52 protein-coding genes and 4 pseudogenes (1 of these 56 running past the window's edge) are annotated in these 57,671 nt (G+C 39.6%); 51 read left to right on the top strand and 5 right to left on the bottom strand.

The features are described 5' to 3' along the window. Positions 1-144 precede the first annotated feature (144 nt). The 6 genes and pseudogenes from tagD (NST56_RS19100) to NST56_RS19075 all read left to right on the top strand — a co-directional run bounded on the left by tagD (NST56_RS19100) (position 145) and on the right by NST56_RS19075 (position 8,836). Positions 145-534 (top strand): glycerol-3-phosphate cytidylyltransferase, encoded by a 390-nt coding sequence (tagD, locus tag NST56_RS19100; RefSeq protein ID WP_010332101.1) that lies wholly within the window; start codon positions 145-147, stop codon positions 532-534. Between the two features lie 157 nt (positions 535-691). Continuing rightward, positions 692-2,719: an alpha-glucosyltransferase N-terminal domain-containing protein gene (locus NST56_RS19095; protein ID WP_339178488.1), complete on the top strand. Its 2,028-nt coding sequence runs from the start codon at positions 692-694 to the stop codon at positions 2,717-2,719. Between the two features lie 88 nt (positions 2,720-2,807). After that, complete coding sequence (locus NST56_RS19090) at positions 2,808-4,976, top strand: CDP-glycerol glycerophosphotransferase family protein (protein WP_339178487.1); 2,169 nt, start codon at positions 2,808-2,810, stop codon at positions 4,974-4,976. 166 nt (positions 4,977-5,142) lie between these two features. Beyond that, entirely contained in the window at positions 5,143-5,970 is an 828-nt protein-coding gene (gene tagG / locus NST56_RS19085; RefSeq protein WP_283912637.1) for a teichoic acids export ABC transporter permease subunit TagG, read from the top strand. Positions 5,971-5,989: 19 nt separating this feature from the next. Then, positions 5,990-7,576 (top strand): teichoic acids export ABC transporter ATP-binding subunit TagH, encoded by a 1,587-nt coding sequence (gene tagH, locus NST56_RS19080; protein WP_339178482.1) that lies wholly within the window; start codon positions 5,990-5,992, stop codon positions 7,574-7,576. A 114-nt stretch (positions 7,577-7,690) separates the two neighbouring features. Continuing rightward, positions 7,691-8,836: pseudogene (locus NST56_RS19075) on the top strand (IS3 family transposase). Positions 8,837-8,845: 9 nt separating this feature from the next. Here the strand turns inward: NST56_RS19075 and NST56_RS19070 are convergent. Beyond that, positions 8,846-9,293 (bottom strand): annotated as a pseudogene (locus tag NST56_RS19070) (hypothetical protein); the annotation flags it as partial. Positions 9,294-9,802: 509 nt separating this feature from the next. Here NST56_RS19070 and tagD (NST56_RS19065) point away from each other — a divergent pair. The 6 genes and pseudogenes from tagD (NST56_RS19065) to NST56_RS19040 form a co-directional block, all read left to right on the top strand. After that, positions 9,803-10,190, top strand: a pseudogene (tagD, locus tag NST56_RS19065) (glycerol-3-phosphate cytidylyltransferase). Positions 10,191-10,531: 341 nt separating this feature from the next. After that, a complete protein-coding gene (locus tag NST56_RS19060; protein WP_326223227.1) occupies positions 10,532-10,591 on the top strand; it encodes a hypothetical protein in 60 nt (19 codons plus the stop codon). Positions 10,592-10,986: 395 nt separating this feature from the next. After that, positions 10,987-11,136, top strand: coding sequence for a CDP-glycerol glycerophosphotransferase family protein (locus NST56_RS19055; RefSeq protein WP_339178480.1), 150 nt, complete (start codon positions 10,987-10,989; stop codon positions 11,134-11,136). A gap of 23 nt (positions 11,137-11,159) precedes the next feature. Beyond that, positions 11,160-12,500, top strand: a complete 1,341-nt coding sequence (locus tag NST56_RS19050; protein WP_339178478.1) for a glycosyltransferase family 2 protein — start codon at positions 11,160-11,162, stop codon at positions 12,498-12,500. A gap of 126 nt (positions 12,501-12,626) precedes the next feature. Beyond that, positions 12,627-15,326: a CDP-glycerol glycerophosphotransferase family protein gene (locus NST56_RS19045; RefSeq protein ID WP_339178476.1), complete on the top strand. Its 2,700-nt coding sequence runs from the start codon at positions 12,627-12,629 to the stop codon at positions 15,324-15,326. A 181-nt stretch (positions 15,327-15,507) separates the two neighbouring features. After that, positions 15,508-16,077: pseudogene (locus NST56_RS19040) on the top strand (transposase); the annotation flags it as partial. 114 nt (positions 16,078-16,191) lie between these two features. Here NST56_RS19040 and galU read toward each other — a convergent pair. Next, positions 16,192-17,070, bottom strand: coding sequence for a UTP--glucose-1-phosphate uridylyltransferase GalU (gene galU / locus NST56_RS19035; RefSeq protein ID WP_010332089.1), 879 nt, complete (start codon positions 17,068-17,070; stop codon positions 16,192-16,194). A gap of 238 nt (positions 17,071-17,308) precedes the next feature. On the opposite strand from galU, the gene wecB reads away from it, so the two are divergent. Then, on the top strand, positions 17,309-18,451 hold the full coding sequence (wecB, locus tag NST56_RS19030; RefSeq protein ID WP_339178474.1) for a UDP-N-acetylglucosamine 2-epimerase (non-hydrolyzing): 1,143 nt from the start codon (positions 17,309-17,311) through the stop codon (positions 18,449-18,451). Positions 18,452-18,491: 40 nt separating this feature from the next. Here wecB and lytR read toward each other — a convergent pair whose 3' ends face one another. Continuing rightward, positions 18,492-19,412: a transcription antiterminator LytR gene (gene lytR, locus NST56_RS19025; protein WP_339178472.1), complete on the bottom strand. Its 921-nt coding sequence runs from the start codon at positions 19,410-19,412 to the stop codon at positions 18,492-18,494. Between the two features lie 183 nt (positions 19,413-19,595). Here lytR and NST56_RS19020 point away from each other — a divergent pair, with 183 nt between their 5' ends. From NST56_RS19020 to NST56_RS18965, 12 genes are all read left to right on the top strand, one after another. Continuing rightward, positions 19,596-19,904: a hypothetical protein gene (locus tag NST56_RS19020; protein ID WP_339178470.1), complete on the top strand. Its 309-nt coding sequence runs from the start codon at positions 19,596-19,598 to the stop codon at positions 19,902-19,904. Between the two features lie 23 nt (positions 19,905-19,927). Continuing rightward, entirely contained in the window at positions 19,928-22,045 is a 2,118-nt protein-coding gene (locus tag NST56_RS19015; RefSeq protein WP_339178468.1) for a SpoIID/LytB domain-containing protein, read from the top strand. A 41-nt stretch (positions 22,046-22,086) separates the two neighbouring features. Further along, positions 22,087-23,577: an N-acetylmuramoyl-L-alanine amidase LytC gene (lytC, locus tag NST56_RS19010; protein ID WP_010332084.1), complete on the top strand. Its 1,491-nt coding sequence runs from the start codon at positions 22,087-22,089 to the stop codon at positions 23,575-23,577. A gap of 227 nt (positions 23,578-23,804) precedes the next feature. Continuing rightward, entirely contained in the window at positions 23,805-24,461 is a 657-nt protein-coding gene (locus NST56_RS19005; RefSeq protein WP_168748874.1) for a sugar transferase, read from the top strand. A gap of 49 nt (positions 24,462-24,510) precedes the next feature. Beyond that, complete coding sequence (locus NST56_RS19000) at positions 24,511-25,962, top strand: MOP flippase family protein (RefSeq protein ID WP_268449765.1); 1,452 nt, start codon at positions 24,511-24,513, stop codon at positions 25,960-25,962. Beyond that, positions 25,959-27,128 carry a glycosyltransferase family 4 protein gene (locus NST56_RS18995; RefSeq protein WP_339178467.1) on the top strand — a complete coding sequence of 390 codons (1,170 nt, stop codon included), beginning with the start codon at positions 25,959-25,961 and terminating at the stop codon, positions 27,126-27,128. Before NST56_RS19000 ends, NST56_RS18995 begins: the two co-directional genes overlap by 4 nt. Before the next feature lie 63 nt (positions 27,129-27,191). After that, positions 27,192-28,577 carry a UDP-glucose 6-dehydrogenase TuaD gene (gene tuaD / locus NST56_RS18990; protein ID WP_168748872.1) on the top strand — a complete coding sequence of 462 codons (1,386 nt, stop codon included), beginning with the start codon at positions 27,192-27,194 and terminating at the stop codon, positions 28,575-28,577. A gap of 84 nt (positions 28,578-28,661) precedes the next feature. After that, the gene (locus NST56_RS18985; RefSeq protein ID WP_339178465.1) at positions 28,662-30,128 is read left to right on the top strand and encodes an O-antigen ligase family protein; all 1,467 of its coding nucleotides are present in this window, start codon (positions 28,662-28,664) and stop codon (positions 30,126-30,128) included. 29 nt (positions 30,129-30,157) lie between these two features. Next, a complete protein-coding gene (locus NST56_RS18980) occupies positions 30,158-30,838 on the top strand; it encodes a Wzz/FepE/Etk N-terminal domain-containing protein (RefSeq protein WP_010332078.1) in 681 nt (226 codons plus the stop codon). 23 nt (positions 30,839-30,861) lie between these two features. Then, the gene (locus NST56_RS18975) at positions 30,862-31,620 is read left to right on the top strand and encodes a glycosyltransferase family 2 protein (protein WP_010332077.1); all 759 of its coding nucleotides are present in this window, start codon (positions 30,862-30,864) and stop codon (positions 31,618-31,620) included. A 28-nt stretch (positions 31,621-31,648) separates the two neighbouring features. Then, positions 31,649-32,839, top strand: a complete 1,191-nt coding sequence (locus NST56_RS18970) for a glycosyltransferase family 1 protein (RefSeq protein ID WP_168749511.1) — start codon at positions 31,649-31,651, stop codon at positions 32,837-32,839. Positions 32,840-32,979: 140 nt separating this feature from the next. Further along, the gene (locus tag NST56_RS18965) at positions 32,980-34,056 is read left to right on the top strand and encodes an MraY family glycosyltransferase (protein WP_010332075.1); all 1,077 of its coding nucleotides are present in this window, start codon (positions 32,980-32,982) and stop codon (positions 34,054-34,056) included. Between the two features lie 75 nt (positions 34,057-34,131). Here NST56_RS18965 and NST56_RS18960 read toward each other — a convergent pair whose 3' ends face one another. Further along, positions 34,132-35,298: an LCP family protein gene (locus NST56_RS18960; RefSeq protein ID WP_339178461.1), complete on the bottom strand. Its 1,167-nt coding sequence runs from the start codon at positions 35,296-35,298 to the stop codon at positions 34,132-34,134. Then, a complete protein-coding gene (locus NST56_RS18955) occupies positions 35,298-35,951 on the bottom strand; it encodes a YigZ family protein (protein WP_010332073.1) in 654 nt (217 codons plus the stop codon). The genes NST56_RS18960 and NST56_RS18955 overlap by 1 nt, the downstream gene beginning before the upstream one ends. Before the next feature lie 216 nt (positions 35,952-36,167). Between NST56_RS18955 and degS the strand changes: the two genes are divergently transcribed. The 26 genes from degS to ftsE form a co-directional block, all read left to right on the top strand. Further along, on the top strand, positions 36,168-37,325 hold the full coding sequence (gene degS / locus NST56_RS18950; RefSeq protein WP_010332072.1) for a two-component sensor histidine kinase DegS: 1,158 nt from the start codon (positions 36,168-36,170) through the stop codon (positions 37,323-37,325). Between the two features lie 82 nt (positions 37,326-37,407). Further along, positions 37,408-38,097 carry a two-component system response regulator DegU gene (gene degU, locus NST56_RS18945; RefSeq protein ID WP_003219701.1) on the top strand — a complete coding sequence of 230 codons (690 nt, stop codon included), beginning with the start codon at positions 37,408-37,410 and terminating at the stop codon, positions 38,095-38,097. Positions 38,098-38,193: 96 nt separating this feature from the next. Beyond that, complete coding sequence (locus tag NST56_RS18940) at positions 38,194-39,039, top strand: DegV family protein (protein ID WP_286059607.1); 846 nt, start codon at positions 38,194-38,196, stop codon at positions 39,037-39,039. Between the two features lie 106 nt (positions 39,040-39,145). Continuing rightward, positions 39,146-40,540, top strand: coding sequence for an ATP-dependent helicase ComFA (gene comFA, locus NST56_RS18935; protein WP_339178454.1), 1,395 nt, complete (start codon positions 39,146-39,148; stop codon positions 40,538-40,540). A 56-nt stretch (positions 40,541-40,596) separates the two neighbouring features. Continuing rightward, complete coding sequence (locus NST56_RS18930; RefSeq protein ID WP_229149470.1) at positions 40,597-40,893, top strand: late competence development ComFB family protein; 297 nt, start codon at positions 40,597-40,599, stop codon at positions 40,891-40,893. Beyond that, the gene (locus NST56_RS18925; RefSeq protein WP_339178451.1) at positions 40,857-41,579 is read left to right on the top strand and encodes a double zinc ribbon domain-containing protein; all 723 of its coding nucleotides are present in this window, start codon (positions 40,857-40,859) and stop codon (positions 41,577-41,579) included. Before NST56_RS18930 ends, NST56_RS18925 begins: the two co-directional genes overlap by 37 nt. Before the next feature lie 73 nt (positions 41,580-41,652). Then, positions 41,653-42,072, top strand: a complete 420-nt coding sequence (locus tag NST56_RS18920; protein ID WP_198098075.1) for a TIGR03826 family flagellar region protein — start codon at positions 41,653-41,655, stop codon at positions 42,070-42,072. Between the two features lie 80 nt (positions 42,073-42,152). Then, positions 42,153-42,419, top strand: coding sequence for a flagellar biosynthesis anti-sigma factor FlgM (gene flgM / locus NST56_RS18915; RefSeq protein ID WP_010332065.1), 267 nt, complete (start codon positions 42,153-42,155; stop codon positions 42,417-42,419). Positions 42,420-42,433: 14 nt separating this feature from the next. Continuing rightward, positions 42,434-42,916, top strand: a complete 483-nt coding sequence (gene flgN, locus NST56_RS18910) for a flagellar protein FlgN (RefSeq protein WP_339178446.1) — start codon at positions 42,434-42,436, stop codon at positions 42,914-42,916. Positions 42,917-42,934: 18 nt separating this feature from the next. Then, on the top strand, positions 42,935-44,458 hold the full coding sequence (gene flgK, locus NST56_RS18905) for a flagellar hook-associated protein FlgK (RefSeq protein ID WP_339178443.1): 1,524 nt from the start codon (positions 42,935-42,937) through the stop codon (positions 44,456-44,458). Between the two features lie 9 nt (positions 44,459-44,467). Beyond that, positions 44,468-45,364, top strand: a complete 897-nt coding sequence (gene flgL / locus NST56_RS18900) for a flagellar hook-associated protein FlgL (RefSeq protein WP_010332062.1) — start codon at positions 44,468-44,470, stop codon at positions 45,362-45,364. Between the two features lie 46 nt (positions 45,365-45,410). Next, positions 45,411-45,986 carry a DUF6470 family protein gene (locus NST56_RS18895; RefSeq protein ID WP_326331983.1) on the top strand — a complete coding sequence of 192 codons (576 nt, stop codon included), beginning with the start codon at positions 45,411-45,413 and terminating at the stop codon, positions 45,984-45,986. A gap of 20 nt (positions 45,987-46,006) precedes the next feature. Next, a complete protein-coding gene (gene fliW, locus NST56_RS18890) occupies positions 46,007-46,438 on the top strand; it encodes a flagellar assembly protein FliW (protein WP_095712914.1) in 432 nt (143 codons plus the stop codon). Then, positions 46,432-46,656, top strand: a complete 225-nt coding sequence (gene csrA / locus NST56_RS18885) for a carbon storage regulator CsrA (protein ID WP_095712915.1) — start codon at positions 46,432-46,434, stop codon at positions 46,654-46,656. Before fliW ends, csrA begins: the two co-directional genes overlap by 7 nt. 144 nt (positions 46,657-46,800) lie before the next feature. Beyond that, a complete protein-coding gene (gene hag / locus NST56_RS18880) occupies positions 46,801-47,628 on the top strand; it encodes a flagellin Hag (protein WP_095712916.1) in 828 nt (275 codons plus the stop codon). 229 nt (positions 47,629-47,857) lie between these two features. Then, positions 47,858-48,187, top strand: coding sequence for a flagellar protein FlaG (gene flaG / locus NST56_RS18875; RefSeq protein WP_010332057.1), 330 nt, complete (start codon positions 47,858-47,860; stop codon positions 48,185-48,187). Between the two features lie 17 nt (positions 48,188-48,204). Next, on the top strand, positions 48,205-49,701 hold the full coding sequence (locus tag NST56_RS18870; RefSeq protein ID WP_326331474.1) for a flagellar hook-associated protein 2: 1,497 nt from the start codon (positions 48,205-48,207) through the stop codon (positions 49,699-49,701). Between the two features lie 21 nt (positions 49,702-49,722). Continuing rightward, positions 49,723-50,124: a flagellar export chaperone FliS gene (fliS, locus tag NST56_RS18865; RefSeq protein ID WP_010332055.1), complete on the top strand. Its 402-nt coding sequence runs from the start codon at positions 49,723-49,725 to the stop codon at positions 50,122-50,124. Next, positions 50,121-50,462, top strand: coding sequence for a flagellar protein FliT (locus NST56_RS18860; RefSeq protein ID WP_106021960.1), 342 nt, complete (start codon positions 50,121-50,123; stop codon positions 50,460-50,462). Before fliS ends, NST56_RS18860 begins: the two co-directional genes overlap by 4 nt. A gap of 9 nt (positions 50,463-50,471) precedes the next feature. Next, complete coding sequence (locus NST56_RS18855; RefSeq protein ID WP_010332053.1) at positions 50,472-50,849, top strand: hypothetical protein; 378 nt, start codon at positions 50,472-50,474, stop codon at positions 50,847-50,849. Between the two features lie 191 nt (positions 50,850-51,040). Next, the gene (gene raiA / locus NST56_RS18850) at positions 51,041-51,610 is read left to right on the top strand and encodes a ribosome-associated translation inhibitor RaiA (protein WP_010332052.1); all 570 of its coding nucleotides are present in this window, start codon (positions 51,041-51,043) and stop codon (positions 51,608-51,610) included. Between the two features lie 168 nt (positions 51,611-51,778). After that, positions 51,779-54,304, top strand: coding sequence for a preprotein translocase subunit SecA (gene secA / locus NST56_RS18845; protein WP_010332051.1), 2,526 nt, complete (start codon positions 51,779-51,781; stop codon positions 54,302-54,304). 68 nt (positions 54,305-54,372) lie between these two features. After that, positions 54,373-55,474, top strand: a protein-coding gene (gene prfB / locus NST56_RS18840; protein WP_099043490.1) for a peptide chain release factor 2 whose coding sequence is annotated in 2 segments (ribosomal slippage) — positions 54,373-54,444 and positions 54,446-55,474 — 1,101 coding nt in all. Because the reading frame shifts where the segments join, the coding sequence is not laid out codon by codon here. Between the two features lie 171 nt (positions 55,475-55,645). Next, a complete protein-coding gene (locus NST56_RS18835; RefSeq protein ID WP_010332049.1) occupies positions 55,646-56,491 on the top strand; it encodes a YitT family protein in 846 nt (281 codons plus the stop codon). A gap of 48 nt (positions 56,492-56,539) precedes the next feature. Then, a complete protein-coding gene (gene cccB / locus NST56_RS18830) occupies positions 56,540-56,878 on the top strand; it encodes a cytochrome c551 (RefSeq protein ID WP_010332048.1) in 339 nt (112 codons plus the stop codon). Between the two features lie 231 nt (positions 56,879-57,109). Next, positions 57,110-57,671, top strand: partial view of a cell division ATP-binding protein FtsE gene (gene ftsE, locus NST56_RS18825; protein ID WP_010332047.1) — the 5' portion only. The gene runs 125 nt beyond the window's last position; 562 of the gene's 687 nt are visible here — the first part of the coding sequence; it begins with the start codon at positions 57,110-57,112; its stop codon lies beyond the right edge, outside the window.

Raw genomic sequence — 57,671 nt, 5'->3', positions numbered from 1 at the left:
ATTAGTGATCAGTGAAGACATACGAGAAATATGTCGATATAAGGAATGTAAACAAAAGTTTTGCAGGGTATTTAGAATTCAATCGCTAACGACGGTAGTGTTTTTAATAGTGTTCTTTAACATTAGGAAGGAGAGTTTCTCTAAATGAAGAAAGTCATCACTTACGGAACTTTTGATTTATTGCATTGGGGTCATATTAAATTGCTTGAGCGTGCAAAGCAACTTGGTGATTATTTGGTTGTTGCTATTTCAACGGATGAATTTAACTTACAAAAGCAAAAAAAGGCTTATCATAGCTACGAGCACCGTAAATTAATTTTAGAAACTATTCGGTATGTTGATGAAGTGATTCCTGAAAAAAGCTGGGAACAAAAAAAGCAGGATATTATTGATCATAATATAGATGTTTTTGTTATGGGGGATGACTGGGAAGGTAAATTCGACTTCCTTAAAGATCAGTGTGAGGTTATCTACCTTCCTCGAACTGAAGGCATCTCTACAACAAAGATTAAAGAGGAAATCGCTGGTATATAATTTGGGATCCTGATATCATTGGCTTAATATCTAAAAAAGTACTTCTTATTGAAATAAGAAGTACTTTTTGATGCTTACATTGATTTTTATACAAATGTATCCGGAAAAGATATCAATTCCAATGAACATACATTCTAGGAGCCGAAGGGAGTAAGAAATGTCTTTACATGCGGTGAGTGAATTTAATATAAAACAAAAAATACCTGACATGAATTATTATTTTATCTCTGGTGGCCTGCCGAGTAATTATGGCGGTCTGACAAAGTCACTGTTATTGCGTTCAAAATTATTTGGAGAAGAATGTAGCAGAAAAACATTTTTTTTAACATTTCGCTTTGATCTTGAATTGGCTTCTAAAAAGCAGGAATTGTATAAAAACGGTAAGATCGATGAAGAATATACTAGTGTTATTAATTTATATGATGATTTTTTAAGTGTGAAAACAAATGTGAAAAGGTCCTATGATGAAAAATTAGGGCTTGAACAGATAAAAAAGCAAGTTGGTATGGGGAAATTCGCCAAAACTGTATCAAAGCTATTTGGCAAAAGAAACAGTGAAATTTCCGTAACTTATTTTGCTGACGGAAAGACAATCCGTTATGTTGATTATTGGAATGATAAAAGTCAGCTTTTAAAGCGAGAAGAATATACAAAAAACGGCGGTCTAGCACTTGTAACTCATTATGATGTGCAATTAAATAAGATGTTTTTGCAGGAATATATTAATGATAAAAATCAAGTTTATTTAGACAAGCACTATGTATGGAACAGTGAAGAGAAGGATATTCAATTCTCACATTTCACTTGGTATTCTTTAGAGGGCGAAAAAAAAGTTAAAGACGAATCGGAACTGCGTCAATTTTGGATAGATTATTTACAAAATGAAAACGATGTACCGAAGCTATTCCTAGTTGATAGCCGGCCTCAGGATAAACATGTTTTCAAAGTGAAGAAATCACCTTCTACCTATTATGGAGCTATTATTCATAATAAACATTATGGCAATAATAAATACCAAATCAAAGGCCGTTACAAAGAAGTATTCAGTCAAATGTATAATCTGGATGCTATCTTTTTTATAACGGAAGAACAAATAGACGATTTCAGATTAATCTCAGGAGATCAAGAGACGTTTTTCTTTACTCCGCATACAATCGATAAGCCGCTTAATCCTAATGTATTGAATGTGCCGAGTGAAAAATACAAAGCTGTCATTATTTCAAGACTCGCATCAATGAAGAATCTAACACATGCAGTAAAAGCTTTTGGCTTAGTCGTGAAAGAAATTCCCGAAGCTAAACTAGATATATTCGGATCTGGTGAAGATTTCGAAAAAATAAAAAAAGAGATTGAAGAGCATAAACTTCAGAATAACGTCTTTTTGAAAGGTTATACAAATAATCCGGATTTGGAGTTTCAGAAAGCGTGGCTTACGATATCAACCTCCCACTTTGAAGGATTCGGCCTCTCAAATATGGAGGCACTAAGCAATGGGTGTCCTGTTGTAACGTATGATTATGATTATGGAGCAAGGAGTCTTGTAAGTGACGGGGTTAATGGATATGTCATTGAGCAGTATAATATAGAAAAACTGGCTGAGGGCATCATCTCTTTAATGAGAGATGAAAAAACTCATCAAAAATTCTCAGAACAAGCTTTTAAAATGGCTGAGAAATATTCTAGATCCAACTATATTGGAAATTGGGGTTATGCATTGACCCGAATGATTGAGGTTCGTGAAGAAAAAGCAATGCTCTCTAAAAAGATAGGGAAAAAAGAGCTGTCAATCAGTTCATATACTAAGGATCAGGATGAGGTTGAACTTGAACTTAAACTTGACCCTTACGTCCAGGAAGATTTAGTTAAACAAATAAGCTTAGTGGGCTTGGACAGAAAGAACAAGGCTGAGTTGATTAATATTCCCTTACTAAATGACAGTCATTTTAAAATTGACCTGAAAAAAGATATTAATATTGAAAAAATAGCAGCTAATAAAACTCAGGTCATTGATTTTTATATTCGTTTTATTGGAACTAATCACATAAAAATCATGCGCAGGGTCTCGAGTGAAGAAATAAAGTTTGACAGGAATCATGTTATGACGGATCTCGGTTATTGCATAGAACCCTATACAACAGTAAAAGGTAATTTCTCTTGGAAATTAACGGAACTGAAAGAAGGTTAATACCTTAACGATGCAGTGCTGTTATTGTGAACCTTATATAGGGAAGCAGTAAGGTAAGAGCTTTTATACAGAGGAGCAGACAATAGTAATGAGTGAAAATACTGTGATTAAATGTATTTTGAAAAGCTTGAAAAACAGATTAGGTAAACTGGAATTGTCGATTGTTATTGATACTGACCAACAACTTTTAGAGAACCAAGAGTTATTTTTAAAGTTAAAAGAGAGACGTTCAGGTACAGAAGCTGAATTTATGCTTCAAAATACTGATTTATTAGAGTACAAAGCAGATATTGATGTTCATCTTTTGCCTATGCCGCTTGAAATGGGCCAAACGTATGACTTTTATGTAATATTTGGCGAAAAAAACGAAGATACAGAACCGCAACAGCCGCAAGAAAAGCGTCTTTCTGCTGAAGTAGATACGGTTGAGCTTGCATTTCATATTGATCAAACAACCGGACTTTTGGTTTTACCATATAAAACTGATAAAGGCAATTTTTCAGTAAAGGTAAAAAGGGAAGCCAAAATTGTAAGGTTTGACGATATAGGGATTAATACTGAAGAAATTACCCTAAAGGGTTATGTGGGATATCTGAGTTCTGAAAATCAATATCAAATAAAAGACATGAATCTTATCATGAAAAAGGGCGGAGAAACGCCGGTTGAGGAAAAGTTTCCATTGCAGCTTGAAAGAAAAATGCAAGGGATTGACCAAACCAGAGAAGACGGTTTTATGCCGCAATTATATCATTTTGAAGTGAAAATTCCTTTAAAAGAAATTCCTTTCTCCATTGAAAAACGGTTTGTTTACCGTTTATTTATGGAGTATATATGTACTGATGAAGAAAAAACAGAAATTGTGTTTAACAGCACTGCTTTGGTTTTAGGGGACAGGAAAAATAAACTAAAAGGTTTAGTGAGCGTTGTGAAATCGGAAAACGGGCTGATTCGTTATGAGATTTTCAAGAAGAAAAAGAAACAAACTGTATGCATCAGAGTCAACGACTATAGCATGAACACAAGGATTAAGTACTTTGTTAAAGGCAAAAAGAAACGGTTTGTATCAAAAATCAAAAAACTAACAAAAGTGAGAAACCGGTTCATCACTAAAATTTACAAATCACTATTTATGATGGCCAGCAAGATGCCCGTTAAACGAAAAACAATCATTTTTGAAAGTTTCAACGGAAAACAATACAGTTGTAATCCGAGAGCAATTTATGAATATATGCGGGAAAACCATCCTGAGTACAAAATGTACTGGAGTGTAAACAAACAATATTCAGCTCCATTTGATGAAAAGAAAATTCCTTATATCAACCGACTTTCGATAAAATGGCTTTTTGCTATGGCGAGGGCGGAGTACTGGATTGTTAACAGCAGGCTTCCATTATGGATTCCAAAACCTGAACACACAACATATGTACAAACATGGCATGGAACGCCGTTGAAAAGACTGGCAATGGATATGGAAGAAGTGCATATGCCTGGAACAAATACAAAGAAATATAAGAGGAATTTTATAAGAGAAGCTTCTAATTGGGACTATTTAGTTTCTCCTAATGCATATTCATCTGAAATTTTTGCCCGGGCGTTTCAGTTTAACAAAACGATGATTGAGTCTGGTTATCCAAGAAATGATTTTCTTCATAATGATAACAATGAAGAAACAATATCTGCGATTAAAGGCAGATTGGACATTCCAAGTGATAAAAAAGTAATTTTATATGCCCCTACATGGAGAGATGATCAATTCTATGCAAAAGGACGCTATAAATTTGACCTTGATTTAGATTTGAATCAGCTAAGACAAGAACTTGGAAATGAATATATCGTTATTTTAAGAATGCATTATCTTGTAGCTGAGAATTTTGATTTGGGGCCTTATGAAGGTTTTGCGTTTGATTTTTCTGCTTATGAGGATATTCGTGAATTGTATATGATTTCTGATTTGCTAATTACTGATTATTCTTCTGTATTCTTTGATTATGCAAATTTAAAACGGCCAATGCTTTTCTTTGTACCTGATATTGAAACTTACCGTGATAAGCTGAGAGGTTTCTACTTTGATTTTGAAAAGGATGCACCGGGTCCATTAGTGAAAACAACTGAAGAAACCATTGAGGCTATTAAGGAAATTGCATCACCTAATTACGAATTACCAATTTCATTCGAACCTTTCTATGATAAGTTCTGTTACTTAGAATCAGGACGTTCATCTGAAAAAGTAGTAAATACTGTATTTAGAGCACAATAAATTCTGGCATTTTTTAAGATCTGAAAGCTGTCGAAGTCTCGGCAGCTTTTTGACACTTATTGAGAAGTGAAAAAAAATGCAGGATCTGTTACAATTATCAGCGGTGCTTTCAATTTCTTAAACAGAAAGATTTCCAAAAATCAACTAAGTCTAAGGAAGATAAAAAATGAATGATTTATTGCGAATACTGAGAGAGCAAATAACGTCATTTCCTTTAATTTTAAGATTGGCGGCTTATGAAACGAAATCTAAATATCAAATGAATTACTTGGGTGTTCTTTGGCAGTTTTTAAACCCGCTTATCCAAATGCTTGCCTACTGGTTTGTATTTGGCATGGGAATTAGAAAAGGTGGGCCTGTCGCGACCGGAGCCGGTGAAGTGCCTTTTATTGTTTGGATGCTGGCAGGGTTAATTCCCTGGTTTTTTATCAGTCCAACTATACTTGATGGTTCAAACAGTGTATTTAAGCGGATTAAGATGGTAGCTAAAATGAATTTTCCGATTAGTTCTCTGCCTTCAGTGGCCATTGCTTCTAACTTATTTAGCTATTTTATTATGATGGTGATTTATATCATTGTACTGTTAGTTAACGGAATATATCCAAGTTTGCATTGGTTACAATATATTTACTACTTTATTTGCTTGATTGCCTTTATGTTTTCTTTTAGTTTGTTTAATTCAACAATCAGCGTGCTGGTAAGGGATTATCAGTTTTTACTTCAAGCTGTAACAAGGCTTTTGTTTTTCTTGTTACCAATTTTTTGGGATATCAATTCAAAACTCGGTCAGAATCATCCAGAATTATTACCTGTTTTGAAGCTGAATCCGCTATTCTATATTATTGAGGGTTTCCGGAACAGCTTCTTAGACGGCCAGTGGTTCTTCCAAGACATAAAATACACGCTGTATTTCTGGCTATTCACTTTTCTTTTACTAACAGTAGGTTCTATCCTGCATATGAAATTCAGAGACAAGTTTGTTGACTTTCTTTAATACGTAAGGAGATTGTACGATGAAACTAAAAGTTTCGTTTCGAAATGTTTCAAAGCAGTATCATTTGTATAAAAAACAATCGGACAAGATTAAAGGATTGTTTTTTCCAGCTAAGGATAATGGTTTTTTTGCTGTGCGGAATGTCTCCTTTGACGTGTATGAGGGAGAAACAATTGGCTTTGTAGGGATAAACGGGTCGGGGAAATCGACCATGTCTAACCTGCTGGCTAAAATCATTCCGCCGACCAGCGGTGAGATAGAAATGAACGGCCAGCCGTCGCTGATTGCGATAGCAGCCGGTTTAAATAATCAATTGACGGGCCGGGACAACGTTCGGCTCAAGTGTTTGATGATGGGTCTAACAAATAAAGAAATTGATGACATGTATGACAGTATCGTTGAATTTGCAGAAATTGGCGATTTTATTAATCAGCCGGTTAAAAACTATTCCAGCGGTATGAAATCTCGTCTCGGTTTCGCGATTTCCGTTCATATTGACCCTGACATTTTAATTATTGACGAAGCGCTCTCCGTAGGGGACCAAACATTTTATCAGAAGTGTGTAGACAGAATAAATGAGTTTAAAAAGCAAGGAAAAACCATTTTCTTTGTCAGCCACTCCATCGGCCAGATTGAAAAGATGTGTGACCGCGTCGCTTGGATGCACTACGGCGAGCTTCGTATGTTTGATGAGACAAAAACTGTTGTCAAAGAGTACAAAGCGTTTATTGACTGGTTTAATAAGCTCTCGAAAAAAGAAAAAGAAACATATAAAAAAGAGCAAACGGAAGAGCGCAAGAAAGAAGATCCTGAAGCGTTTGCCCGTTTCCGCAAAAAGAAGAAAAAGCCAGTATCACTGGCCAATGCAGTACAAATTACGATTTTGTCTTTCTTGACAGTTTTTATTGCGGGCACGATGTTCTTTGATGCCCCGCTTCGAACAATTGCTTCGTTTGGCGCAATTCCTCAAAATGAAGTCAAGAATCATCATAGCGATGCAAAGGACAAGATGGAGGAAAGCCTAACTGCAATGAATAAAAAAGGCTTTATAGCTGACAAGGAAGCGGCAGTTTATAAAGACGAAGATCTGAAAAAGAAGGCCGGCGTTATACTGCCTTTCGGTACTGCAGTGACCGTAAGCGCAAAAGGCAAACAAGCAGCAAAAGTTAAGTTTGACGGACATTCCTATTTTGTGAAGGAGAACGCTGTTGTGACTGATGTGAGGAAGGCGGAATTGCCGGCTTCTGCTTTTACACCTCATGTCCAGCAAAACGCAGCAGCTTCCTATGAATACTTCCTGAAGTTCCTCGGAGACAGCAGTGACAGTATTCAATCAAAACTGAACGGTTTTACAGAAGGAGAAACAACTGACGGCAGAAAGACTTTGGATTTTGATTATGAAAAGATCAGCTATGTATTGGAAGATAATAAAGCGTCACAGCTTATCTTTCACAACATTTCTCCCGTTACTCCAACGTCATTATCATTAAGTGACAGTAATGTATTGTATGACGACGGCAGCAAGAATCGTTTTCTTGTGAATACAGATGATCAGACCTTTGCAGTTGATAATGAAGAGCATACGCTGACCTTGATGTTGAAATAATAAAAGGCTATTGGATGAATGGTACTGACCCTATAAGATGAGACAAATAAAAAACACCTTCAAGTTTGAAAACGGATCGTTGTTATCCGAAATAAGACTTGGAGGTGTTTTTGTATGGGAACAAGAGTGAGTTATCCGATTGAAGTCAAACAGAAGGCTGTAGAAATGAGATTGGCAGGCGTGCCTATGAAAGAGATCATGCAGGAATTGAACATCAAGAATAAGACGCAGGTTTAGACATGGGTTAGATGGCATAAGGCTAGGAATACACATCGATTCGAACAGACTTTTGGTAAGCAATACACTTACGGAAAAGGTCCGGAGTATGCTTCCGAATTAGAGAAACTGCTGGCAGAGAACCGTTATCTGAGACAACAGAATGAAGTTTTAAAAAAGTATAACCAATTGGAAAGGGAGTGATAGCCAAACGTCAGTCGAACTTGTAGAAGTATTGCACAGCACAATGACCGTACAGAATATCTGTGTTCATTTAGGTATCTCACGAGCGTCTTATTATCGTTGGAAGAAGTACCTGACGAAAGATCATCCCAAGTGCCATTTGAAAAAACAAATCGGCGCGTTGTGCCGAGAGCACGAGTATCAATTATGGATATTGAAAAATTACAGCTATATTAAAAAAAGAAATGCGTATTAACCATAAAACGGTTCAGCGTATCATGCAGAAAAATCAGTGGCAGTGCCGGGTTAAGGTGAAAAAGCGCAAGAAGAATGGACAGCCATATGCCGTGGTCGATAACATATTGAATCGGAACTTTCAGTCTGATCGTCCTCTTGAAAAACTAGTAACGGACATCACATATTTGCCTTATGGACAGAAACAATTGTACCTTTCCAGTATATTGGATGTATACAATGGAGAAGTGATTGCTTTTACGATTGGAGATAAGCAGGACACAGACTTTGTCTTAAACACACTTGATCAACTGCTAACACTGCCTCAGAACTGTGTGTTACATAGTGACCAAGGATCTGTGTATACATCTTATGAGTATCAGAAAGCTGTTAAAACAAAAGGCATTACCATGAGCATGTACCGCAAAGGGACGCCCGCTGATAATGCCTCCATCGAATCGTTTCATTCCTCACTAAAGTCTGAAACGTTCTATCTTAACAGCATTGATCGAACCACGACCGCCATCGTAGAACGCACTGTCAAAGAATACATTTATTATTATAACAACATTCGTATTCAAACGAAACAGCCAATCACCGATAAGCTATCGGCAATTGGCTGTATAAAAGGTGTTTTCAAAAACGGGGGTCAGTCCCGAATATCCAATAGCCTTCTATGTTAAATTTTTCTTTATTTAATAAGGTTTCCATGAATGGTATGAGCTGTCCGCGGAGTTCTTTATCCTGCATCGCAAACTCAAGAGTTGTTGTGATAAAGTCAAACTTTACGCCGACATCATAGCGCTTTCATTCAAAATCGTAAGCAAACACTCTTTGGATTTCATTCAGCTTTTGAATGGCGTCTGTCAGCTGAATTTCTCCGCCTATACCAACTTTAATTTGGCGCAATCCTGGTGTTTCTACCTGAACAATAGCTTCTACAAGCAAGCAAACGGCTCATATCTCGGATAAAGGTGCACCGAGCACCAGACAGCGCGTCCGAGTCCTATACTTTTGGCGGATATTGAATGTCAGCCAGATAAGAAGTATTTTTCACTTTTTCAAGAAGTTCGGTTTTTCCTTTTGTATTGTACCAACCCTCCTTTTCATCTAGATTTCTATAAAAAACACGTCTCATTCGTATAGTTTGATTAAATTCTCTTTTCCTGAAAACATTTTACTCTATCTACTACAAAAATCTTTAGGAACTTTGAACATTATCATTACAATTCTTTCACGTTTTGACGATGATTAAATATGAGGAGGACGTACAGAATAAATGATGCAGCAGAAAGAAAATAGTTTCACTTAAACGCGACAAAAGAATCGATTTTTCCTAAAAAGAAAACTTGTTATAATGAGTATGGATGAAACATTAGGCCTGAAAAATTTATACATCAATACAACGTAGATACCAAAAATTGCTGATGATTGACATTTTTAAAGAGCCTTAACTTTTATAGGAACTTATGCTATTATTGTTCATTATTAATGGTTCGTAAAAAATATGTCGAAATGATAAACAATCTGTTAAGGTTTTTGGTTTTTTTCTGGTACTCTCAGTTAAAAACGGTCGGAAGGTGATGTTATCTAATGAAGAAAGTGATAACGTACAGAACATTTGATTTATTTCACTACGGACATATGAAGGTGCTGGAAAGAGCGAAAATATGGGCAATTATTTAATCGTAGGATTGTCTACAGATGAATTTAATCTTCAAAAACAAAAAAATGCATTATTCTTATGGAACATCGAAAATTCATCTTGGAAACAATCGATTTTGTTAATGAAGTCATACTCGAAAATAACTGGGAACAAAAAATCTCAGTTATTAAAAAATACAATATAGATACATTCGTCATCGGTGTTGACTGGAAAGGGAAATTTGATTTCTTAGTGGAATACTGTGAGGTCATTTACCTTCCGAGAACAGAAGGCATCTCAACTATCCAAAGCAAAAAAGACATGGCTAGTTTATAGACGCACTAACTAAAAGAGGCTTGAAATAAATTCAGTTGCTTCTTTTTTCTTGTTTGCGCAAAAATAAATCTTCACTCTTTAAGGAGTGAATGATGAAATCTTTTATTATAACTAAATGCAGAAGTTTAAGATTTTTGCTCTTCTGCCGAGAAACAATAAAATAATTTTATTTGAACTATTCTTGGAAAACAGTTTAGCTACAATCCCCGAGCAATTTACGACGGAACCACAACTGAAAAGTATAAACGGAATTTTGTGCAGGAAGCCAGCAAATGGGATTATTTAATCCCCAAATCATACTCCACTGAGATTTTTAAAGTGTATTTCAATTCAAAAAACAAATTTTAGAAACTGGTTATCCACGGAATGACATTCTTTATTCTGTTAATAAAGAATCATAAATCTAAAAGATAAAGCAAGAGTTAGGAATTGGGGAAGATAAAAAATATTTTATATGCACCAACTTGGAGGGACAATGAATTTAAGAAAGTTGGCAAGTATAAATTTTAACTATGATTTAGAGGAAATGAAGAGGGAACTTGGCACTCTGTGATTATTCTTCTAAGAATACATTATCTAGGTTCAGAACAATTTAATTTAAGAAAATATAAAGGTTTTGTTAAAGATCTCTCTCTATATATATAAGTATTCGAGATTTATATTTAATTAGTGATTTATTGATTACGGATTATTCTTCTGTCTTTTTGATTATATGAATCTAAAAAAATCATTGTATTTTTTGTATATGATTTTCCGGCTCATCAGACATTTTTTACTTTAATTTTCAACAGCGAACTTGGTTCAAACAAGTGATGAACTTATAAAAACAGTAAAAGAGTTGTTACATAATCCTTATATAGATCAAAGCAGTGAGGATTTTGGTAATGAATTTTGTAATTTAGAAGATGGCAAGGCTTCTAAAAGACTAATTGAAACGATCCTTTAACTTCTAAATAAAGAGGTACTAACATGTTTTCTATCATAATGCCAATATATAATTCTGAGTATTATTTAAGGGACTCAATAGAGAGTGTCATTAACCAGTCAATTGGATTCAAGGAAAATATAGAACTGATATTAATAGATGATGGCAGCGTTGACAGCAGTCCTCAAATTTGTGAATTCTTTAAAAATCTATACCCTAATAATATTAAAATCTTGAGAATAGAAAATTCCGGACCTTCTGCTGCAAGAAACTGTGGGTTATCAAATGTAAGTGAAAAATCTAAGATCATTGGTTTTCTTGATTCTGACGATGTATTCTCTCAAAATGCGCTGCAAAATGTTTATAATTTTTTTTGTGATTCCAAAGATGTAAATATTGCGGTATTACCTGTTTATTACACAGGTGAAAAAGAAGGCGAACATAAATTAAATAATAGATTTGGAAAAGGAACGAGAGTTATTAATATTCTCAACGATTATAAGGCTATTCATTTTTATATTGGCGGTACTTTTTACAGAAAACATATACTAAATAGTACCGCCCTGTTTGATGAATCTATAAAGTTTTGGGAAGACGCTATCTTTTTTAACCAGTTATTGCTGAAAGAAAAAAGATACGGTGTAGTCGCAGAAGGAAAGTATTTTTATAGAAAACGAAAAGAACAGAACTCATTAGTTGATCGTTCATGGTTTAACAAAAAAAGGTACACATATTTGTTGAATGAGTGTTACATGACTTTGTTGATGGATTCAATAAAAAAATATGATATAGTTCTGCCTTATTTGCAATTTTTAATTGTATATCATATGAAACTGTTTTTATATCCGACCTATAGAGATATTTATAAGTCCGTTTTAGATCAACAAGAACAAAAAGTTTTTGTGGATAATTTTATTAAAATTTTAAAATTTATTGATCCGCAATTTATAAAAGAACAAGATATGCCAATGTATTATAAAGAATTTATGTTTCACTTATTAGAAGCAAATATAGAACCTCTTGAAAATATAAAAAAAGAAAGAGTACTACAAAGTTCATGTACTGTTACTTCGATAAAAATAAAAGGGCTTAGACTTGAATTAACAGGGCACTTTATTAACCAGTATTATGAGATGAAAGAAAATGATAGAGTATATATAAAATATTTTAATAGATTAAAAAAATGCAAACGAGAAGAACTGAAAAAAACAATTGAAGTATGGGGATATAAATTAAGAGATTTTAGACATGCTGGCTTTGTTGTTGAGATACCAATTTGGGCTTTTGCATTTGACTTTGTCTTAAAAACATCAAATGATGCTTTAGAACTTAACCATGTAAACATTTTTAAAAGTTTGCTTACAAGGGTTTTGAAAAATAGGTAAGGAATGTTTTGCGTGAAATTTTGCTAAATTAATCATTTGTTTTCAAAAATTTAGCACTCTGTGTTTTTTATAATTTATTTACCCGAATTCTTATTCATATAAACATTTTGTTAGGAGCAATCTTTTATGAACGAAAAGAGTAACTATGATTTCAGTGTTATAATGCCGATTTATAATGTCGAGTTATATCTAACTGATGCTATAGAAAGCGTCATTAACCAGACTATAGGTTTCGAGAATATTCAGTTAATACTTGTGGATGATGATAGCCCCGATAAAAGTGCAATCATTTGTAAAGAATATGCTCAAAAATATCCAAAAAATATTGTATATGTAAAGAAACAGAATGGCGGAGTGAGCAGTGCCCGAAATTATGGTTTAAAGTATGCTGAAGGAAGATATATTCAATTTTTGGATCCGGATGATTTAGTTTCAGAAGAAACATTCGAAAATGTTTTAACCTTCTTTAACCAACATAAGAATGAAATTGATATTGTAGCAATCCCTATTTTTTTTGAAGAAGGAAGAACTGGAGAACATAATCTAAATAATAAGTTTTCTTCTACGAGAATATTGGATGTAGAAAAAGAACCACATCATATATTAACTCATTGCTGTTCTACATTTATAAAAAAAGATGCCTTGAAAAATATCAGGTTTGATGAAAATTGTAAAATAGGTGAAGATGCCAAACTAGTTAATTTAATTATATCGCAAAAGAGAAAGTATGGTCTGGTTAAGGAGGCAAAATACCATTATAGAGTTAGAGAAGATGGATCGTCTGCCATGCAGACTGCTAAAGCAAATAAGAATTGGTTTAACCATTCACTTATCACTTTCTCCAAGAATTTAATCGATATCACCCAAAAAAATGAACAGAAAATACCTTTGTTTCTTCAATACATGGTTATGCATGATTTGAAGTGGAAATTATTGATTAAGGATATTAGTGAAACACCTTTAGATGAAAATGAATACTGCGAATTTTTAATATTAATTCGAGAGGTATTGTCTTATATTGATGACGATGTCATCATTGATACAAAAAGCTTCAGCCATTTCTATTTATATCATGCTTTAAAAATAAAACACGGTAAAAATTATAGTAGGTATGTATATGAAAGAGAAACTGAACAGGATTATTATTTATACAGAGAAGGAAAAATCGTTCAGAAATTATCGGATCAAACACTAACTATTGAGATTTTAGAAGAAAATGAGGATTCTGTTCACATAGAAGGTTTTTGGAGCTCTCTGTTTGATTCTAAAGGTTTTAATTTTTATGCTAAAATTGGAGAAACAAAAATAAAAGCAAAGAATATAAAAAGACAGCATAATGATTATATAAGTTTAGGAGAAGTAATAAAAAAATATCCTGGTTTTTCTATAGATATTCCCAAAAGCTATCTAGCAGACAAACAGCATATCGAATTTTTTATAACAAAGGGTAAAAAAAGAAAATTGACAAAACTTCGCTTTTTCAAGTATTCAGGTTTGTCAAATGATCTATATAATTCTTATGCAGCTAAAAAAGATTATATCTTTTATTATAATTATAAAAAATTAATGTTCGAAAAAAACAATGTTAAAAATAGATTTATAAAAGAGTTTCGTTTCTTAAAATCTCTTCATAAATCAGGTGGGAAATCAAAGAAACGAAAATCAGCTATTAAGAAGGCAATGGTGGCAAGAATGGCACATCATGTTTTCACTATATTTAACAGAAAACCAGTATGGTTATTCATAGATAGACAAGATAAAGCTGATGATAATGCCGAGCACCTCTTTAAATATGCAATCAACAAGAATGATGGAGTAAAAAAATACTTTGTAATAAAAAAAGATAGCAAGGATTATGACAGAATTAAAAAATACGGAAAGGTTATACCATACAGATCTTTTAAACATAAAATATTAACCTTATCCTCTTCCAAGGTAATATCGACACATGCAGATATATGGGTTGTAAATCCATTTTTCAATATGGAGATTTATTTTAGAGATTTATTTAATTTTGAGTTTGTCTTTTTACAGCATGGTATAACAATGGCAGATCATTCTAAATGGTTAAACAAATACAGCAAGAATATAAAATTATTAGTCACTTCAGCGAAACCTGAATATAGATCTATTGTCAAAGGGAATTACAATTATAAAAAAGAAAATATTTTATTGGGTGGATTTCCGAGATACGATAATCTTAAGAAGAGTGAAGGGGAAAAGCAGCTGCTAATAATGCCTACATGGAGAAAAGATATTGTATTACCTAAAGATCAGGCAAAAGGAGTAAGACCGTACAATCCGAAATTTAAAGAAAGTGAATACTTTGCTAGGTATAATGCCTTGATTAATGATGAACGGCTAATCGAAGTTGCTAAGAATAGTAATTATAAGATAACCTTTTTCCCGCACCCGGACATTCAACAACAGATGGTAGACTTTGAAAAGCACGAGTATGTAGAGTTTGCAGATTATAATAGCAGCTATCAAATGTTATTTAATTCTTCTAATATAATGATTACTGATTTTTCATCGGTTGCATTTGATTTTGCATACGAGAAAAAGCCTGTGATCTATTATCAATACGAAAAGTCATACCATTTTAAACTTGATTACTATGATTATAAGAAAATGGGCTTTGGTGATGTAATAGAAGATCATAATAGTTTAGTTGATAAAGTTATCTATTATATGAAAAATGATAGTCTTATGGAAGATAAGTATAGAAAAAGAGTAGATAACTTTTTTGCATATACTGATAAAAATAATCGGAATCGTATTTATAATGCTATTTTGCAATTAGACAAAAGTAAAGTTGCTAAATAAGCTTGGTTTTGCTCTATATCGACACTTCAAAATGTCAGGAGAAGTTCTGCGGGACTTCTCTTTACTTTTTAAAAGTGAAAAAAACTCAACATCTGTTACAATATTTACCGGTGTTTAAAATTTCTTTGACCGAAAGATCCCATCTTCCAAGACATGGTGGGCGGACGTGTCCTATTCACCGATTGACCGATTAGATCACCAAATCGCACGTTTTGGTTTTCAAGTAGAAGCTGTCGCCCTTGATTCTGGATATTTAACGACTCCGATCTGTAAAGTATCATCTAACGGTCATATTTTTGGCGTCATTACCCACGGACGATATCACCCTACTAGAGGCTTGTTTCCAAAATGGAAATTTCATTACAACAATGAAAAAGACAGGTACATTTGTCCGAACCAACAAACACTCACATACTCAACAACTGAAAGAAAAGGATACAGGTCATATAAATCAAATCCTGAAACATGTTCTCATGCCCTTTCCTTGTAAACTGCAAAAAATTGAAAAAGTCATCACCCTCCATGTATCTGAAGACCACAAAGAAAAGATTAGGCAAAATCGCTTGACTGTTTCAGGACGTAATCTCTACAAAAAAGAAAAGAAAAAATAGAGCGAAGCTTTGCAGGTTCAAAACAGTTGCACGGGCTTCGCTATTGCAGGTTGAGGGGAAAACGGAATGGGAGCAAACAAGTTCTCTTCACAGCCACATGCCAGAACATGAAGAAGATTGCCACATACTTAGCCAAGTAGGCTAGGTATGTGGGAGCTCTTTTTCTCTTTTTGTAATCAGCTGAAAATCTAAAGAAGCATTACAAAACAAAAAAGCTTGTAGAAAAAACATCGTTTTCTCTACAAGCTTTTTGTTTAAATTTCTTCTTTGTTTAATAAGTTTTCCATGAATGGAATGAGCTGTCCGCGGAGTTCTTTATCCTGCATCGCAAACTCAAGAGTGGTTGTGATAAAGCCGAGCTTTTCGCCGACATCATAGCGCTTGCCTTCAAAATCGTAAGCAAACACTCTTTGAATTTCATTCAGCTTTTGAATGGCGTCTGTTAGCTGAATTTCTCCGCCTGCGCCAACCTGCTGCTCTTCTAAGTACATAAAGATCTCAGGTGTAAATACGTAACGGCCTAAGATAGCAAGGTTAGAAGGTGCTGTGCCTTTAGACGGCTTCTCAACAAAGTTTTTCACCTGATAACGGCGGCCTTCACTTGTCAGCGGATCGATAATACCGTAGCGGTGAGTTTCTTCTTCAGGCACTTGCTGAACACCTATAATAGAAGAAAGTGTTCTTTCATATTCATCCATTAACTGGCGCAATCCTGGTTTTTCCGCCTGAACGATATCGTCTCCAAGCAGAACCGCAAAAGGTTCATCGCCGATAAAGTTACGAGCGCACCATACAGCATGTCCAAGTCCTTTAGGCTCTTTTTGGCGGATGTAGTGGATGTCAGCCAGATTAGAAGATTTTTTCACTTTTTCGAGGAGTTCAATCTTTCCTTTTTCTTCAAGGTTTCTTTCAAGCTCAGGAGAGTAATCAAAATGATCCTCAATCGCACGCTTGCTTTTGCCTGTTACAATAATAATGTCCTCAATACCGGACTCAACAGCTTCTTCAATTATGTATTGAATGGTTGGTTTATCTACGATAGGAAGCATTTCTTTCGGCATTGCTTTCGTAGCCGGGAGAAAACGCGTTCCTAGTCCTGCTGCTGGAATTATCGCTTTACGTACTTTTTTCATTTAAAGGCACCTTCCTTATTAACGAAAATATTTATGGCTAAAACTATTTTCTATTTACCCTGTTCATTGTGTTTTGACACATTTTTTATGATATAGGATAAACCATTTTTAAACAAGTTTTATCCTTAAGTTTCTAAAGCGATAAAGATCACTTAACCAATAGGAAATGATTTAAAATGACACAAATTCATGTAGAATAAGAATATGATTTTATTTTTGCAGAAACCAGGTGACAATTATGAAAAAACTAAAAGTCATGACCGTCTTCGGAACCAGGCCGGAAGCGATAAAGATGGCGCCGCTTGTGCTTGAATTAAAAAAATATCCTGAAATAGAGTCCTATGTGACGGTGACTGCCCAGCATAGACAAATGCTGGATCAGGTGCTTGAAGCATTTCGGATTAAGCCTGATTTCGATTTGAACATTATGAAGGAGCGGCAGACGCTGGCAGAAATTACGTCCAATGCGCTTGTGAAATTGGATGAGCTGTTTAAAGACATCAAGCCTGATATTGTGCTTGTCCACGGTGATACAACGACGACATTTGCCGGAAGCCTCGCCGCGTTTTATCATCAAATTGCTGTCGGGCATGTTGAGGCCGGTCTTCGCACAGGCAATAAATATTCTCCGTTTCCGGAAGAGCTCAACCGCCAGATGACCGGTGCCATTGCTGATTTGCATTTTGCGCCGACAGGACAGGCAAGAGACAACTTGTTAAAAGAAAACAAAAAGGCCGATTCTATTTTTGTAACGGGCAATACAGCGATTGACGCGCTCCGCACAACAGTTAGGGAAGGTTATTCACACCCTGTCCTTGACCAGGTGGGGGAGGATAAGATGATTTTGCTGACCGCTCATCGCCGTGAAAACTTAGGTGAGCCGATGGAAAACATGTTTAAGGCCATCCGCAGAATTGTAGAGGAATATAATGATGTACAGGTTGTTTACCCTGTGCACCTTAACCCTGTTGTCCGGGAAGCGGCTCAAAAGCATTTTGGCGACTCTGACAGAGTGCATCTGATTGAGCCTTTAGAAGTGATTGATTTCCATAACTTTGCGGCAAAATCCCATTTCATTTTAACTGATTCCGGCGGAGTGCAGGAGGAAGCACCATCGCTCGGGAAACCGGTGCTTGTGCTTCGTGATACGACCGAGCGCCCTGAAGGAGTGGAAGCAGGGACGCTTAAACTTGCGGGGACAAATGAGGAGAACATTTATCAGCTTGCAAAAGAGCTCTTAACTGACGCCGATGAGTATCAGAGAATGTCCTATGCTTCAAATCCGTATGGTGATGGACAGGCCTCCCGCCGGATTGTAGAGGAATTGCTGTTTCATTACGGATATCGGAATGAACATCCGGACTCTTTTACGGGTAAATAAAAAAGAAGCTTTGCACATAGGGTGCGAAGCTTCTTTTATTTTAGCTTTCTAAGCTTTCTTTCAGTTCATTTGAGATGTCAGCTAGCTGGCTCTCATCTGCTTTATAGTAATAGACGTCATTGATTCTTGTGCCTTCGCCTTTCAGTTCGTGCTGCTTGATATGTTTTCGAGCGCCTTTGTAATCAGACTGGATATCCCACATATTATCGAACGTCAAATTGGTTTTCACATTATTTTCAACGACCTTAAACATATCTCCAAACTTTGTAACGGAAGAGATATTTGCCCCTTTGTTAATAATTCCTTCGATCACTTGGCGCTGACGGTCCTGACGTCCGAAATCTCCTCTTGGATCTTCTTTTCTCATTCGTGTATACGCCAATGCTTCTTTTCCGTTCAGCGTGATTTCTCCTTTGCCGAATGAGTAACCGTCATAGCTGAACGCAAATGTGCTGTTAACTGTGATGCCGCCGAGTGTATCAACAACGTCTCTAAAGCTTTCCATGTTGACTTTTACAAAATAATCGACCGGAACATCGAGGAAGTTTTCAACCGTGTCAACTGTCATTTGTGTACCGCCATATGCGTATGAATGGTTGATTTTATCCATCGTGCCTTTTCCGATAATTTTTGTATATGTGTCACGCGGTATGCTGACCATGTCGGTTGTATTCGTTTTGGGGTTAACAGTCATATAAATGAGCGTGTCGGCACGGCCTTTATCGCCGTCACGTTCATCCACACCCATGATTAAAACGGAAAACGGGTCCTTTTTATTGATATTGACCTCTGTATCCCTCTTTTTGGATTTATCAATACTTTCATGAATACTTGCAACGGTTGAAGCGGCTTTATGCCATAAGTAGTATGCATAACCGCCTGTCCCTAACAAAAGGATTCCAATAATAGTTAATATCGTCAGTAATAAGGTTTTTTTCTTTTTTCTGCGTTTACTTCTCATTCTTTGCACCCCATCTGTTCAGTTAATTTGATTATGATTGAAATTTCCAGTAAATACAACTCTTTTTAATAGAAGAAATAAAATCCTCTAATAGTCGATTTTTATAAAAAAAAGTTTCACTGTTTCTTAATTTTTCTTTAAAATATTAAATGATTGACGATAAAACATAATGAGGTGAGAAAAATGAAAAAATTGATTGGTTTAATGTTCTTTATACTGCTCCTTGCAGGTTGCGGGGCTGATAATCAAAAGAGCCAAGGTGAAAATGTGTCAACAGACAGTAACATCAAAACGAAAGAAGGCGTATATGTAGGTCTAGCAGATACCCACACAATTGAAATAACTGTAGATAACGAGCCAGTTGTTCTTGATATTACGGAAGAATCAACAAGTGAGCTTGAAAAATTCAATAATGGCGATAAAGTTACGGTGAAATATGAAGAAAATGGCGAGGGTCAACTTCTATTAAAAGATATTGAACGTACCAACTAGGATATGAGGAGGAACCTGAAATCTTGAATTCTTGCAAACGCTTGATCGTATGTTCACTTGCTGCAATTTTACTATTTATCCCTTCAGTTACTTTTGCAGCAGACTCAAACATTTCAGTCAAATTGTCAAACTATATCGGTAATAAATCAAGTATCAGTCTAACCCCAACAGGATTTTATAAAGTAACTGGAGATAATGTTGCTGTAACAGATCGTTTTGCAGGCGCTTCACGATACGAAACTGCTACTCTTGCATCCAGCAGTCAATGGAAAAATCCTAATACAGTTATTTTGGTAAATCGGGATATATTTATTGATGCATTGCCTGTTATCCCATTAGCAAAAAAACTAGATGCACCAATCTTATTTACTCAACCTGATACATTAACGAAAACTACTGAAAAACAAATCGCTAAGTTTAACCCGGACAATATTTTAGTCATTGGGGGAGCACGCAGCATTTCAAAAGATGTAGAAAACAAGCTGAAATCATATGGCTCAGTTAAAAGGATAAGTGGAAAAAATAGATATGTATTATCTGAGAATATCGCTAAACAGATGGGCAGCTATGATAAAGCTATCGTTGTAACCGGGAAGGTATTTCAAGATGCGTTAGCCATAGCTCCTTATGCCGCGGCACAGGGATATCCTATTTTACTTACTGAGAAGGATAAACTTCCAGATTATGATTTGCCAAAACAAGTGATTATAATCGGCAGTTCATTTAGTGTCAGTGACAGTGTAGAAAATGAAATAAAAAAAACTTCAACTGTACAGAGGATACCTGGATCAACCAGATATGAACTCACTGCAAATATAATTAAACAATTAAAGTTGAAGGCTGATAAAGTCGTAATGACGAACGGAACAAAGTACGCAGACGTATTAGTAGGTGCTTCGCTTGCTGCGAAGAAAAACAGCCAAATTTTGTTTATTAAACAAGATAGTGTTCCTGCAGCAGCTAAAAGCATAACAAAAGAAAAAGCCACATATGCATACGACTTTATTGGAAGTACCAGTTCAATTTCTGCAGAAGTCGAGAATTCACTTGCCGATGAATTTTATTTAGCCGGCGGAAGCAACTATACTCTGAAAATCAACAATGGGAAATTAAATCTCGAAAATATAAAAACATATGGTAACTCTCTGAGGATTAAACCTGAAAAGTACTCGACCTCTAATAGAATGAGTCTTAACGGAAATCAGTATCTTGGAACAGTTAATTTCTCTATTGAATCTACTAAATATATCAGACCGGTTAATGAAAATATTCCATTTGAGGATTATTTAAAAGGGGTTATACCAAATGAAATGCCTGCCAGCTGGTCACTTGAAGCTCTAAAAGCACAGACTGTGGCTGCGAGAACCTACTCCATAACAAAAACGGGAACTACTGTACCTGATACAACAGCTTTTCAAGTTTATGGAGGATATAGTTGGAATTCAAACACCAATAAAGCGGTTGAGCAGACAAAAGGAAAAGTTTTGAAATATAACGGATCTCTTATAACAGCAACTTATTCTTCAAGCAATGGCGGTTATACAGAAGCGAGCAACGAAGTCTGGTCATCAAGTGTACCTTACTTAATTGCGAAGAAAGATTCAAAGGATCCTCAAATAGGCTGGACGCTTACTCTCTCAAAACAACAGCTTGACACGAATTCGCTTGACTTAAATAAGCCGTCTTCTTGGTGGTCTTCAGCAACTGAAACTGATGCTGCGAGGTTATCCGGGGTTAAAAATTGGATCTTGAAAAATAAAGAAACAGGAGCAGCTTCTGTAAAAATTGCGAGTATAGAAGATTTGAGCTTTAGTGGTACAACACAGGGACAACGTGCAAAAACAGCATCTATGAAAGTTAAGTATTTTGTTAAAAGTAATACTGGCTCCTACAACTTAAGTAAAATTACAACCATTACTGTTCCGACAACTCAGCTAAGAACGATGATTGGTGCAACTGTTTTTAAAAGTACTTATGTGACTATAAAAAAAGACACTTCAAAGTACACAATCAGCGGCAAAGGTTACGGGCACGGCATCGGAATGAGTCAATATGGAGCTAAAGCAAGAGCAGAAGCAGGAGATTCATATAGTTCAATTTTGAAATTTTACTATCCTGGGACAACTCTGACAAGTTATTAATTATTTTAAGGTGCTAAAGGCCATTTAAGGAGGAAAAGTAATTGCGTTCTTATATAAAAGTCCTAACAATGTGTTTTCTGGGACTCATTCTTTTTGTACCAACAGCATTGGCCGATAATTCGGTTAAAAGAGTCGGAGGAAGTAATAGGTACGGGACTGCAGTTCAAATATCAAAGCAGATGTACTCAACAGCGAGTACAGCGGTTATTGTTGGCGGAAGTTCATACGCAGATGCCATTTCAGCGGCACCTCTTGCTTATCAAAAGAATGCACCGTTGCTTTACACAAATGCTGATAAGCTCTCTTCTGAGACGAAAACAAGGCTAAAAGAAATGCGAACAAAAAATGTGATTATTGTAGGTGGTACGCCAGCTGTTTCTTCTAATACTGCCAATCAGATCAAAAGCTTAGGCATTAGTATTAAACGAATTGCAGGAAGCAATCGCTATGATACAGCTGCACGGGTCGCAAGAGCAATGAACGCAACTTCAAAAGCCGTAATTTTAAATGGTTTTTTATATGCTGATGCTCCAGGGATCATCCCTTATGCAGCAAAAAATGGCTATCCTATTCTGTTTACAAACAAAACCTCTATAAATAGTGCGACAACAGCAGTAATTAAAGATAAGAGAATTACAAGTACTGTGGTTGCAGGAGGTACCGGAAGTATTAACAATACGGTATATAACAAGTTGCCTTCTCCTACAAGAATTAGCGGTTCAAACAGGTACGAGCTTGCTGCTAATATTGTACAAAAACTAAACTTGTCAACGAGCACAGTATATGTAAGTAATGGTTTTAGTTATCCTGATTCAATCGCAGGAGCTACTCTGGCAGCAAAGAACAAACAATCTCTTATTTTGACTAATGGCGAAAATTTATCTGGCGGCGCACGAAAAATTATCGGCAGCAAAAACATGTCAAACTTTACGATTATCGGAAATACTCCAGCTATAAGCACTAAAGTAGCTAATCAGCTAAAGAATCCTGTTGTAGGTGAAACAATTTTTATTGATCCAGGCCATGGAGATCAAGACTCGGGAGCAGTAGGAAATGGACTGCTTGAGAAAGAGGTAAACCTTGATATAGCGAAAAGAGTCAATACGAAGCTAAATGCTTCTGGTGCTCTTCCAGTAATGTCGAGATCTAATGATACGTTTTATTCTTTACAGGAAAGAGTAAGTAAGGCAGCCTCTGTCCAAGCCGATTTGTTCATCAGTATTCATGCGAATGCCAACGATAGCTCATCTCCAAATGGTAGTGAGACCTATTACGATACAACATATCAAGCAACAAAAAGCAAACGATTAGCAGATCAAATTCAGCCGAAACTTGCAGCTAATCTGGGGACAAGAGACCGTGGAGTCAAGCAAGCCGGATTCTATGTTATCAAATATTCTAAAATGCCAAGTGTTTTAGTTGAGACTGCTTTCATCACCAATGCAGGCGACGCAAGTAAACTGAAACAAGCAGTTTATAAAGATAAAGCCGCCCAAGCTATTCATGATGGTACAGTTTCATATTATAGATAAAAATGAAGAGACAAATCTAAATAACAGGTTTGTCTCTTTTTTTATTGGTAAAATGATTAAAACAGAGGCATGTACATAAAATGATAAAGAACATTAATATAATTTATCAGAAAAAACACCTAATTCACACTTCTTAACAATCCATTTACAACCAATTAACATCCGTCTGCTAAACTGACTGGCATAGGTCATCATAACATCCCAAACAAATCGTGAGGTGTGTGTCAGTGGGTGCAGAAAAAAGCATGAATGTGAGTCGCGAATTATCAGTGCAGCAAGCATCATTTGCATTATCTGAAAAAACGGCTCGTTATTTGGCAGTAAAGCGCGTGATGGATATTTGGTTTGCGCTTATTGGATTGGTGGTTGCGCTGCCAATAATTGCGGTATTTTCAATATTGATTTGTTTGGAGACACCGGGGCCTGCCATCTATACGCAGGAGCGTGTAGGAAAAGGCGGGAAACCTTTTAAGCTTTATAAGCTTCGTTCCATGAAAATAGATGCCGAGAAGTCTGGGGCGGTTTGGGCGCAGAAGCAGGATCCGCGGGTGACACGAATTGGAGCATTTATCAGAAGAACGCGAATTGATGAACTCCCTCAGCTGTTTAATGTGCTGAAAGGCGATATGAGTATGATTGGCCCTCGCCCGGAACGTCCAGTGTTTACGGAAAAGTTCCAGAGTGAGATTCCGGGGTTTACACAGCGTCTGGCTGTCAAACCGGGATTGAGTGGCTGGGCGCAGGTGAATGGCGGTTACGACATGACGCCGAAGGAAAAGCTTATATTTGATTTATATTACATTCGCAATCTGACTTTCATGTTGGAATTAAAGATTATGTTAAAAACTTGTAAAGTAGTCTTGACAGGTGATGGTGCAAGATAAACATCTGCATTTACCATCAAACTGAGCTTAAAAAGAAGTAGGGAATATGATGCCAAGTATTACAAAACAAATCATGAGCGGCGCAAAGTGGACAAGTGTTTCAACAATCTGTATTACAATCATTCAAATCGTTCAGTTTGCCTTGCTTGGAAATATGATGACCTTAACGGAATTTGGACTCGTCGGCATGATCACAACGGTTACAATATTTGCCCAGATCGTGCTTGATATGGGGTTTGGCGCGGCGTTAATTCAAAGAGATGACGCTACGGAGCGCCAGCTGTCAACATTGTATTGGCTGAACATTATGACCGGCATTTTGCTGTTTGTGCTTTTATATGTGAGCAGTCCCGTCATTGCGGGATTTTATCAAAGAGAAGAGCTTGTGTTTCTCATCAGGATTTTGGGGATTATGTTTTTGGTTGCTCCGATTGGACAGCAGTATCAGTATATGCTGCAGAAGGAGCTGCAATTTAATACGTTAAGCAAAATAGAGATTTTTTCAAATGCATTGTCCTTTGGATATTTAGCGATAGCGGTTTTTATGATGGATGCGATTTTGGCATACGTGATCTCTCAGGTGCTGCTGCAGTCCAGCAAAGGGATTTTATTCTGGGCTGTATATCAAAAAAAGTGGCGCCCATCCTTTGTTTTTGATCTAAGGGGAATGAAGGAGTTCTTCTCCTTTGGAGCCTTTCAGCTTTCATCCCGTCTTGTGAACAGGCTGGGAGCGAACATCGATATGATCTTAATCGGCAGGTTTATCGGTGCTGAAGCGCTGGGCATTTATAATCTTGCCTATCAGATTGTCACCATTCCGGTTTTGAAGATTAATCCGATTGTGACGCGGGTCGCGTTTCCTATTTTCGCCAAAAACAAATACGAAAACAGCGTGATCAGAGAAGGCTTTCTGAATATGACAAAAATGCTTGCGCTTGTATCGTTCCCGCTGTTAATCGGGCTCGTATCCGTGTCAGACGCCTTTATCGCAGCTGTTTTCGGAGAAAAATGGCTTGCGGCTGTCCCTGTTCTGAATGTTCTTGCCATCGTCGGGATACTCAGGGTGCTGATGAATCCGAATGGTTCTGTGCTCCTTGCCAAAGGAAGAGCAGATTTGGCTTTTTATTGGGACTCCGGCGTTATGCTGCTGTATGGTTTGTCGCTGTTTGCAGCTGTTCAGACGGGTAATCTTCTGACTGTCGCTTGGGTATATGCCGTCATCAGCGTTTTCAATTTTCTAATCGGTCGCTGGCTGCTGGCATATGTCATTAATCTCAATCTTTCAGCTTATTTTAAAGCTGTTATGAAGCCTTTTCTGATCACAGCGGGTATGGCCGTTATCGCGTTCGGCGCGAGTTTAGGAACAGAACGCTTCAGCATGCAGGCGGAGATGAGGCTGGCAATTTCAGTGGCGGCTGGGGCGCTCTGCTATCTCTTTCTTTTAGGAAAAGCGTACCCTCAGATGAAAAGCAAACTACTAAGAAAAGGACGTTTGTCATGAAGATTTTGTGGATCACAAGCGTATATCCAAGCAGTCTGAAACCCGGCGAGGGTGTGTTTCATGAAACACAGGTGCAAGAGCTGCTGAAGCTCGGGCTGGATATCACCGTGATATGCCCAAGACCTTTTCACCCTGCGCCTGTCCGTATGCTGAAAAAGGCATATCGTAAAAAGGATGCCAGACCAGAATATGAGATACGGAAAGGAATACCGGTTTACAGGCCTTTCTATCCCGCTGTTCCCGGCCAGCTGAAATGGGCCCAGCCACACCGGCGCATTGGGGCAGCTGTGGTAAAAACCATTAAACAGCATGACTTGAATCCTGATCTGATCCACGCGCACTTTGCTATGCCGTCGGGCGGGGCTGCGGCAGTCGTGGCAAAGACAATCGGGATACCGTATATTTTGACTTTGCATGGCAGTGATGTGAATGTCTATCCGCACTACAGCAAAGGTGCGTTTAAAGCTTTCAAAACTGCGGTTGGTTCCGCATCCGCAGTTCTTGCAGTCAGCGAAAAGCTTCAGGAAGAAACCAAAAAACTTTCCGGCTTTGACAGTACGGTTTTACCGATCGGTATACAGCTCAGCCGTTTTCAGGAAAATGAGCAGACAAAAGAAGACATCAGAAAAAAACTTGGACTCCCGCTTGACCAGCGCCTTGCTGTCTATGTGGGCAGGCTCGTTAAGGAAAAAGGCATTTTTGAATTATCAGAAGCCATTGAGATGATGGAGGAAGCGCCTCGAGCCGTTTATGTCGGAGACGGCCCCGCAAAATCTTTGCTGAGGCAAAAGGGGCATATTGTGACAGGCCAAGTGCCGAATCACAGGGTGAGAGATTATTTGCTCGCCTCAGATATGTTCGTGCTCCCTTCTTATAGCGAAGGAATGCCGACAGTTGTAATCGAGGCACTGGCACTGCGGGTTCCTGTCATCTGTACAGATGTCGGAGGAGTAGCATCATTATTCGGCAAACACCGCCATTTGCTGATTGAACCGAAATCAGCTCAAGCCTTAGCAAACACGATCTCTTTATACGCACAGGATCAAATATGGAAGCCGGAAGTGGCGGATGAATTATATCAAATCATTCACACTCAATATGACGCCGGGAAAAATGCCAGGGCGCTGCACGATCAGTATCAGATGGTTTTGAAAACACCTGTTTAATCGTAAGTAACTGCGACCAATATAAATAGGAACATGAATTTTTACAGGAGAGGGATGAGGGCTGTGAAAAAAATTGCTGTCATTGGAACAGGATATGTAGGACTCGTATCTGGCACCTGCTTTGCGGAAATCGGAAATAAAGTGATTTGCTGTGATATCAACGAATCAAAAATCAGAAGTCTGAAAAACGGAGTAATCCCAATCTATGAACCAGGGCTTGCAGATTTAGTTGAAAAAAATGTGTTAGAACAGCGTCTGTCTTTTACTAACGATATTCCGTCTGCCATTCGGACTTCAGACATTATTTATATTGCAGTCGGAACCCCGATGTCTAAAACAGGCGAAGCTGATTTAACATACGTCAAAGCGGCTGCGAAAACGATCGGTGAACATCTCAACGGCTACAAAATCATTGTCAATAAAAGCACAGTCCCAGTCGGTACCGGGAAACTGGTTCAATCTATCGTACAAAAAGCTTCGAAGGGAAGATGCTCCTTTGATGTTGTATCCAACCCTGAATTTCTTCGGGAGGGCTCAGCGATACATGACACGATGAATATGGAGCGTGCCGTCATCGGGTCAACCAGTCATAAAGCCGCTTCCATCATAGAGGAACTGCATCAGCCTTTTCATGCCCCTGTTATTAAAACGAATTTAGAAAGTGCAGAGATGATTAAATATGCTGCAAATGCATTTTTGGCAACAAAGATTTCGTTTATTAACGATATCGCGAACATTTGCGAGCGAGTCGGCGCGGACGTTTCAAAAGTTGCTGACGGCGTCGGGCTCGACAGCCGGATCGGCAGAAAGTTCTTGAAAGCGGGTATTGGGTTTGGTGGCTCCTGCTTTCCTAAGGATACAACCGCACTGCTTCAAATTGCCAAAACGGCCGGATATCCATTCAAGCTCATAGAAGCCGTCATTGAGACGAATGAAAAGCAGCGTGTTCACATTGTAGATAAGCTCTTAACTGTGATGGGAAGCATAAAAGGGAGAACCATTTCCGTGCTTGGATTGGCCTTCAAACCGAATACAAACGATGTGAGGTCCGCTCCAGCTCTCGATATCATTCCCATGCTGCAGCAGCTGGGCGCACAGGTGAAAGCATATGATCCGATTGCCATTCCGGAGGCATCAGCAGTCCTTGGCGATCAGACCGAGTATTATACAGATGTGTATGCTGCGATGGAGGGAACCGACGCGTGCCTTATTTTGACCGATTGGCCGGAAGTAAAAGAAATGGAGCTTGTAAAAGCGAAAATGCTTTTAAAACAGCCAATCATCATCGATGGCAGAAATATATTTTCACTCGAAGAAATGCAGGCTGCGGGATACATTTATCACTCCATCGGCCGGCCTGCGGTTCGGGGAACAGAACCTTCCGACCGCTACTTTCCGGCTTTGCCAATGGAAGAATTGGCTAAGGATTTGGGAAGCGTCAATTTATAAAAAGAAAAAGGGTTACTTGTTTGAAGTGCCGGCTGCTTAGGCTCGGCCGCCGGCTCCTGAAACATCAGGAAAGGGGTTAAGCATGTGAGTATTAAACGTTCAGCGGTTCATACGCTTGCGTTACTGGCCGCTGTCATATTGGGGATCGTCCTATTGCTGGGAGCCATCCGCACAGATACAGGTCTTATGCAGATGGCTGCCGTTCTCGCTGTATTGGCAATCGGCCTGTTTGCACTGACGCTTGCAGCATCATTTACAACACAAGAACAGCTTTTTATGGCCGTCATCTATATTTTGATTGCCTGCACTTTTTTAAATAATGCTTTTTTCGCGATTCATCTTGGATTCTTTAGTTTGTTTCTTTATCGGCTCTTACTCATTACAGCAGGCTGCCTCCATCTTGTCGGGGTACTGCGGAGCCGAACACATATTGAAAGGTGGAATGGGCTGCAAGTAAAAGGAATTTTGCTCTTTTTCGCCTTTTGGTTTTTATATGGCCTTGTTTCCTTGCTATGGGCCAAATCAGTTACAGACGGTCTGAAATATTTAGCACTGCTGGCGATGGGGATATTCTTTATTTATCTCATTGTGATGTATGTGCAAAAAATGGAACGCCTGATGATTATTTATTCCATCTGGCTGGTGATGACGGTATTTCTGATGATCATCGGTTTTTACAATCATATCACGCATCATCATCTCCCGAGTTCGACTTTGTACAGTGGACCGGAATATAAGCAGCATTATCCGACCTCAGTCTTTTTTAATCAAAATGATTTTGCGACATTTTTGTCTATCAGTTTCTTTTTTTACATTGCAATGGTGAAAAACATAACGAACGGATACTTAAAGGGAATTGGCCTTTTGCTCTCGTTCGGTGCATTGTATTTAATTTTTGCGACGGGTTCTAGAGCCAGTCTGCTGGGCGTTTTTGCGGGAATAGCCGTCTACATTTTTATTGTCTTGCCGCCTGTTCTGAAAAAAATCGCCCTTTGGCTGTCGGCAGCTGGAATTGCGGTCTTTGCGGCTCTTTTTGCCAGCCGGATTTTCGCAGTGTTTTGGAAGCTGTTTCTGGCTCCTCAGACGTCTCATTCATTCCAAGAAACACTTCCGTCCAACGTGGCCAGGGCCAATCTATTAAAAAACGCATGGCACTTCTTCCTTGACTCATACGGATTCGGAGTGGGCGCAGGAAATGTGTCTTATTATCTAGAGCATCATGCTTTATATGATACTGACAATGTGACAGAGGTGCACAATTGGCTTGTAGAGATTCTGGCAAACTTCGGCTTGCTTATCATGCTCGGCTATCTGGCCATTTATTTATACCTCATGTGGGTGCTTTACAAGTTTTATGAAAGAAAAATGGAAAATCAGTCAAAACTGATCACAGAAGGGCTCATCACGGCTATGGTCAGTTTTCTGGTATCCAGCATCAGCCCAAGCTCTGTCTCAAATTTATTTTTCCATTGGGTATTTCTGGCGCTCGTCATCGCCGCTGTGAACGTCTTAAGGAGATCCAGACAGCAGCTTGAGCCCATATACCGGTAAACAGACTACAAAAAAGCAGGGAGACTTATATGAAGGATATAGTGATAAGATTAGCCCGGCGCATAAAGAAAAATATCATCTGGATTATATTAGTGCCGCTTATTTTAGGTGCGGCGGGATATATACTGCCCTCTCAAATTGCGGATAAAAAGAGTTACACAGCTGAGGTTACTTTAGCTGTGGGGAGCTATGATCATCCGATTTATAACAGTACAGAAGAGATTCCGCTCCTGCTGAGAAGTGATGCTTTTTTGAAGGAGGCGCTTCCTGACGAAAAAGATGAAGATCTTGCGGAGATCAAAGAGAAGCTCACCGTGAAATCAGAGTCTAAGTCATTACTGTCTTTGAGCTATGCCGATCAGGATCAGGAAAGAACCGAATCAGTTTTGAACGCTATTTCCTCCACCTTTCTCAAAAACGACCAAAAGCTGTTTGAAGAAAGAGAAGCCGTCATTCGCCGCAGCATTGACGCGCTGGAAGGTGAAACGGTGAGCGAGGATTCCAAAGTGGATAAAGAAAGATTTTTATATGAGCTGAAAAACACACAGCTTAATCTGAAAGCGGCAAGTGCCGTTGATTCTGAAACCGTAAGTGAGGCATCAGGCGGAGGAATGTCCCCGAAAAAGAAAGCGGTTCTGGGTGTTCTGATCGGCATAACGATTGCCTTTATGTTCGTTGTCATTCCTGAATTTTTCAGAGAGTCCTTTTAAAATCATACGATGGAGATGTGATCATGACCAACTGGAAACCTCTCGTATCTGTCATTACACCTTCTTATAATGCGCGTGACTATATTGAAGACACGATTCAATCAGTGTTAGATCAGAGCCACCCTCATTGGGAAATGATTATCGTGGATGATTGCTCAACGGACGGCACACGCGACATTTTAATGCAGTATGAGAAGATAGATGAAAGAATTCATGTGATATATCTGGAAGAAAATAGCGGAGCCGCGATAGCAAGAAATAAAGCGCTGGAACATGCCCAAGGGCGCTACGTGGCATTTTTGGACAGTGATGACAAATGGAAAAAAGACAAACTGAAAAAGCAGCTTGATTTTATGATGGAGCGGTCCTGTGCGTTTACCTTCACAGGCTACAGCTTAATGTCACAGGACGGGGTGCCGATGGATAAATTCATTCATGCACCCGAAAGCCTAACATATGATGACGCTCTTAAAAATACCATTATTGGCTGTCTAACGGTGATGATTGACAGGGAACAGACGGGACAGATTCAAATGCCGAATATTAGAACGAGGCAAGACTTGGCAACATGGCTGGCTCTTTTAAAAAAGGGTTTTACAGCTTATGGAATGAATGAGTGTTTAGCTGAATACCGGCTTGTCAATAATTCGATTTCAAGCAACAAATGGAAGGCTGCCAAAAAAACATGGTTTGTTTACAGGGAGATCGAACGGCTCCATTTAATGAAAGCGACATGGTGTTTTGTTCAATATGCAAAAAACGCGGTAAAAAAAAGGCTGTAACCGCAAACAGAGAGAAAAGGTGATGAAGGTGGAAACAAAAGCAATGATTCACGTCATCGTGGCTACTGCTGAATGGGGAAAAGATCAATTGAGGTACAGACGGCACCGATTGGCTGAATTTTTAGCTGCTCAGGAAGAAACAAAGGAAGTCATCTGGGTCTGTCCGGCGCCGCGTACCCAAAGGATCGAATTTCAGCAAGTGCAATCCGGCATCCGTCAATACGCCGTAAAGGACTTGTTGCAAAAGAAAATGTTTCGCTTCGGACGATATACCGATGTGTTTTATAAGCATAAGCTCTCACCTTTATTAGAAGAGCTGAAATCCGCTTCAGCCAGAGGTGAACGCTGCTGCTTATGGTACACGTTTCCCGGATTTCCGCTGCTGTCTTCACTATATCCTTGGGATCAGGTGATTTATGATTGCAGTGACTTGTGGGCGGCGCCGATCAGCGGACGTTCAAATATGCTGTCCGAGTTCAGGCGGAAAGTCATCAAAACCGCGGAGCTGCGAATTATTGAGCGTGCTGATTCCATTACTTGTTCATCGGAATTTCTGCGCAATGAAGTTGATAAAAAACTGACAGCGGGACGAGAAAAGGTTCATACCGTTGAAAACGGTGTTGAATATGACCTGTTTTCAGAACATAAAGCGGCACCTGACCGAAGCATCTTGCAGGGAAGAGAAGGGGCCGTACTGGGGTTTATCGGCGGAATTAAACCAAAGCTGGATTTTAAATTGATTGAAGAAGCGGCTCTGAGAAAACCTGATTGGACCTTTTTATGGGTCGGCCCGGACGCCACCAATGGTGATACAGCGTTTCTAGAGCTTCTGAAGCTTTCTAATGTGATATGGACGGGGCCGGCAGACCCGAAAGAAGTTCCGCATTTTATGGAATTGATTGATATCGGGATTATGCCGTATAAAAAGTCATCCTATAACCAGGCGGTTTTCCCTCTTAAGTTATTTGAATTTTTGGCAGCGGGAAAGCCGGTCGTCGGCTCTAACCTTCCGTCAACTTCTAAAATGCAAAAGCCGTATATTTACGAATATATGGAAGGCAATGACCATAATGATTTTATAGCTGCGTGCGAGAAAGTGCTTGAAAAAAGCGGAGATGAGGCATACAAAGAGATGCGGCGAAACATTGCCCGCACCCAAGATTGGAATGTTTTATTTAAACAAATCATGAAATATACAGGGATTCAAAAACATGCGTAGTCCTTTAATTGGGATGCGCGTTTTTTGATTATACGTGTTTCTTTTTGATGAAGCTTGTTATAATAACTAAGGAGAAGGTATAATGGAAGGAACGGTTCTCTAAAATAAAGACTTCATATAATTCCAAAGGAGACTTCTTTATGCTTGACGAACGCATGATTCGCATTGTTGTTGCGTTTATTGTCTCGCTGCTAACGGTTTTAATCATAACCCCAATCGTAAAAAGGATTGCGATTAAAATAGGTGCAGTTGATCAGCCCGGCAATCGAAAAGTACATGATAAAATCATGCCCCGAATGGGCGGGCTGGCCATATTTATCGGGGTGGTTACAGGCGTGCTTGTATCCGGTATATACACAGAAACAAGAATGACGGCTATCACAGTTGGGGCATTTATCATTATTGTGTTGGGAATCTTAGACGATAAATATCAATTAAGCGCAAAAGTTAAATTTATTATTCAATTAGCCGTGGCTATTATGATTGTTAGCACGGGTTTAAAAATGGACTTTTTCTCAGTACCTTTTTTAGCTGAACGGTTTGAATTGGGCTGGATGGCATATCCGCTGACTGTATTATGGATTGTCGGCATCACAAACGCGATGAACCTGATTGACGGATTAGACGGCCTTGCAGCAGGCCTTTCTGTTATTGGCCTGTCCACGATCGCAGTTATGGCGCTATCCGGCGGAAAAGTACTCATTCTGTCACTTTCATTGGTGGTTATCGCAAGTACGCTCGGATTTTTGTTCTACAATTTTCATCCGGCAAAAATCTTTATGGGGGATACGGGATCATTGTTTCTAGGGTATGTGATTTCTATTCTCTCATTGTTAGGGCTGTATAAAAGCGTAACATTGTTCAGTATTGTCATTCCGATTATTATATTAGGCGTGCCGATTTTTGACACAACATTTGCAATCATAAGACGGATACTAAACAAACAGCCGATTTCGGCGCCCGATAAATCACATATCCACCACAGGCTGATGGCCTTTGGCCTTTCACATCGGATGTCGGTCATTGTCATTTACCTGATTGGATTTATTTTCAGCATCAGTGCAATTGTGCTGAAAAGCGCTACAATTTGGCTTTCCCTGTTTATTATCTTTATCTTAATTATATTTATGCAAATAATAGCAGAAGTTACGGGACTCGTGAATGAACGTTTTAAGCCATTTACAAAATTCTATAAACGTCTTGTGAAAAGAAATTAAAAACTCCGGTTCTATGAGCCGGAGTTTTTTCTGCGCAAAAAAGCCCGGTCCGTTAAAGGACGGGCTTTTTTAAATTTAATATGATGAATCAGTTGTTGAATTTGTTGTGCCATTTGAGCTTGTGCTGCTGTCATTTGTGTAGCCGCTTCCGCTCGTATTGCCGTCTGTTGCCGTGCTAGAACTGTCAGAGCTGTCAGATGTTGAGCTATCGGTACTGGAGCTGCCAATGCTTGAACTGCTCGTATCAGGATCATAATCTAAATGCTCTTGAAGGGTTTTTCTGACGTTTTCCAGATTCGCAGCATCCGGTTCAAAATAATATGTTTTATTAGGCCCTAAATACAAATCAGAACCAGTAATTGACAGTGTATCGATTTTCTTGCTGGTAAAGCCGCTGTAAATCTGCTGTAGGGCTAAACCTTCAGTAATGCGAATATTGGTTTCAACGTTTTCACTGGCTGTCTCTGCGATTTTATCAATTTTTGCAATATTGCTTGCGCTGGACATCCGATCGATTAACGCGTTTAAAATTTGTTTCTGTCTGTCGTTACGGCCGAAGTCGCCGCGTTTATCCTGTTTTCTCATGCGGGCATACGCCAAGGCTTCTTCACCATTTAAATGCATCTCGCCTTTTTTGAAATAAATCCGTTTGCTTTCGTCCACATCACTTTTCTCATCAAAGTCGAAAGGTACATCTACATCAATACCGCCAACCTCATTAATAACATCTTTAAATCCGTCAAAATCGACTGTTACATATTTATCGATTGGTATTTGCAAGAATTGTTCAACAGTTTCAACAGTCTCATCTTTTCCGCCTTTGCTGTAAGCGGAATTGATCTTTGTTTTGATGCCGGTTGTGTCATTAGCTAATTGCACTCGTGTATCGCGCGGAATGCTAAGCATTTTCATGGTTTTATTTTTCGGGTCAAGGGTAACTACAATAAGAGAGTCCGATCTCCCTTTTTGCCCTTTTGTCGCGTAATCTTCAATTCCCATAAATAAAATAGAAAATGGTTTTTTCTTCATATCTACAACTTCATTGCGTAGATTTGATTTATCTCCGCGGGAAAGTGCATCGTATGAATCATCCGCAGCGTTAATGGTTTTATATAGTTTATATCCTCCGAGCCCTACAACTACCAATAATGCAAGGACGAACAACAACATAATCCTTTTTAAAATTTTTCTGCGTTTGCTCTTTTTCTTTTTGCGCACACGCACTCTAACGCGTTCAGTCATTATTCAGTCTCCTTTATGTGATTGACGGCTTTTTCAAGGTACGTCAACTCTCCCTCTGTAATATCACTTTTTCCATTTGTTAACTCTGTCATCCACTCAGAAAACGATTGTGTTTCTTTTTCTTCTACATATGCTTCGAATTCTACGTTTTCTGCATAATGGATTTCTTTTAATAGAAAAGGCGATTCCCTTAATTCATTTTCAATCTTGCCAAGCCAAGTATAATCTGCGGAAGTATGCATAACCCTCATAAGCTTCCGTTCTACGACACCTATATGGTTTAATCCTTCAGACACTGACTTCCCATAAGCGCGGATTAAACCGCCTGCTCCCAGCTTTATGCCGCCGAAGTAACGCGTGACGACTGCACAAGTATCCTTAAGTCTGCGTTTTTTTAACACCTCGAGCATAGGGACTCCTGCTGTGCCACTCGGTTCTCCGTCATCATTGGCTTTTTGGATATGATCGTTTTCGCCAATAACGTAAGCTGAGCAATTATGAGTTGCATTCCAGTGCTGTTTCTTTATTTTCTGTATAAATTCCTGTGCTTCTTGTTCGGAAGAAACACGGCTTAAATGACAGATAAAACGCGATTTTTCTATAACAATCTCGTGTTCTCCTGCTTCTTTCACAGTGAAATAGCTGTGCAGCATGCTAGCTGACCCCCCGCTAAGCATAAAAGACTGCCTATACAAATTCGTACAGTCTTTAGAATTTTTGTGCGTATTTTGTTATCATAAAGAGTAAGAAGGTACATAAAATTGTTTTTTTCTAGAATATACGCATTCTTTCATTATAATTCGACACAATTTGCAGATCAATTACATTTATAATAAAAATATATGACAACACCGTGACGGAGGGAAATTATGAATAAAATAAAGATGGATTCCAAAGTTCTGGATTCTATTTTGATGAAGATGCTGAAAACCGTTGACGGGAGCAAGGATGAGGTTTTTCAAATCGGGGAGCAGTCGCGCCAGCAGTATGAACAGCTGGTCGAAGAACTGAAACAAATTAAACAGCAGGTTTATGAAGTCATCGAGCTTGGTGATAAACTTGAAGTGCAAACCCGCCATGCACGAAACCGTTTATCCGAGGTCAGCCGCAATTTTCATAGATTCAGTGAAGAAGAAATCCGCAATGCTTATGAAAAAGCCCATAAGCTGCAAGTAGAACTGACGATGATCCAGCAGCGTGAAAAGCAATTGCGCGAACGCCGGGATGATTTGGAACGCAGACTGTTAGGCCTTCAGGAAATCATTGAACGCTCAGAATCACTAGTGAGCCAGATCACGGTCGTGCTGAACTATCTGAATCAGGATCTTCGTGAGGTTGGGCTGCTTCTTGCCGATGCGCAGGCAAAACAGGATTTTGGCCTGAGAATTATTGAAGCGCAGGAAGAAGAGAGAAAAAGAGTCTCAAGAGAAATTCATGATGGTCCTGCACAAATGCTGGCAAATGTTATGATGAGATCGGAATTAATTGAACGGATATTCCGAGACCGAGGCGCTGAGGACGGATTCCAGGAAATCAAAAATCTCCGCCAAAATGTGCGGAATGCCCTTTACGAAGTGAGACGGATTATATATGATTTAAGACCGATGGCCCTTGATGACCTAGGCCTGATTCCAACTTTGCGGAAATATCTATATACAACCGAAGAATATAACGGTAAGGTGAAAATACACTTTCAGTGCATCGGCGATACGGAGGAAAAACGACTCGCGCCTCAGTTTGAAGTTGCGCTCTTCAGACTCGCACAGGAAGCTGTGTCCAATGCGTTAAAGCATTCTGGATCTGAAGAAATTACAGTCAAAGTTGAGATTACAAAGGATTTTGTGATTTTAATGATAAAAGATAACGGCAAAGGATTTGACCTGAAGGAAGCGAAAGAGAAGAAAAACAAATCATTCGGCTTGCTTGGGATGAAAGAAAGAGTAGATTTATTGGAAGGAACCATAACGATAGATTCAAAAATAGGTCTTGGGACATTTATCATGATTAAGGTTCCGTTATCTCTTTGACTATGATTTGTAAAATAGAGCCAAAAGGCATATTGACCGAATACCAGAGTATATAGAACAATAATACAAGGAGGCGTGGCTTGTGACTAAAGTAAACATTGTTATTATCGACGACCATCAGTTATTTCGTGAAGGTGTGAAGCGGATATTGGATTTCGAACCTACCTTTGAAGTGGTAGCGGAAGGAGACGACGGAGATGAAGCGGCTCGTATCGTTGAGCACTATCATCCTGATGTCGTGATCATGGATATCAATATGCCGAACGTAAATGGCGTGGAAGCTACAAAGCAGCTTGTAGAGCTGTATCCTGAATCTAAAGTAATTATTCTATCGATTCACGATGACGAGAATTATGTAACACATGCCCTGAAAACAGGTGCAAGGGGTTATCTGCTGAAAGAGATGGATGCTGATACACTGATTGAAGCGGTTAAAGTAGTTGCCGAGGGCGGTTCTTACCTTCACCCGAAGGTTACTCACAACCTCGTAAACGAATTCCGCCGTCTTGCAACAAGCGGAGTTTCTGCTCATCCTCAGCATGAGGTCTATCCAGAGATTCGCAGACCATTACATATTTTAACAAGGCGGGAATGTGAAGTGCTGCAAATGCTTGCAGACGGAAAAAGCAACCGCGGAATCGGTGAATCATTGTTTATCAGTGAAAAAACTGTTAAAAACCATGTCAGCAATATCTTACAAAAAATGAATGTAAACGACCGGACGCAGGCCGTGGTGGTCGCCATTAAAAATGGTTGGGTAGAAATGAGATAGCATGAAACTGGACTTGCCTTTTTGAGGCAGGTCTTTTTTTAGGCTTCTGTTTCCCTTACAATAGAGTCATAAAGTGATAAGGCAGGTAACGAAGCTATGAATATTGCAGTAGTAACAGACAGCACGGCATATATTCCAAAAGAAATGCGTGAACAAAATCATATACACATGATTCCTCTCCAGGTTGTTTTTGGAGACGAAACGTATCATGAAGAAACAGAAATGGACTGGGAAAGCTTTTATCAAGAAGTGAAAAAACATACAGAGCTTCCGTCCACTTCTCAGCCTGCGATCGGCGAGCTGGTTGCTTTGTATGAAGAGCTCGGCAAGTCATATGATGCGGTGATCAGTATTCATCTTTCTAGCGGAATTAGCGGAACGTTCAGCAGTGCAGCTGCAGCGAATACAATGGTCGATAATATTGAAGTATACCCGTTTGACTCAGAGATCAGCTGTCTGGCTCAAGGTTTTTATGCTCTGAAAGCAGCCGACTTAATCAGAAATGGAGCGTCATCTCCGGAAGATATTATAAAAGAACTGGAGGAAATGAAAAAAACCGTTCGTGCATATTTTATGGTGGATGATTTAACTCATCTTCAGCGAGGCGGACGATTAAGCAGTGCTCAAGCCTTTATTGGGAGTCTTTTAAAGGTAAAGCCTATTCTGCATTTTGACAATAAGGTAATTGTGCCTTTTGAGAAGATCCGTACACGCAAAAAAGCAATTTCACGGATTTACGAGCTTTTAAATGAAGACGCGAGTAAGGGTATGCCGATGCAAGCTGCCGTTATTCATGCTAATCGAGAAGAAGAAGCATCGAAAATTATTGAAGAGCTCTCTGCAAAATATCCGCATGTTGAATTTCACAAAAGCTACTTTGGTGCTGTTATAGGCACTCATCTCGGTGAAGGTGCAATAGGAATCTGCTGGTGTTTTAAATAAATGATGAAATCTCCGTTTTAGTAGCGGGGATTTTTTTAAATTCTTTTTTTAGCTGTTAGACAGCATATTTTCATTCGGGCATAATGTCTTGCAAGGAGGCCGTACTATGCAGACTAAGACATCAGAATCGAACAGTCTATTCTCTAAAGAACTGCAGCAGCAGTTCCAGAGCCGTCATCTGCTTAGAACAGAAATCTCATTTTCTGACGAGATCATTGATTGGCATACCGAGCATGGTTATATATCTGCCGAGGAGTCATTATCAAAAAATAAACGGGGATATAGATGCAATAGATGCGGTCAAAATGATCAACAGTATTTTTCATCGTATCATTCATTTGGAAAAGATAAGGTTTACTGCCGCTCTTGTGTCATGATGGGCAGGGTGAGTGAGGATATTTCTTTATATTCTTGGAGTAAGGAGGCGGAGGCAAACTGGAAGCCTATAAAACTGACTTGGGATGGAAAGCTTTCAAGCGGACAGCAAAAGGCCGCTGACGTCTTAATTGAAGCAATTTCGAAGCAAGAAGAGCTCCTTATTTGGGCTGTTTGCGGCGCAGGTAAAACTGAATTATTATTCCCGGGTATAGAATTGGCATTAAATCTAAAACAGCGTGTTTGTATTGCGACCCCGCGCACCGATGTTGTATTAGAGCTTGCTCCGAGGCTGAAGGCTGCATTTCGAGGTGCTGATATTTCAGCTTTATACGGAGGAAGTGATGACAAAGGGCGTTTATCTCCGCTTATAATTTCCACAACCCATCAGCTTTTGCGTTATAAAGACGCATTCGACGTCATGATCGTTGATGAAGTGGATGCTTTTCCATATTCCGCTGATCAAACCCTTCAATTCGCTGTCCAAAAAGCGAGAAAGAAAAACAGCACTCTTGTTTATCTAAGTGCCACACCTCCTAAAGAATTAAAAAGAAAAACGTATAAAGGTGAGTTGAAGTCCGTTCGCATACCGGCCAGATACCATCGGAAACCGTTGCCTGAACCGCGCTTTCAATGGTGCGGAAACTGGAAAAAGAAATTAATCCGAAATAAGATCCCAAATGCGGTAAAAAGATGGATAGAGCAGCATGTAAAAGAAGGAAGGCCCGTTTTTTTATTTGTTCCTTCCATTTCTATACTGGAAAAGGCTGCTTCTTGTTTTAAAAATATGAATTATCGAACAGCGTCTGTACATGCGGAAGACAAGCTCAGAAAAGAAAAAGTGCAGCAATTTCGAGACGGTCAGTTTGATCTGTTAATCACAACAACAATATTAGAAAGAGGTGTCACAGTTCCTATGGTCCAAACAGGCATCTTAGGGGCAGAATCGCCCATCTTTACGGAAAGCGCGCTTGTGCAAATCGCGGGAAGGACAGGCCGGCATAAAGAACATGCAGACGGTGATGTCATTTATTTTCACTTCGGAAAAACAAAGAGTATGATAGAGGCAAGAAAACATATCAAAATAATGAATGAATTGGCTTTGAAAAATAAGTTGATAGACTAGTTAATATTTAAAAACATGATACAGTATACTCATATAACTAATGAGGAGCTGTAAAAATGCTTGTCAATTCAAAAGAGATTATGATGCAAGAACTTTTTGACCGATATATGGACCAGCTTCATATGACCTGCACTTGCCAAGTATGCAAAAATGATGTACTGGCACTTTCTTTAAACCAAGTAAGACCAGCTTACGTCACTGATGTAAAAAAGATTGCATATACGAAAGCTGAGCTGGTAGATAAACAAAAAAACACGGCGATGCTTGTGATATTGGCTGAAGCAGCTGCTGTGGTATCGGAGAATCCGAGTGATCAATGCGAAATGAGACAGGAGGAGGCTATAAAAAACTGATCTGTCTATTGTGCGATTCACAATTTTCTCAAGCTGTTTCATGGTGCTCACTATTTTTATTACAACCTGACGATAGGGTCTGCCAGTCCTGCAGAAATAAATTACAGATCATCAAAGGGGCCATCTGTCCGCTTTGCGGAAGACCTCAAACCGTTCATGAAGTGTGTGAGGATTGTGAGGCATGGAAATCAAGAATAGATGACGGCTTAAGGCTCAGCCAGAACCGTTCTGTTTACTTATATAATGACATGATGAAAGAAACGCTTGCCCGTATGAAATTTAGGGGAGATGCAGAGATAATAAGCGCTTTTAAAAATGACTTTTCCTCTGAATTCTCTGCTGTCTATCCAGATAAACGCCTTGTGCTCGTTCCCATTCCGTTAAGTGAAGAACGGAAAGCAGAACGCGGCTTTAACCAGTCACAAATGCTTGCTGAATGCTTAAACCGGCCCATCCTCAATCCTCTCATCCGCCTGAACAATGAAAAGCAGTCTAAGAAAAAGAAAACGGAACGCCTGCTTTCAGAGCATGTTTTTGAAACAAAAAACAGCTCGGTTGAGGGTATGGATATCGTTTTAATCGACGATCTTTATACCACAGGCGCCACTTTACACTATGCTGCCCGCTGTTTATTGGAGCAAGGCAAAGCTGGTTCAGTGTCATCTTTTACCTTAGTGAGAAGCTAAATGATTCAATTTTTGTGCCGATATAATGTCTAGAAATTACTGCAGGCATATTAATGAATAAGGAGTAAAAATAATGGGTGAACTGGCGAATTGTCCGAAATGCAATGCTCTATTTTTAAAAACAAAGCTGCAAACCGTGTGTCAGGCGTGTATTAAGGAAGAAGAAAAATCATTTGAGACTGTATATAAATTTTTAAGGAAACAGGAAAACAGGCAATCAACGCTTAGCCGTATAACTGAGGAAACTGGTGTGGAGGAAGAGCTGATTTTAAAATTCATCAGGCAAAAACGAATTCAAATCACTCATCTGCCGAATTTGGCATACCCTTGCGAAAGGTGCGGGACATCGATTAGGGAAGGCAAGTTCTGCAAGGCTTGCCAGTCTGATATAAAGGGACAAATAGATCATCTGAACCAAGAATCCGCATTGAAAACAGAGCGAGAAAATAGTAAAAAAGACACATACTATGCCTATAATACCAAAAACAGCTGATTCCCTAAACTAACTGAAAACGCAGTCGATAAAAGGGTTAAGATTGTTTAAAGACTGCAACGGAAAGCGAGAGGAATCCTATGAAAATCAATCAATTTGGAACACAATCCGTTAATCCATACCAAAAAAATTACGAAAAGCAAGCAGTGCAAAAAAATGCTGCACAGCCTAAAGATAAAATCGAAATTTCATCGCAGGCTAAAGAGCTGCAAAATGCATCCGACGCAGTCACTGGTTCACGCCAAGAAAAAATCGCGCAGCTAAAAGCGCAAATTGAAAACGGGTCATACAAAATAGACGCAAATCATATAGCAAAAAACATGATTAATTTTTATAAAAAGCAGTAAAAAAGGAGAAAGCCATGTCAGCAAAGCCAATTATTGAACAATTGAAGCGACTTTGCGTTCTGCATGAGCATCTGCTCACGCTGTCTGAGGAAAAAACGGAAGCGCTCAAAGCCGGCAAAACAAAAGAGCTTTCTAACATTTTGACAAAAGAACAAAAATACATTCAAGCAATCGAACAGACAGAAGATGACCGGATTAAAGCGGCTTCCGCTTTTCTTGGATACAGCGAAAATAACACTATTTCTGCTTGTATCGCCAAAACGTCAGGCAGTGAAAAGGAAGAGCTTGAACTTTTGTTCGAATCTCTTACTAAAGTTCTCGGGCGTCTAAAAGAAGTGAATAAGCTGAATAGACAGCTGACAAGAGATGCACTGCAATTCATCTCTATTTCGTACGATATGCTGGTTCCTAAGGATAATAACTTTAATTACAGCAAACAGATTAAAGCTGAGTTTCCGAAGAGCAGCCGGCTGAAACTGTTCGATTCAAAAGCATAGCGGAAAGGAATTCAGAATATGACATCTACCTTTATGGGGCTTGAAACTGCAAGGAGGGCGTTAAGCGCTCAGCAGGCAGCGTTAAGCACTACTGCAAATAACGTGGCAAATGCAAACACCGATGGTTACACAAGACAGCGGGTGTCATTAGAGGCAACCGATTATTTCCCTGCTGTATCAAAAAATGCAGAAAAAACTGCGGGACAAATGGGAACAGGCGTTCAAGGGAAGTCAGTTGAGAGAATAAGAGATATTTTTCTTGACTACCAATACCGTCTCCAAAACAGCAGTTCTGGATATTATGACACGAAGGCTAAAGCCCTGTCCCAAATGGAAGGGATTATGAATGAGACTGGTGGCAGCGGATTAAACAGTGTGCTAAATTCATTTTGGAATTCTCTGCAAGAACTATCCAATAATGCAAATGAGGACAGTGCGCGTTCTGTTGTCTCTCAAAAAGGACAGGCTGTTGCTGATACGTTTAATCATATTTCTGAGTCCCTTACAAAAGTTCAATCGAATTTAAAAGCAGAACTAGATACTAGTGTACTAGATGTTAATTCACTGCTATCTCAATTAAACAGTCTCAATAAGCAAATTGCACAGGTAGAACCAGTCGGTCTGCTTCCGAATGGTTTATACGATCAACGTGATTTGCTGATTGATAAATTATCTTCAATTGTTGATGTCAAAGTGAGCTACAACAAATCAGGCGGGAATGCGCTTGCTTCTTCGGAAGGAACTGTATCGATCGAAATCCTGGATAAAAATAAACAGTCGCTGGGAACTGTTCTGGACGGAAAAAATTATGAGGTTTCAGAGCTGAAAGCTAACTATGATAATGAAACGGGCTTAGTGACAAGTATTTCAATTGGAGACACTGCTGTTCAAGCTGAGTCGTTCAGCAGCAATGGATCACTGTTAGGATTTATACAGTCTTATGGATATGTCACGGCAGACGGCAAAGAAAAGGGCATATATCCGGAGATGCTTTCTGATCTTGATCATATGGCGCTCGAATTTGCAAAAGCTTTCAATAAAGTACACCGAAATGGTCTGACAGAGAGCGGTGAAAAAGGCGGGGACTTTTTTGATTTTACCGGGGGTGAAACTGAGCCGGCAAAAGGCGCAGCAGGTAAGATTAAAGTCACTGACAGCATAAAAGATTCAAAAGGCGCGAATATCGCTTTCTCACTTACTGGAGCAGCAAACGATAATTCAAACGCAACGAATTTAGCAAATGTGTTAACTGGGGACATCACTATTAACGGAAAAGAAACGAGTGTGCTAGATTATTATGCTGGTCTCATTGGCGAGTTGGGGATCAAAGCTCAAGAGGCGAATCGGCTGGCATCTAATACAGAAACACAGCTGAATGATGCAGACATAAACCGTCAGCAGATGAGCGCTGTTTCTTTAGATGAAGAAATGACCAATATGATTCAATTCCAACACGCATACAATGCTGCTGCAAGAATGGTAACGTTACAAGACGAAATACTCGACAAAGTGATCAATGGCATGGGTGTCGGAGGAAGGTAGGTAGATCAAATGAGAGTAACACAAGGGATGATTCAGCAAAACTCATTGAGATATATCGGTTCAAGCTACTCAAAGCTGGATAAACTTCAATCACAGATTTCTTCCGGAAAAAAAATCTCAAAAGCTTCCGATGATCCAGTAGTAGCTATGAAAAGTTTAAAGTACAATACGCAATTATCTCAAGTTCAGCAATACCAAAGTAATGCTTCTCAAGCCTTTACTTGGCTTGAAAACACAGAAACAAACATTACTGAAGGAATTGACATTATGTCAAAGGTCAGAGAGTTAGCTGTTCAAGCTCAGAATGACACAAATGGTGAAGCAGAATTGCAAGCAATTGGTGTAGAAGTAAAACAATTAAAAGAGCAGCTTTTAAATATTGCTAATACACAAGTGAACGGCAGATATATCTTCAATGGCACTAATTCAGATACACCCCCAGTTAAAGACAACGGCGACGGAACTTATACGATTTCTGATACCGCTGACGTTATTGTCAATATATCGGATAATATGTCATTAAAGGTGAACTCAGATCCGAAGGCAGCCTTTGGCGGTACTTCTGGAAGCGGACAAAATGTGTTTGAAATGCTTAATTCATTTGAGACAGCACTTAATTCAGGCTCTTTGGACGATGTGGACAGCGTTTTAGATGATATTGATCAATTTTCTGACGGTATGAGTGCAGAACGATCTGATATTGGAGCGAGATATAATCGTCTTGAACTGATTAATACAAGACTTTCAGCTCAAGAAGAAACAGCTACAAAAGTGTTGTCAGACAATGAAGATGTAGAACTGGAAGAAATAATAACTGAATTTATTGCGCAGCAAAGCGTGCACAGGGCTACTCTGGCTGTAAATGCGCAAATTGTTCAGCCTACATTGATCGACTTTTTAAAGTAAGCGGCTCTCAGGAGTTCGCTTTTTTTATAGTTTAGGAGGTAGAGTGATGCAAATTCCCAGATTGATTATGCATAGTGTTCAAGGGAAAATTGGTTTAACAACGACGCCTGCCAGCTTAAAAATGGAGCAGCCGCAAGCCGACTTGGAAATTGAACAGCCAAGCGCGGAAATGGAAATATCGGTGACCCCGGGAAAACTCACGATTGACCAGACGCAAGCATGGGAAGAATTAGACAGAAAGCATATATCCAAAAGAATCGAAGAAGCTGCCCAACAAGGGCATGAGGATGTAATGGAGGGGATAGCCCGTACCGCAGAAGAAGGCGACGAGCTTATGAGAATTGAAAATAAGGGGAACCCAATCGCTTCACAAGCAAAGAGGAACTCTGAGATGCACCAAATTCAATTAGGCGAACATTATGCTCCTTCTCTTTCAAGGGTGAAAATACAATATACTCCGTCACAGCTTAATGTTCAGATTACGCCGCGAAAGCCTGTTATTCAGGCTGAACCGCATAAGCCGATTGTTGAATATATGCCGGGAAACGTTAAGGTTGACATGCTCCAATACCCTGATTTAAATATAGATGTAGAATACCCGGAAAAATCACTAGAAAAGTAAAAAGAAAAGGATCGTGAACAATGATCATTCATACTAAGTACCATGGCCAAATGAACGTGAAAGAAGAACAAATCATTCTTTTTGAAAACGGGATTCCAGGTTTTGTTGAAGAAAAACAGTTCGTCATTCTTCCGCTTTCAGAAGACTCTCCATTCGTGGCGCTGCAGTCCGTCACTTCAGAGAATCTTGCGTTCATCGTTGTAAGTCCGTTTATCTTTTTTAAGAATTATGAATTTGACCTTGATGAATCAACTGCTGAACTTTTGGATATCGATAATATTGAAGACGTAGAAGTCATGACATTATTGACCATGGAAGAGCCATTCGAAAAAACTACTGCTAATTTATTGGCTCCTATTATTGTGAATCGCAAGAACATGCTGGCTAAGCAAGTCGTTTTACACGACTCCCCATATACGACAAAGCATCCGATTGGAGGAGAATCATGCTAGTTTTATCGCGGAAATTAAACGAAGCGATTCAAATAGGTGCTGATATTGAAGTGAAAGTCATTGCGGTTGAGGGTGACCAAGTGAAGCTGGGAATTGACGCCCCAAAGCATATTGATATTCACAGGAAAGAAATATATTTGACCATTCAGGAAGAAAATAATCGAGCGGCAGCGTTATCCAGCGATGTGATCTCCGCATTATCCTCACAAAAAAAGTGAGGATTTTTTTATTTTGGTATTAACAAAATCAGAGACAATCCGATATTAATGATGTAGCCAGGAGGAGGCGCAAGAGACTCCGCTAGCTATAAAAAATGAGGCACAAGGACGTGCCTAAATACACATTCAGGGAGGAACAAAACAATGAGAATTAACCACAATATCGCAGCACTTAACACACTGAACCGTTTAGGTTCAAACAACGGGGCAGCACAAAAGAACATGGAGAAACTTTCTTCAGGTCTTCGTATCAACCGTGCGGGAGATGACGCAGCTGGTCTTGCGATCTCTGAAAAAATGAGAGGGCAAATCAGAGGTCTTGAAATGGCTTCTAAAAACTCTCAAGACGGAATCTCTCTTATCCAAACAGCTGAGGGTGCATTAACTGAAACTCATGCAATCCTTCAACGTATGCGTGAACTTACTGTTCAAGCAGGAAACACAGGCACACAACAAGAAGAAGATCTTGGTGCAATTAAAGATGAAATGGATGCACTTATCTCTGAAATTGACGGTATTTCAAACCGTACTGAATTTAACGGTAAAAAATTGTTAGATGGATCTTCTGCTACTGATGGTTTCACATTCCAAATTGGTGCGAATGCTGGCCAACAACTTAATGTTAAAATTGACAGCATGTCAGCAACTGCTTTAGGAGTAAACACTCTTGATGTAACAGATTTCGCTGCTACTCCTTTTGATACTCAACTTCAAAGTATTGATACTGCAATCAATAAGGTATCAACTCAGCGTGCTAAACTTGGTGCGGTACAAAACCGTCTTGAGCATACAATCAACAACTTAGGCGCTTCTGGTGAAAACCTGACAGCTGCTGAGTCTCGTATCCGTGACGTTGACATGGCTAAAGAGATGAGCGAGTTCACAAAGAACAACATTCTTTCTCAAGCTTCTCAAGCGATGCTTGCTCAAGCGAACCAACAGCCTCAAAACGTACTTCAATTGTTACGTTAATTTTGAAAAAGACCTTGGCGTTTGCCGGGGTCTTTTTTTATATTCCTAACTCCATATCTTTCCCCTTACTGTCTATAACCCGTGATATAATAATCGAATTCTCCACTATCTTATAAATGTATTTCCAAACAAGAATTTTAAAACAGATGAGTTTTTTTCCATAAATATGTGTAATCTTATCTCGACTTAGTCGATATAAACGATAGATTGGGACATAGGGGATGATCAATTGAATATTGAAAGGCTCACTACGTTACAACCCGTTTGGGATCGTTATGATACTCAAATACATAACCAGAAAGATCATGAGAGTGAGGTTCCTGTTCATCAAGTTTCATATACCAATCTTGCTGAAATGGTAGGGGAGATGAACAACCTTTTGGAACCGTCGCAAGTTCACCTGAAGTTTGAGCTCCATGAGAAGTTAAATGAATACTATGTAAAAGTAATAGAGGACTCTACAAATGAAGTCATCCGCGAAATTCCGCCGAAACGGTGGCTTGATTTTTATGCGGCTATGACTGAATTTCTTGGGTTATTTGTAGATGAAAAAAAGTAGATTAGGAGTGGTTTGGAATGGTCACGAGAATAACAGGTTTGGCGTCAGGAATGGATATAGATGATATCGTATCAAAGCTGATGCAGACAGAAAGAGCGCCGCTTGATAAGCTGACACAAAAAAAGCAGACGCTTGAATGGCAGCGTGATAGCTATCGTGAAGTCAACTCAAAAATAAAAGAACTACAAGATTATATGTCTAAAAATACGTTGACATATCCGAGCACGTATCAGAGCAAAACTGTGACCAGCTCCAATGAGTCTGTGTTAACTGCTACAGGAAGCGCAAGTGCGCCAAACTCTTCTTCTACTGTTGAAGTAGCGAGTTTGGCAACTGCAGCAACGTATAAGGCAAATAATTATACGGGATACACACAAGGCGATTATAATTTGGCATTTAACGTTGTGGCGCCTGGCGAGACAACGGCAAAAACAGTGAACATCAGTGTGACGAGCGCCGATACGATTGATAATGTGATTTCTAAACTTAACAGCTCAGATCTAGGAGTATCAGCATTTAAAGATAAAATATGGAATGGTACAGAGTATGTAGAAACGATTGCGTTTTCTTCTAAAGCAACAGGTGCAGGAGGCAGCATACAGGCAGCAGACTCTGCTACATCCGACTTTATGTCCGGTCAGCTTGGTTTTTCGTTAGACGCTGATAATAAGCTCACTGCTTACAAAGAAGGAACAAATGCAAAGGTCACAATTAATGGCTTTGAAATGGAGAAGCTGACAAACAACTTTACGGTTAATGGCGTTACCTACTCGATCAAAAATACAACTGCAGCCACAGGCCCTGTTACCACATCTGTTTCTACTGACGTTGACGGGATTTATAACCAAATTAAAGAGTTTGTAGATAAATACAATGAATTGGTTGACAGCCTGAATGAAAAGCTCAAGGAAGAAAAATTCAGAGACTATACTCCGCTGACGAGTGAACAAAAAGAAGCAATGTCTGATAAAGAGGTAGAACTCTGGGAGAAGAAGGCAAAAAGCGGTTTGTTGAGAAATGATTCCAGCATCAGCACCGGCACGAACCAAATGCGGACTGACTTTTATACTCAAGTTAATGCAGATGGGAAAACCTATCAATTAACTGAATTTGGCATCACAACCTCAAGTGCTTATCAATTGCGGGGCCATTTAGAGATTAATGAAGACAAACTGAAAGCAAAAATACAAGAAGATCCGCAAAGTGTTGCCGCCTTATTTACAAACGGAACGAACAGCAGTGCCTATAGTGATAAAGGGATTATGAAACGTATCGGCGACACACTGAGAAGTACAGTGAAAAGCATTGAAGCAAAAGCCGGCAATTCAACAATGGGAGCAAGCGACTATTCAATTGGGAAGAATTTGCGTTCCATCAGTACTGAAATCAGCGATATGCAGGACCGATTGAACACAGTAGAAAACCGTTATTATAAAAAATTCAGTGCAATGGATTCAGCAATTCAAAAAATGAACGAACAAGCGTCCTATTTATCACAGCTTCTTGTACAATAAATGTAATTTGGAGGATGACACATGGCGATCCAAAATCCTTATGCAGCTTATCAGCAAAGTTCAGTGAATACCGCTACGCCCGGTGAACTGACGCTTATGCTGTATAATGGCTGTCTGAAATTTATAAAACTTGCATGCCAGGCCATTGAGAATAATGATATAGAACGTAAAAATGAAAATCTGATTAAAGCGCAAAATATCATTCAGGAATTAAATGGCACGCTTAACCGTAACATAGAGCTTTCCGGTTCAATGGGTGCGATGTACGATTATATTTACCGAAGACTGGTAGAGGCAAATATAAAAAGTGACAAGAGCATACTGGAAGAAGTTGAGGGGTATGTGACAGATTTTCGAGATGCATGGAAGCAGGCCATTCAAATCGAACGAAAGGACCGGCATGGGTCAGGCGGAATTGCATGAAACAAATAGATCAATTATCAATTGAAACGAAAAGTATGCTGTCACATATACAGAACACACCAGAGAGCGATGAACTTTTAAAGCAAATTGAGGACTTTGTGGCAAAACGGAATGAACTCATTGAGGACATCTCTTTGCCGCTCTCGGAAGAAGAAAAGAAGCAAATGAAACTCGTGCTGACATGGGATCAGCTTATTGTGAAGGAAATGGAAAGACTGAAGCAGTCAATCGCAGCAGAACTTCAGCAGGTGAAAAGAAAACGCGCGATGCATACGACGTATTTAAACCCTTATAACAACATCACAATTGACGGCAGATATTATGACAAGCGTAAATAGGTGAGTGCCTTGAAGAGCATTGAAGATTATACGCTTTTATCAGCTTATTATCATCTTCTTTTTACAATTGAGGAAGGGCTGTGCTATTTGATAGAGGCGGAACAGAATTTATCAAAAACAGAAGGGGATCGGATCTACCAAGATCTGATCCAAGCCTTTTTTTATTTGGATTCCACCCATTCAACTCTTCTTTTCGTGATGAACACGCGGTGCGCAGAAGTATGCGTTAAGGCTTTTGACGAGATTTTTGCAGAATTTGATCAATTGGTTTCTTTCTCATTCCCCTCTCATGAATTTTGCGAGTATTTAAAAGGACATTTTCTGAATCATTATAGGAAATGGATGCTGTCCATTCATCGATGTATGGAGCCCTTTGTGATCAATTGACTTTGTGTAAGGCATTTTTTCTTATTACCAGCATATACATATACCTCCCGTCACCATAGGAGCATCAGCATAAATCGGCACAATTCGACAGAGTTCACTGAATTTTCACAAAAGGTTTACGTTTCAGCAGGAATTGTAAAGGGTAAAGGAGAAATAGATACATATCCTTAATAAAAGGGAGGCGTTCTTTGATGAACTATAACATCAGAGGAGAAAATATTGAGGTGACATCCGCGTTAAAGGATCATGTCGAGAAGAAGATCGGCAAGCTGGAGCGTTATTTTGAGCAAAGTGTAAATGCCGATGTGAACGTCAACTTGAAGTTTTACAATGACAAGGAGTCTAAGGTTGAGGTTACGATTCCAATGACAGATCTGGCGCTTCGGTCTGAAGTGCATAACGAGGATATGTACAATGCAATTGATCTCGCTACAAACAAGCTGGAACGTCAAATCCGTAAGCATAAAACAAAAGTAAACCGCAAATTCCGTGAGCAGGGTCTTCCGAAATCTGCATTGGCAAACGGTCTCGGCTCTGATACAGATATAGCGGTTCAGGACGAAATAGAAGAGGATGAAAGCTTAGAAATCGTCCGTCAGAAGCGCTTTAATTTAAAGCCGATGGATAATGAAGAAGCAATCCTACAAATGAATATGCTCGGCCATAATTTCTTTGTTTTCACAAATGCGGAAACAAACCTTACAAACGTCGTGTATCGCAGAAATGACGGGAAATATGGCCTGATTGAACCGACTGAATAATGAAGAGCAGCCTTCCGTGATTTTCACGGAAGGTTTTTGTTTTTTCTTATTTGCAAATTCTTTGGAAATTAGAGAAGGTATGATATGATAATGAGAGGTATACATGGACTAGTAAATTATTTATACATGCTTGTCAAACAGGCATGTGATGATAGAGGAGCGTTATAAATGCTTGGAATTTTAAATAAAATGTTTGATCCAACAAAACGTACGCTGAATAGATACGAAAAAATAGCTAACGATATTGATGCGATTCGGGGAGACTATGAAAATCTCTCTGATGATGCGCTAAAAAATAAAACAATTGAATTTAAAGAGCGTCTTGAAAAAGGGGCGACAACTGATGATCTTCTTGTTGAAGCATTCGCAGTTGTTCGGGAAGCTTCTCGCCGCGTAACCGGCATGTTCCCGTTTAAAGTCCAGCTTATGGGGGGCGTTGCTCTTCATGACGGGAATATCGCCGAAATGAAAACAGGGGAAGGTAAAACATTAACGTCTACTCTGCCTGTTTATTTAAATGCCTTATCTGGAAAAGGCGTGCACGTCGTGACAGTCAATGAATACTTGGCGAGCCGTGACGCAGAGCAAATGGGGAAAATTTTCGAGTTTCTCGGTTTAACTGTCGGACTGAATTTGAACTCAATGTCAAAAGATGAAAAACGGGAAGCTTATGCGGCTGACATCACTTATTCTACAAACAACGAGCTTGGCTTCGACTATTTGCGTGACAACATGGTTCTTTATAAAGAGCAAATGGTGCAGCGTCCGCTTCATTTTGCGGTAATTGATGAAGTCGATTCTATTTTGATTGATGAAGCGAGAACACCGCTTATCATTTCAGGACAAGCTGCAAAATCGACAAAACTGTACGTGCAGGCAAATGCTTTTGTACGCACGTTAAAAGCAGAGAAAGACTATACGTATGATGTGAAAACAAAGGGTGTACAGCTCACTGAAGAAGGAATGACAAAGGCTGAAAAAGCGTTCGGCATCGACAACCTGTTTGATGTGAAAAATGTGGCGCTCAACCACCATATCAACCAGTCCTTAAAAGCGCACGTTGCCATGCAGAAGGACGTTGATTACGTAGTAGAAGACGGTCAGGTTGTCATCGTTGACTCCTTTACGGGACGTTTAATGAAAGGCCGCCGTTACAGCGAAGGGCTTCACCAGGCGATCGAAGCGAAGGAAGGGCTTGAAATTCAAAATGAGAGCATGACCTTGGCGACGATTACGTTCCAAAACTACTTCCGGATGTATGAAAAGCTTGCCGGTATGACGGGGACGGCTAAAACAGAGGAAGAGGAATTCCGTAACATCTACAACATGCAGGTTGTGACGATTCCGACAAACCAGCCGGTTGTTCGTGATGACCGTCCTGATTTAATTTACCGTTCAATGGAAGGGAAGTTTAAAGCGGTCGCAGAAGATGTTGCCCAGCGTTATATGACAGGACAGCCTGTTCTTGTCGGTACAGTTGCGGTCGAAACGTCTGAATTGATTTCAAAGCTGCTCAAAAACAAAGGTATCCCGCATCAGGTATTAAACGCCAAAAACCATGAACGAGAAGCGCAAATCATTGAAGAGGCCGGCCAAAAAGGCGCTGTGACGATTGCGACAAACATGGCGGGCCGTGGAACAGACATTAAGCTTGGCGAAGGAGTAAAAGAGCTTGGCGGACTTGCCGTTGTCGGAACGGAACGCCATGAATCACGCCGGATTGATAATCAGCTGCGAGGACGTTCAGGACGTCAGGGAGACCCGGGGATCACGCAATTTTATCTTTCTATGGAAGATGAATTGATGCGCAGATTTGGTGCTGAGCGGACAATGGCAATGCTTGACCGCTTTGGTATGGATGACTCAACTCCGATTCAAAGCAAAATGGTATCCCGCGCGGTTGAATCATCCCAAAAACGCGTGGAAGGAAATAACTTCGATTCACGTAAACAGCTTCTCCAATATGATGATGTTCTCCGCCAGCAGCGTGAGGTTATCTATAAGCAGCGTTTCGAAGTCATCGACTCTGAAAACCTGCGTGAAATCGTAGAAAATATGATCAAGTCTTCTCTCGAGCGGGCAATTGCGGCCTATACGCCTAGAGAAGAGCTTCCTGAGGAATGGAAGCTTGACGGTCTTGTTGAGCTTGTTAACACGGCTTACCTTGACGAAGGCGCGCTTGAAAAGAGCGACATCTTCGGCAAAGAGCCGGATGAAATGCTTGAGCTCATTATGGATCGCATCAAGACCAAATATAATGACAAAGAAGAAAAATTCGGCGAAGAACAAATGCGAGAATTCGAGAAAGTGATCGTGCTTCGCGCCGTCGATTCAAAATGGATGGATCATATTGACGCAATGGATCAGCTACGCCAAGGGATTCACCTTCGTGCTTACGCGCAAACAAATCCGCTGCGTGAGTATCAAATGGAAGGCTTTGCGATGTTTGAGCATATGATTGAATCCATCGAAGACGAGGTTGCCAAATTTGTGATGAAGGCTGAGATTGAAAATAATCTGGAGCGTGAAGAGGTTGTACAAGGCCAAACCACGGCTCATCAGCCGCAAGAAGGCGATGAAAACAAAAAAGCAAAGAAAGCGCCGGTTCGTAAAGTGGTTGATATCGGCCGAAATGCGCCATGCCACTGCGGAAGCGGAAAAAAATATAAAAATTGCTGCGGCCGGACTGAATAGTTCGTTCGGGCAAGCTTGCTGACCGCGGCGCTTCGAGCGCCCGCGGATCTTTTAATGAGGTGAATGGAATGGAATTATCAGAAATTAGAGTTGAGCTCGAAAATATGGCTTCTCGTTTAGCGGACTTTAGGGGGTCTCTTTGACCTCGAATCAAAGGAGACCCGCATTGCTGAGCTAGATGAGCAAATGGCTGATCCGGAATTTTGGAATGATCAGCAAAAAGCCCAAACGGTCATCAATGAAGCAAATGGTTTAAAGGATTATGTCAATTCCTATAAAAAATTGAATGAATCCCATGAAGAACTGCAAATGACTCATGACCTTCTGAAAGAAGAGCCGGATCAAGATCTCCAGCTTGAGCTTGAGAAAGAATTAAAGGCATTAACGAAGGAGTTCAATGAGTTTGAGCTTCAGCTTCTTCTCAGTGAGCCGTATGATAAAAACAATGCAATTTTGGAGCTGCATCCGGGTGCAGGCGGTACTGAGTCACAGGATTGGGGCTCTATGCTTCTCAGAATGTACACCAGATGGGCTGAGCGCCGCGGCTTTAAAGTGGAAACGCTCGATTACCTTCCTGGTGATGAAGCCGGTATTAAGTCAGTCACATTACTGATTAAAGGGCACAACGCTTATGGATACATCAAGGCGGAAAAAGGCGTGCATCGTCTCGTGCGGATTTCTCCGTTTGACTCATCAGGCCGCCGTCACACTTCATTCGTATCTTGTGAAGTTATGCCTGAATTCAACGATGAGATCGATATTGATATCCGTACGGAGGATATTAAAGTTGATACGTACCGTGCAAGCGGAGCAGGCGGACAGCACGTCAACACGACAGACTCAGCAGTTCGGATTACTCACTTGCCGACAAACGTGGTTGTGACATGCCAAACAGAACGTTCACAAATTAAAAACCGTGAAAGAGCAATGAAAATGCTGAAGGCAAAGCTGTATCAGCGCAGGATTGAAGAACAGCAGGCAGAGCTGGATGAAATTCGCGGTGAGCAAAAAGAAATCGGCTGGGGCAGCCAAATCCGCTCTTACGTTTTCCATCCGTATTCCATGGTAAAAGACCATCGGACCAATACAGAAATGGGTAACGTTCAAGCCGTAATGGACGGAGATATTGACGTATTTATTGACGCATACCTGCGTTCTAAACTTTCATAAGCGGGAAACACACCTGGTGTCTGCAGGTGTGTTTTTTTATTGCCTGCATATCCTTGCTTTCGCTGCTGCTTTAGCATATTACCACTGTATTTGGGTGTTATTTACATCTGATCGGGGAAGGATTAAAATGCTATCGGAGAGCATAGGAAGAAACGGAGGAAGGTTGTAATGATGGATGTACGGAATAAAAGTCTTCGGATTATACGGGATTATGTATACATATTGATAGGGGCAGCAATTACAGCAGTGTCCTTTAATGTATTTCTGCTTCCAAACAAAATAGCCGCAGGCGGTGTCAGCGGGATTAGTACCATTTTACAGTCATATGGTTTTGAAGCGGCCTATGTGCAGTGGATCATTAATATTCCCTTATTCATTGCCGGTATCATTTTGCTTGGCGGTAAATTTGGACTCAAGACACTTGCGGGTTCTGTCTTCTTGCCGCTTGTCGTGTTTTTGACGAGAGATATTCAGCCGGCTACACATCATGAGCTTCTGGCGGCGATTTTTGGCGGCGTCGGCATCGGGATTGGAATCGGCATTGTGTACTTAGGCAAAGGATCGACGGGAGGAACGGCATTAGCCGCTCAAATCATTCATAAATACACGGGTCTGTCATTAGGGACGTGTCTCGCGATCATTGACGGTTTGATTGTTGTTACGGCGATGATCGTATTTAATATAGAGCAGGGACTGTATGCCATGCTTGGGGTGTATGTATCAAGTAAAACCATTGATGTCGTCCAAGTCGGCTTCAACCGCTCTAAAATGGCGCTTATCATTACAAAACAAGAACAGGCCGTAAAGGAAGCTGTTTTTAAAAAAATTGACAGAGGCGTTACAAAAATTTCTGCAGTCGGCGGATATACTGACGACGAACGACCAATTTTAATGTGCGTGGTTGGCCAAACTGAATTCACGAAATTGAAACAAATCGTCAAACAGATTGATGAGACTGCTTTTGTGATTGTAGCAGATGCAAGCGAGGTGCTGGGCGAGGGTTTCAAACGCGCTTAAACGAGGTTATAATATGGAAGAGATCGTAAAGGAGTTGTGCTTCTCAACATGAAATCAAAACTATCGATACTAATGCTTGTATTTGCAATTTCAGCCCTGCTGGCTGCCTGCGGTTCTAACGATGCAAAAGAAGAGAAGACAGACAACAGCAGCAAAACAGAAGCTACTGCTTCTGAAGGGGAAGAATTATATCAGCAGAGCTGTGTAGGCTGCCACGGCAAGGATTTAGAAGGTGTGTCAGGACCTAATCTCCAGGAGGTTGGGGGCAAATACGACGAAGAAAAAATTGAAAGCATTATTAAAAACGGACGGGGCAATATGCCGAAGGGGCTTGTAGATGATAAGGAAGCCGCTTCTATTGCAAAATGGCTCTCAGAGAAAAAGTAATATCAGAAAATCTTTGCCGCGACTTGGGCAAGGATTTTTTTATGCTGAATTAAGATGAATGAAAAGAAACTGTAATAGTATTATGTCTAAATTTGACGTATAATGAAGTGTGTTGAAAATCAAACTTTCAGATTTTTCATCTTTTTACAAATGAATGGGTCATAAACTGTCGAATGCTTTCGAAGAGTATGACCGTGCGACATAAAATGATATAAAAGATTAGGTGATTTCATGATAGAAATGAAAGAAGTATACAAAGCCTATCCTAACGGTGTAAAGGCGCTAAACGGGATTTCAGTTACTATTCATCCCGGAGAGTTTGTTTATGTTGTCGGACCGAGCGGAGCGGGTAAATCTACTTTTATTAAAATGATATACAGAGAAGAAAAGCCGACAAAAGGGCAAATTTTACTCAATCATAAAGATCTCGCTTCGGTTAAAGAAAAAGAGATTCCTTTCGTGCGGCGTAAAATAGGTGTTGTATTCCAGGACTTTAAGCTTCTCCCGAAACTGACTGTGTTTGAGAATGTGGCTTTTGCCCTTGAAGTGATTGGAGAACAGCCGTCTGTCATTAAAAAACGGGTGCTTGAAGTGCTTGATTTGGTGCAGCTGAAGCATAAAGCGAGACAATTCCCTGACCAGCTTTCAGGCGGGGAGCAGCAGCGTGTCTCTATAGCCAGATCAATTGTGAACAGTCCTGATGTTGTCATTGCTGATGAACCTACGGGAAACCTTGATCCTGATACGTCTTGGGAAGTCATGAAGACGCTGGAGGAGATTAATAACCGCGGAA

Origin of the sequence: Bacillus sp. FSL R5-0560 (genome assembly GCF_037966305.1) — a bacterium.
Classification (GTDB): Bacteria; Bacillota; Bacilli; order Bacillales; family Bacillaceae; genus Bacillus; species Bacillus mojavensis.
This window is presented reverse-complemented; position numbering and strand designations above follow the sequence as displayed.

Excerpts from the sequence above, each read along its gene's own strand:
- tagD (WP_010332101.1), top strand. The coding sequence starts at position 145 with ATGAAGAAAGTCATCACTTACGGAACTTTTGATTTATTGCATTGGGGT.
- NST56_RS19095 (WP_339178488.1), top strand. The coding sequence starts at position 692 with ATGTCTTTACATGCGGTGAGTGAATTTAATATAAAACAAAAAATACCT.
- NST56_RS19090 (WP_339178487.1), top strand. The coding sequence starts at position 2,808 with ATGAGTGAAAATACTGTGATTAAATGTATTTTGAAAAGCTTGAAAAAC.
- tagG (WP_283912637.1), top strand. The coding sequence starts at position 5,143 with ATGAATGATTTATTGCGAATACTGAGAGAGCAAATAACGTCATTTCCT.
- tagH (WP_339178482.1), top strand. The coding sequence starts at position 5,990 with ATGAAACTAAAAGTTTCGTTTCGAAATGTTTCAAAGCAGTATCATTTG.
- NST56_RS19050 (WP_339178478.1), top strand. The coding sequence starts at position 11,160 with ATGTTTTCTATCATAATGCCAATATATAATTCTGAGTATTATTTAAGG.
- NST56_RS19045 (WP_339178476.1), top strand. The coding sequence starts at position 12,627 with ATGAACGAAAAGAGTAACTATGATTTCAGTGTTATAATGCCGATTTAT.
- galU (WP_010332089.1), bottom strand. The coding sequence starts at position 17,070 with ATGAAAAAAGTACGTAAAGCGATAATTCCAGCAGCAGGACTAGGAACG.
- wecB (WP_339178474.1), top strand. The coding sequence starts at position 17,309 with ATGAAAAAACTAAAAGTCATGACCGTCTTCGGAACCAGGCCGGAAGCG.
- lytR (WP_339178472.1), bottom strand. The coding sequence starts at position 19,412 with ATGAGAAGTAAACGCAGAAAAAAGAAAAAAACCTTATTACTGACGATA.
- NST56_RS19020 (WP_339178470.1), top strand. The coding sequence starts at position 19,596 with ATGAAAAAATTGATTGGTTTAATGTTCTTTATACTGCTCCTTGCAGGT.
- NST56_RS19000 (WP_268449765.1), top strand. The coding sequence starts at position 24,511 with ATGCCAAGTATTACAAAACAAATCATGAGCGGCGCAAAGTGGACAAGT.
- NST56_RS18995 (WP_339178467.1), top strand. The coding sequence starts at position 25,959 with ATGAAGATTTTGTGGATCACAAGCGTATATCCAAGCAGTCTGAAACCC.
- NST56_RS18980 (WP_010332078.1), top strand. The coding sequence starts at position 30,158 with ATGAAGGATATAGTGATAAGATTAGCCCGGCGCATAAAGAAAAATATC.
- NST56_RS18975 (WP_010332077.1), top strand. The coding sequence starts at position 30,862 with ATGACCAACTGGAAACCTCTCGTATCTGTCATTACACCTTCTTATAAT.
- NST56_RS18965 (WP_010332075.1), top strand. The coding sequence starts at position 32,980 with ATGCTTGACGAACGCATGATTCGCATTGTTGTTGCGTTTATTGTCTCG.
- NST56_RS18960 (WP_339178461.1), bottom strand. The coding sequence starts at position 35,298 with ATGACTGAACGCGTTAGAGTGCGTGTGCGCAAAAAGAAAAAGAGCAAA.
- NST56_RS18955 (WP_010332073.1), bottom strand. The coding sequence starts at position 35,951 with ATGCTGCACAGCTATTTCACTGTGAAAGAAGCAGGAGAACACGAGATT.
- degS (WP_010332072.1), top strand. The coding sequence starts at position 36,168 with ATGAATAAAATAAAGATGGATTCCAAAGTTCTGGATTCTATTTTGATG.
- NST56_RS18940 (WP_286059607.1), top strand. The coding sequence starts at position 38,194 with ATGAATATTGCAGTAGTAACAGACAGCACGGCATATATTCCAAAAGAA.
- comFA (WP_339178454.1), top strand. The coding sequence starts at position 39,146 with ATGCAGACTAAGACATCAGAATCGAACAGTCTATTCTCTAAAGAACTG.
- NST56_RS18930 (WP_229149470.1), top strand. The coding sequence starts at position 40,597 with ATGCTTGTCAATTCAAAAGAGATTATGATGCAAGAACTTTTTGACCGA.
- NST56_RS18925 (WP_339178451.1), top strand. The coding sequence starts at position 40,857 with ATGCGAAATGAGACAGGAGGAGGCTATAAAAAACTGATCTGTCTATTG.
- NST56_RS18920 (WP_198098075.1), top strand. The coding sequence starts at position 41,653 with ATGGGTGAACTGGCGAATTGTCCGAAATGCAATGCTCTATTTTTAAAA.
- flgM (WP_010332065.1), top strand. The coding sequence starts at position 42,153 with ATGAAAATCAATCAATTTGGAACACAATCCGTTAATCCATACCAAAAA.
- flgN (WP_339178446.1), top strand. The coding sequence starts at position 42,434 with ATGTCAGCAAAGCCAATTATTGAACAATTGAAGCGACTTTGCGTTCTG.
- flgK (WP_339178443.1), top strand. The coding sequence starts at position 42,935 with ATGACATCTACCTTTATGGGGCTTGAAACTGCAAGGAGGGCGTTAAGC.
- flgL (WP_010332062.1), top strand. The coding sequence starts at position 44,468 with ATGAGAGTAACACAAGGGATGATTCAGCAAAACTCATTGAGATATATC.
- NST56_RS18895 (WP_326331983.1), top strand. The coding sequence starts at position 45,411 with ATGCAAATTCCCAGATTGATTATGCATAGTGTTCAAGGGAAAATTGGT.
- fliW (WP_095712914.1), top strand. The coding sequence starts at position 46,007 with ATGATCATTCATACTAAGTACCATGGCCAAATGAACGTGAAAGAAGAA.
- csrA (WP_095712915.1), top strand. The coding sequence starts at position 46,432 with ATGCTAGTTTTATCGCGGAAATTAAACGAAGCGATTCAAATAGGTGCT.
- hag (WP_095712916.1), top strand. The coding sequence starts at position 46,801 with ATGAGAATTAACCACAATATCGCAGCACTTAACACACTGAACCGTTTA.
- NST56_RS18870 (WP_326331474.1), top strand. The coding sequence starts at position 48,205 with ATGGTCACGAGAATAACAGGTTTGGCGTCAGGAATGGATATAGATGAT.
- fliS (WP_010332055.1), top strand. The coding sequence starts at position 49,723 with ATGGCGATCCAAAATCCTTATGCAGCTTATCAGCAAAGTTCAGTGAAT.
- NST56_RS18860 (WP_106021960.1), top strand. The coding sequence starts at position 50,121 with ATGAAACAAATAGATCAATTATCAATTGAAACGAAAAGTATGCTGTCA.
- raiA (WP_010332052.1), top strand. The coding sequence starts at position 51,041 with ATGAACTATAACATCAGAGGAGAAAATATTGAGGTGACATCCGCGTTA.
- secA (WP_010332051.1), top strand. The coding sequence starts at position 51,779 with ATGCTTGGAATTTTAAATAAAATGTTTGATCCAACAAAACGTACGCTG.
- NST56_RS18835 (WP_010332049.1), top strand. The coding sequence starts at position 55,646 with ATGGATGTACGGAATAAAAGTCTTCGGATTATACGGGATTATGTATAC.
- cccB (WP_010332048.1), top strand. The coding sequence starts at position 56,540 with ATGAAATCAAAACTATCGATACTAATGCTTGTATTTGCAATTTCAGCC.